At 35.7% G+C, this 51,136-nt stretch carries 45 protein-coding genes; 23 read left to right on the plus strand and 22 right to left on the minus strand.

From position 1 onward, the window contains the following. The first annotated feature begins 93 nt into the window (after positions 1-93). The 6 genes from AC07XN_RS03710 (at position 94) to AC07XN_RS03735 (ending at position 5,227) form a co-directional block, all read left to right on the plus strand. A complete protein-coding gene (locus tag AC07XN_RS03710) occupies positions 94-906 on the plus strand; it encodes a phytanoyl-CoA dioxygenase family protein (RefSeq protein WP_309913677.1) in 813 nt (270 codons plus the stop codon). A gap of 131 nt (positions 907-1,037) precedes the next feature. Continuing rightward, the gene (locus AC07XN_RS03715; RefSeq protein ID WP_494742073.1) at positions 1,038-1,424 is read left to right on the plus strand and encodes a group III truncated hemoglobin; all 387 of its coding nucleotides are present in this window, start codon (positions 1,038-1,040) and stop codon (positions 1,422-1,424) included. A gap of 204 nt (positions 1,425-1,628) precedes the next feature. Next, positions 1,629-2,708 carry an efflux RND transporter periplasmic adaptor subunit gene (locus AC07XN_RS03720; protein ID WP_309913672.1) on the plus strand — a complete coding sequence of 360 codons (1,080 nt, stop codon included), beginning with the start codon at positions 1,629-1,631 and terminating at the stop codon, positions 2,706-2,708. Continuing rightward, the gene (locus AC07XN_RS03725) at positions 2,705-3,964 is read left to right on the plus strand and encodes an ABC transporter permease (protein ID WP_492800512.1); all 1,260 of its coding nucleotides are present in this window, start codon (positions 2,705-2,707) and stop codon (positions 3,962-3,964) included. Before AC07XN_RS03720 ends, AC07XN_RS03725 begins: the two co-directional genes overlap by 4 nt. Position 3,965: 1 nt before the next feature. Then, entirely contained in the window at positions 3,966-4,649 is a 684-nt protein-coding gene (locus AC07XN_RS03730; RefSeq protein ID WP_494742074.1) for an ABC transporter ATP-binding protein, read from the plus strand. A gap of 68 nt (positions 4,650-4,717) precedes the next feature. Beyond that, entirely contained in the window at positions 4,718-5,227 is a 510-nt protein-coding gene (locus AC07XN_RS03735; protein ID WP_494742075.1) for a hypothetical protein, read from the plus strand. Positions 5,228-5,412: 185 nt separating this feature from the next. On the opposite strand, the gene AC07XN_RS03740 is transcribed toward AC07XN_RS03735, so the two are convergent. Next, complete coding sequence (locus tag AC07XN_RS03740) at positions 5,413-6,570, minus strand: iron-containing alcohol dehydrogenase (protein ID WP_309913664.1); 1,158 nt, start codon at positions 6,568-6,570, stop codon at positions 5,413-5,415. 119 nt (positions 6,571-6,689) lie between these two features. After that, positions 6,690-8,792 (minus strand): alpha-amylase family protein, encoded by a 2,103-nt coding sequence (locus AC07XN_RS03745; RefSeq protein WP_494742076.1) that lies wholly within the window; start codon positions 8,790-8,792, stop codon positions 6,690-6,692. 166 nt (positions 8,793-8,958) lie between these two features. Between AC07XN_RS03745 and AC07XN_RS03750 the strand changes: the two genes are divergently transcribed. Continuing rightward, entirely contained in the window at positions 8,959-9,945 is a 987-nt protein-coding gene (locus tag AC07XN_RS03750) for an alpha/beta fold hydrolase (protein ID WP_494742077.1), read from the plus strand. Between the two features lie 277 nt (positions 9,946-10,222). Here AC07XN_RS03750 and AC07XN_RS03755 read toward each other — a convergent pair whose 3' ends face one another. Then, positions 10,223-11,059 (minus strand): universal stress protein, encoded by an 837-nt coding sequence (locus AC07XN_RS03755; RefSeq protein ID WP_494742078.1) that lies wholly within the window; start codon positions 11,057-11,059, stop codon positions 10,223-10,225. 254 nt (positions 11,060-11,313) lie between these two features. On the opposite strand from AC07XN_RS03755, the gene AC07XN_RS03760 reads away from it, so the two are divergent. Beyond that, positions 11,314-12,723, plus strand: coding sequence for a DUF1593 domain-containing protein (locus AC07XN_RS03760; RefSeq protein WP_494742079.1), 1,410 nt, complete (start codon positions 11,314-11,316; stop codon positions 12,721-12,723). A gap of 67 nt (positions 12,724-12,790) precedes the next feature. On the opposite strand, the gene hemN is transcribed toward AC07XN_RS03760, so the two are convergent. After that, positions 12,791-14,152 (minus strand): oxygen-independent coproporphyrinogen III oxidase, encoded by a 1,362-nt coding sequence (gene hemN / locus AC07XN_RS03765; protein WP_494742080.1) that lies wholly within the window; start codon positions 14,150-14,152, stop codon positions 12,791-12,793. Positions 14,153-14,409: 257 nt separating this feature from the next. On the opposite strand from hemN, the gene ccoS reads away from it, so the two are divergent. The 9 genes from ccoS (at position 14,410) to AC07XN_RS03810 (ending at position 25,383) form a co-directional block, all read left to right on the plus strand. Beyond that, complete coding sequence (ccoS, locus tag AC07XN_RS03770; RefSeq protein ID WP_309913645.1) at positions 14,410-14,553, plus strand: cbb3-type cytochrome oxidase assembly protein CcoS; 144 nt, start codon at positions 14,410-14,412, stop codon at positions 14,551-14,553. 141 nt (positions 14,554-14,694) lie between these two features. Beyond that, positions 14,695-16,827, plus strand: coding sequence for a cytochrome-c oxidase, cbb3-type subunit I (ccoN, locus tag AC07XN_RS03775; protein ID WP_494742081.1), 2,133 nt, complete (start codon positions 14,695-14,697; stop codon positions 16,825-16,827). 302 nt (positions 16,828-17,129) lie between these two features. Next, positions 17,130-18,032 carry a cbb3-type cytochrome c oxidase N-terminal domain-containing protein gene (locus tag AC07XN_RS03780; RefSeq protein ID WP_309913638.1) on the plus strand — a complete coding sequence of 301 codons (903 nt, stop codon included), beginning with the start codon at positions 17,130-17,132 and terminating at the stop codon, positions 18,030-18,032. A 102-nt stretch (positions 18,033-18,134) separates the two neighbouring features. Further along, positions 18,135-19,547: a cytochrome c oxidase accessory protein CcoG gene (gene ccoG, locus AC07XN_RS03785; RefSeq protein WP_494742082.1), complete on the plus strand. Its 1,413-nt coding sequence runs from the start codon at positions 18,135-18,137 to the stop codon at positions 19,545-19,547. A 385-nt stretch (positions 19,548-19,932) separates the two neighbouring features. Beyond that, entirely contained in the window at positions 19,933-20,358 is a 426-nt protein-coding gene (locus AC07XN_RS03790) for a FixH family protein (RefSeq protein ID WP_309913632.1), read from the plus strand. Positions 20,359-20,434: 76 nt separating this feature from the next. After that, positions 20,435-21,148, plus strand: a complete 714-nt coding sequence (locus AC07XN_RS03795) for a sulfite exporter TauE/SafE family protein (protein ID WP_309913628.1) — start codon at positions 20,435-20,437, stop codon at positions 21,146-21,148. A gap of 88 nt (positions 21,149-21,236) precedes the next feature. Further along, a complete protein-coding gene (locus AC07XN_RS03800; RefSeq protein ID WP_309913626.1) occupies positions 21,237-22,061 on the plus strand; it encodes a universal stress protein in 825 nt (274 codons plus the stop codon). Positions 22,062-22,295: 234 nt separating this feature from the next. After that, positions 22,296-24,197: an AAA domain-containing protein gene (locus tag AC07XN_RS03805; protein WP_494742094.1), complete on the plus strand. Its 1,902-nt coding sequence runs from the start codon at positions 22,296-22,298 to the stop codon at positions 24,195-24,197. A 160-nt stretch (positions 24,198-24,357) separates the two neighbouring features. After that, positions 24,358-25,383, plus strand: a complete 1,026-nt coding sequence (locus tag AC07XN_RS03810) for a 2-hydroxyacid dehydrogenase (RefSeq protein ID WP_494742083.1) — start codon at positions 24,358-24,360, stop codon at positions 25,381-25,383. 68 nt (positions 25,384-25,451) lie between these two features. Here AC07XN_RS03810 and AC07XN_RS03815 read toward each other — a convergent pair whose 3' ends face one another. From AC07XN_RS03815 to AC07XN_RS03830, 4 genes are all read right to left on the minus strand, one after another. Continuing rightward, entirely contained in the window at positions 25,452-27,047 is a 1,596-nt protein-coding gene (locus AC07XN_RS03815; protein WP_494742084.1) for a hypothetical protein, read from the minus strand. Between the two features lie 33 nt (positions 27,048-27,080). Continuing rightward, positions 27,081-27,812, minus strand: coding sequence for a hypothetical protein (locus AC07XN_RS03820; protein WP_309913616.1), 732 nt, complete (start codon positions 27,810-27,812; stop codon positions 27,081-27,083). Between the two features lie 469 nt (positions 27,813-28,281). Then, a complete protein-coding gene (locus AC07XN_RS03825; protein WP_494742085.1) occupies positions 28,282-28,653 on the minus strand; it encodes a hypothetical protein in 372 nt (123 codons plus the stop codon). Between the two features lie 12 nt (positions 28,654-28,665). Beyond that, complete coding sequence (locus AC07XN_RS03830; protein WP_309913610.1) at positions 28,666-29,076, minus strand: hypothetical protein; 411 nt, start codon at positions 29,074-29,076, stop codon at positions 28,666-28,668. Positions 29,077-29,234: 158 nt separating this feature from the next. Here AC07XN_RS03830 and AC07XN_RS03835 point away from each other — a divergent pair, with 158 nt between their 5' ends. Both AC07XN_RS03835 and AC07XN_RS03840 read left to right on the plus strand, forming a co-directional pair. Next, on the plus strand, positions 29,235-30,824 hold the full coding sequence (locus AC07XN_RS03835) for a sensor histidine kinase (protein WP_494742086.1): 1,590 nt from the start codon (positions 29,235-29,237) through the stop codon (positions 30,822-30,824). A gap of 44 nt (positions 30,825-30,868) precedes the next feature. Further along, positions 30,869-31,927, plus strand: coding sequence for a response regulator (locus tag AC07XN_RS03840; RefSeq protein ID WP_494742087.1), 1,059 nt, complete (start codon positions 30,869-30,871; stop codon positions 31,925-31,927). 4 nt (positions 31,928-31,931) lie between these two features. On the opposite strand, the gene AC07XN_RS03845 is transcribed toward AC07XN_RS03840, so the two are convergent. From AC07XN_RS03845 to AC07XN_RS03860, 4 genes are all read right to left on the minus strand, one after another. Beyond that, positions 31,932-32,579, minus strand: coding sequence for a DUF3267 domain-containing protein (locus AC07XN_RS03845; protein ID WP_309913601.1), 648 nt, complete (start codon positions 32,577-32,579; stop codon positions 31,932-31,934). Between the two features lie 60 nt (positions 32,580-32,639). Then, a complete protein-coding gene (locus tag AC07XN_RS03850; protein WP_309913598.1) occupies positions 32,640-33,377 on the minus strand; it encodes a LytR/AlgR family response regulator transcription factor in 738 nt (245 codons plus the stop codon). Positions 33,378-33,431: 54 nt separating this feature from the next. Further along, positions 33,432-34,532, minus strand: coding sequence for a sensor histidine kinase (locus AC07XN_RS03855; RefSeq protein WP_309913595.1), 1,101 nt, complete (start codon positions 34,530-34,532; stop codon positions 33,432-33,434). Between the two features lie 216 nt (positions 34,533-34,748). Beyond that, on the minus strand, positions 34,749-35,408 hold the full coding sequence (locus AC07XN_RS03860) for a histidine phosphatase family protein (RefSeq protein WP_309913592.1): 660 nt from the start codon (positions 35,406-35,408) through the stop codon (positions 34,749-34,751). Positions 35,409-35,556: 148 nt separating this feature from the next. On the opposite strand from AC07XN_RS03860, the gene AC07XN_RS03865 reads away from it, so the two are divergent. Then, positions 35,557-35,979: a hotdog fold thioesterase gene (locus AC07XN_RS03865; RefSeq protein WP_494742088.1), complete on the plus strand. Its 423-nt coding sequence runs from the start codon at positions 35,557-35,559 to the stop codon at positions 35,977-35,979. Positions 35,980-36,122: 143 nt separating this feature from the next. Beyond that, the gene (locus AC07XN_RS03870; RefSeq protein WP_494742089.1) at positions 36,123-37,376 is read left to right on the plus strand and encodes a chorismate-binding protein; all 1,254 of its coding nucleotides are present in this window, start codon (positions 36,123-36,125) and stop codon (positions 37,374-37,376) included. Between the two features lie 5 nt (positions 37,377-37,381). Here the strand turns inward: AC07XN_RS03870 and AC07XN_RS03875 are convergent, their stop codons facing one another. From AC07XN_RS03875 to AC07XN_RS03905, 7 genes are all read right to left on the minus strand, one after another. After that, positions 37,382-38,683 carry a hemolysin family protein gene (locus AC07XN_RS03875; RefSeq protein ID WP_309913583.1) on the minus strand — a complete coding sequence of 434 codons (1,302 nt, stop codon included), beginning with the start codon at positions 38,681-38,683 and terminating at the stop codon, positions 37,382-37,384. Between the two features lie 82 nt (positions 38,684-38,765). Continuing rightward, positions 38,766-39,053: a hypothetical protein gene (locus AC07XN_RS03880; protein WP_309913580.1), complete on the minus strand. Its 288-nt coding sequence runs from the start codon at positions 39,051-39,053 to the stop codon at positions 38,766-38,768. 74 nt (positions 39,054-39,127) lie between these two features. Next, positions 39,128-41,701 (minus strand): cytochrome c biogenesis protein CcsA, encoded by a 2,574-nt coding sequence (gene ccsA / locus AC07XN_RS03885; protein WP_494742090.1) that lies wholly within the window; start codon positions 41,699-41,701, stop codon positions 39,128-39,130. A 132-nt stretch (positions 41,702-41,833) separates the two neighbouring features. Next, positions 41,834-42,271: a cytochrome c maturation protein CcmE domain-containing protein gene (locus AC07XN_RS03890; protein WP_309913574.1), complete on the minus strand. Its 438-nt coding sequence runs from the start codon at positions 42,269-42,271 to the stop codon at positions 41,834-41,836. Between the two features lie 132 nt (positions 42,272-42,403). After that, the gene (locus AC07XN_RS03895; RefSeq protein ID WP_309913571.1) at positions 42,404-42,625 is read right to left on the minus strand and encodes a CcmD family protein; all 222 of its coding nucleotides are present in this window, start codon (positions 42,623-42,625) and stop codon (positions 42,404-42,406) included. A 4-nt stretch (positions 42,626-42,629) separates the two neighbouring features. Further along, complete coding sequence (gene ccsA / locus AC07XN_RS03900; protein WP_494742095.1) at positions 42,630-43,346, minus strand: cytochrome c biogenesis protein CcsA; 717 nt, start codon at positions 43,344-43,346, stop codon at positions 42,630-42,632. A gap of 203 nt (positions 43,347-43,549) precedes the next feature. Next, the gene (locus AC07XN_RS03905) at positions 43,550-44,215 is read right to left on the minus strand and encodes a heme exporter protein CcmB (protein ID WP_494742091.1); all 666 of its coding nucleotides are present in this window, start codon (positions 44,213-44,215) and stop codon (positions 43,550-43,552) included. A gap of 266 nt (positions 44,216-44,481) precedes the next feature. On the opposite strand from AC07XN_RS03905, the gene AC07XN_RS03910 reads away from it, so the two are divergent. Together AC07XN_RS03910 and feoB are read left to right on the plus strand one after the other, a co-directional pair. Then, on the plus strand, positions 44,482-44,700 hold the full coding sequence (locus AC07XN_RS03910; RefSeq protein WP_309913561.1) for a FeoA family protein: 219 nt from the start codon (positions 44,482-44,484) through the stop codon (positions 44,698-44,700). Positions 44,701-44,851: 151 nt separating this feature from the next. Continuing rightward, positions 44,852-46,972: a ferrous iron transport protein B gene (feoB, locus tag AC07XN_RS03915; protein WP_309913557.1), complete on the plus strand. Its 2,121-nt coding sequence runs from the start codon at positions 44,852-44,854 to the stop codon at positions 46,970-46,972. Between the two features lie 138 nt (positions 46,973-47,110). Here feoB and AC07XN_RS03920 read toward each other — a convergent pair whose 3' ends face one another. The 3 genes from AC07XN_RS03920 to AC07XN_RS03930 form a co-directional block, all read right to left on the minus strand. Further along, positions 47,111-48,628, minus strand: a complete 1,518-nt coding sequence (locus AC07XN_RS03920; protein WP_494742092.1) for an NAD(P)H-hydrate dehydratase — start codon at positions 48,626-48,628, stop codon at positions 47,111-47,113. An 18-nt stretch (positions 48,629-48,646) separates the two neighbouring features. Next, positions 48,647-49,243: a precorrin-2 dehydrogenase/sirohydrochlorin ferrochelatase family protein gene (locus tag AC07XN_RS03925; RefSeq protein ID WP_309913545.1), complete on the minus strand. Its 597-nt coding sequence runs from the start codon at positions 49,241-49,243 to the stop codon at positions 48,647-48,649. A 177-nt stretch (positions 49,244-49,420) separates the two neighbouring features. After that, on the minus strand, positions 49,421-51,070 hold the full coding sequence (locus tag AC07XN_RS03930) for a fatty acid--CoA ligase (RefSeq protein ID WP_494742093.1): 1,650 nt from the start codon (positions 51,068-51,070) through the stop codon (positions 49,421-49,423). Positions 51,071-51,136 lie beyond the last annotated feature (66 nt).

A 51,136-nucleotide genomic window follows, 5' to 3' on the forward strand; every position in this document is an offset into this window, starting at 1 on the left:
GAGTTAGTGAATTGTGAGTTAGTGATTTTAGTTAAAGTCTCTAACTCACAATTCACTAACTCACAACTAACTCTCACTCAATCACAATTAATTATGGACTTTGAGGCAAAAACATTTACGCTTGGTGAACAAATAACTCCTGAACAAAAAGCGTATTTCGACCAATATGGATTTATTCATTTCAAAAATTTTATTACAAAAGAAGCCGTTGAGGCTTTTAAAAATGAGGCTCACCGTGTAGAAAAAGAATGGCTTACGGCAGGCATCGATAAGATGAACGGAATACCCCTGAAATTCGGAAAGGATGAAAAGGGTAATCCTATGATTCAGCGTTTATGCTTTTTATCACAACACAGTGCTATCTTGCATGAGTATTTACAAGACCCTCGTTTAAAGGCTTTACTAACATTGATTCCCAACAATGCCAATCGCATCGGTGAAGATGAAAAAGATGGTTTGGTTTTTAATCATTATGTAAATGCTAATAACAGTAAGTTTTCGCAAATGGGTTGGCATACCGATAGCCCACGAGATTTGTTTTTAGGACAAAAAATTCTGAAAATGCTGAACGTAGGTACACATTTGGATGATTGCCCGATGGAAAACGGAGGATTAAGAGTTTTACCGGGTACACATCGATTGAATAAGATGAAAGTGTTATTTTTGAAAAAACAATTCATCGACCATAACCCTGATAAAAACGAAGTTGGTTTAAATATAGAAGCAGGCGATTTAACCGTACACGATGGCGACCTTTGGCATAGAGTAGAGGTGTGTCCATTTACAGGTGAAAAATCACGCAGAAGAGTGATGTATTTCCCGATTGTTCAAGGAAAATATCAGCCCAAAGATGAAAAAAGCAAAACACCATTTTACCATAAATTGGGTAAATTAGTTGTAAAATGATAGTTGTGATTGAGTGAATTGTGAGTTAGTGATTTTTGTTCTAGAAACTATTTCGAATTTTCTGTAAATATGTCAACTATGCTATTGAAATATTCACTCAATCACAATTCACTAACTCACTAAATAATACCATGAAGAAAGACTTAGAAAGCCGTGAAGACATTGAACTATTAGTCAATAGTTTTTATGATAAGATACGCAATAATGATACTTTAGGCTATATCTTCGACGAAGTAGCCAAAGTAAACTGGGAAAAACATTTACCTAAAATGTATAGTTTTTGGGAGATGATTTTATTCAATAAAGAAGGTTATGAAGGACATCCACTTCGTCCACACCTTGTAATTAACAATCAACACCCACTAAATCCACAGCATTTTAATACATGGCTTGAGCTTTTTGAGGCTACCGTCAACGAATATTTTGAAGGAGAAAAAGCAACTGAAATTAAAAGTAGGGCTAAAAATGTAGCGTTGTCTTGGGCATTTAAAATACATCATTTTAATAGTGCAGAGTGAAGACTTGTCCACTTTTGAAAAAAGGGACAAGTCTAAATACTTAACTAATATTGATTAGAGGTAAATTATACAAGCATTCTTCTATCAAAAACCTCAAAGTTCTCCACGCTCAAGCAGACACCTGTTTCTTTTCTACAACTAAATCGGTACTTTTGATAATTCACTGAAACACATCTTCTTGAGTATATTTCTAATCACAAACACATGAAAATAATATATTTTCTATTTCTTTCCCTCCTACTCTTCTCTTGCAAAAAAACGCAAGAACAAACTCAACCAGAGGTAATGAATATTTCTGAATCGGTGTATGCTTCAGGAATCGTGAAAAGTAAAAATCAATATCAGGTATTTTCTAAAGTAAACGGCATTATTGATGAGTTGTATGTAAAAGAGGGAGATTTTGTACAGAAAGGACAGCCTTTGATGAAAATATTTAATCAAACTAGCAAATTAAATACTGAAAATGCTGCACTGATAGTTGAAAATACTGCTATAAATGCCAATGCTGATAAATTGAAAGATTTGAGTATTGCGATAGACTTGGCACATAAAAAACTTCAAAGTGATTCGCTGTTGTTTCTTCGTCAAAGTAACCTTTGGGCACAACAAATAGGTACAAAAGTAGAGCTTGAACAACGGGAATTAGCCTATTCAAATGCTAAAACAGCCTACCAGTCAGCTATTTTGAAGTATAAAGAACTAAAACGGCAAGTGAATTTCTCAGCGGCGCAATCAAAGAAAAACCTAGCCATTAGCCAGACAATGGAAGCAGACTATACGTTGAAGAGTGAATATACAGGTAGGCTCTATAGTCTTCAAAAAGAAAAAGGTGAAATGGTTAATTTGCAGACTGCCATAGCCGTAATAGGTGATGCCAATATGTTTAGTCTTGAACTACAAGTAGATGAAGATGATGTAGTAAGAGTAAAAATTGGGCAAAAAATCATGGTATCAATGGATAGTTACCAAGGCAAAGCTTTTGAGGCCATAGTGTATGAAATAGACCCTTTGATGAATGAAAAAACGAGGGCTTTTACGGTAAAAGCATACTTTACCAAGCAACCAAAACTATTGTATCCAAACCTAACTGTAGAAGCAAATATTATCATTCAGACCAAACAAAAAGCATTGACAATTCCTAGGAACTATTTGGTAGATGATAGCTATGTACTGAATGAAAAAAATGAGAAAGTTAAAGTAAAAATAGGCTTAAAAGATTATCAGTCTGTAGAAATCATTTCAGGTTTAACCGCACAAGACATCATTTTAAAACCTGCCAAATGAACGCAAAACTCATCATCAGCATAGCCAAATCATTATTATTAGCTCGCTGGCGACAAACGCTAGTAGCGGCTGTGGGTGTTACTTTTAGTATTACGATGTTCATTACACTGCTAGGATTTATGAACGGTCTAAACGACTTATTAGACAATTTAATCCTAAATCGTACCCCACACGTTAGGCTTTTTAATGAAATAAAAGCCAATAAAAACCAACCTATTGATATTTCAGAACGTTATAAAGCCTATCATAATTTTATTCGTTCTATTAAACCTAGTGGCAATAGTATTGAAATTCGTAATAATGGACTCATCATGCAGGCACTCCGTAATGATGATAGAGTATTAGGCATTTCACCCAAAATGACAGCTCAAGTATTTTATAACATCGGGGATATCGATATTACTGGTGTAGTAAATGGTATAGATGTAGAAGCCGAAAGCAAACTATTTTTCTTTCAAGACTACGTTACAGAGGGCTCGTCACTTGATTTAAAAAATGTACCTAATAGTATTATTCTTGGAAAGGGAGCAGCAGATAAAATGTTGGCTAAAATTGGTGATGTTATCCAGATTACCACTCCAAAAGGTGAGCGTTTCCCACTGAAAGTCGTTGGTTTTTTTCAATCAGGTATTGTAGAAATTGATAAAGTACAAAGCTATGCATCAATAAAAACGGCACAAAAATTATTAGGGCAAACCAATAGTTATATAACAGACATTCAAGTTAAGCTAAAAGATATGAAACAGGCTCCTGCGTTGAGCAAGGAGTATGCGCATATTTTCAATACCGATGCCGAAGATATTCAAACTGCCAATTCGCAGTTTGAAACTGGGAGTTCTATACGCACGTTGATTTCTTATGCCGTTGGTATCACCTTACTGATTGTGGCAGGTTTCGGGATATACAATATCTTGAATATGATGATTTATGAGAAAATGGATACTATTGCCATTTTAAAAGCAACGGGATTTTCGGGCAAAGATGTCAATAGAATCTTTATTACAATAGCCCTGAGTATTGGATTCTTTGGTGGAATTACGGGTTTGGCTTGTGGGTTTTTGCTCTCTTCTATCATCGACCAAATTCCATTCAATACAGCAGCCTTACCTACCGTAACGACCTATCCAATCAATTATAATCTTAAATTTTACTTAATTGGAATATCCTTCTCGTTAATCACAACCTATTTCGCTGGACTTTTTCCTGCCCGAAAAGCAAGTAAAATTGACCCTGTGGACATTATTAGAGGAAAATAACATGCAACACGCGACCATCATTGAGGCAAAAGCCATCAACAAAAGTTTTCATGACCCCGTGACAATCCCTATATTGAAGGATATTAACTTTTCTATCAATAAAGGTGAGTTTACTTCTATTGTCGGGAAATCAGGCTGTGGCAAATCTACGTTGTTATACATTCTTTCTACGATGGATACAGACTATGAAGGCGAATTGTTGATAGATGGCATTAGTATGCAAGGCAAAAAAGAGCAAGACTTAGCCCGAGTGCGTAATGAAAAGATTGGCTTTGTGTTTCAGTTTCATTATCTATTGAATGAATTTACAGTATTAAAAAACGTAATGTTGCCAGGCCTAAAGCTGAATAAATATTCGGAGCAAGAATTAGAACATCGAGCGATGGAACACCTAAGAAAGTTGGGAATTGAAAAACAAGCTTTGAAAAATGCTACACAACTTTCGGGTGGCGAAAAACAAAGAGTAGCCATTGCCAGAGCCTTAATTAACGACCCGCTGATTATAATGGGCGATGAACCCACAGGAAACTTAGATAAGAAGAATACAGAAGTAGTTTTTGATATTTTTCAACAATTAGCCACCGAGTATCACCAAACCCTGCTTATCGTAACGCATGACCCAAGCTTTGCCAGTCGAACCAATCGGATTATTGAGATGGAGGATGGTAGGATTATTAAGAGTTAGCATAAATTTATTTCTATTATTTTTGATGATTGAAAGTTTTAAATTTATTAGATACGACTCATTTCACTATGAATAAAACACAAAGAGACAACCTAAAAAGTAGATTAAAAGCACTATCATATTATCAAATTGCTGGTGGTGTTTATGGTATTGGTAATATAATTTGGGTTCTTGCTACCAATCTAATTTCAATGAATCTACTCTTGATTTTAGCAATCTTTATTCCTTTTACAATTCTTAATTCCTACTCTATTTTTGTTGGGCAACAATTATTAAAAGGTAAAATTGAAAACGGGTTAAAATATTCAATGATTAATCAAGCATTACAAGTATTTTATTTTGAATTGTTTGGATATGCTTACAAATTCGTTGCCGGCATTGGAGTAATCTTTACGATAGACTATACAGATGATTTACTTCTAAGAACCACATTTTCTTTTCCTACCTCCCAATTGTCAATCAATCTTAATGGTGATTTAGTAATCATTGGAATAAACTTAATACCATTGTTTTTGATTAGATTTATTATCAAGGCTCGGGAAAAAATTGAAGAACTAAATTATGAATTTAGGCTATGAAATATCAGATTCAATATAACATATTAGAAGTGTTCAACAAACTGGCTTAGAAAATCAAAAACCTTTAGAACAACAACTTATTGAACAGATTTGGGGAGTCCGATTAAAGATAAATGCTTTAATTAAGCCAAGACTAAGCTTTGAGATTTCAACAAAAAAATCTCAAAGCTCAATACAAACAACTATCAATAACTCAACTCAACAATTTCTTTCACAATAGCTGGTGTAATATCTTTACGTTCGCCGAGGGCTTTCCAACCTCTTTCTGTAAAACGTTTTTCGATAAAATCTGCTGATTTGGCATAATCGTCAGTGTATTCTGACAAACGAGTTTTTGCCCCTAATTCATGTAAAAATGCTACTGTGCGGTCTATCGCAGCATTGGCTCTTTCTTCCAAAGTTCCTTCGGTAATGTTCCACACTCTTTGTCCGTATTGTGCTAATTTATCCTTTTTATTCTCGAAGCGTACACGGTATAAATTCGGGAAAATAATCGCCAATGTCATGGCATGATCAATATTATACAAAGCCGTAAGTTCATGACCAATGGCATGAGTAGCCCAGTCGGTAGGTACGCCTTTTTGAATCAAACCGTTCAATGCCATCGTACAACTCCACATAAAATTAGAAGCCGCTTGATAATCGCTAGGGTCTGCCAAAATTTTAGGGGCAACTTCAACCAAGGTTTGTAAAATACTTTCAGCAAAACGATCTTGCAACAAAGCCCCTGCTGGATAGGTAAGGTATTGTTCTAACACGTGTGTATAAGCATCAACAATCCCATTCAAAAGCTGACGATGTGGAATACTTTTGATTACTTCAGGGTCAAGTACAGAGAATTTTGGAAATAATCCTGGGCCACCCATGCCTAGTTTTTCATGAGTAGATTTTCGAGTAATAACTGCCCCTGAATTCATTTCTGAACCTGTAGCTGGTAATGTTAATACAGTTCCAAAAGGCATTGCTTTAGTAGTGCGAACTGGCTTTGTTAAAATCTCCCAAGGGTCGCCTTGGTAATCTACAGCCGCTACCAAGAATTTTGTACCGTCTATTACCGAACCTCCACCTACAGCTAGTACATAATCTACTTTTTCAGCACGCATGATTTCTACGGCTTTCATGAGGGTTTCATAGCTTGGGTTAGGCTCAATACCCGCAAACTCAATAACTTTTCTACCAGCCAAAGCCTTGGTTACTTGTTCGTAAACGCCATTGGTTTTAATACTTCCTCCACCGTAAGTCATTAAAATAGTGGCATCAGCAGGAATTTCTTTGGTAATTGAGGCTATTTGTCCCTTTCCAAAAAGGATTTTAGTAGGGTTCTGAAAATCAAAATTTAACATGATTATGGTTTTGTTTATAAATGAAATTTTCAGCAAATCTTTTTAATAAAAATGGTTTGCTGATACATATTCAACAAACCACAGCATTGAAAAGTTTTTATCTCACAAAAATCATAACATCACTTATCTATCACAATTCCCTCATACTCTCCTATCTTAGCTAATTTAAAACTGATAAAGCCTTCTTTCCAAACATATTTTATAGGGGCTTTAGTATTCAAAGAATATACCTTGGTAGGTCTAAAGCTGGTCTTAATTTTAAAAGAACGTTCGTACACAGGTAACGCATCAAAATACGAATTACCACTAAAACCCGTCAGGTTAATTAAGTGCATAATTAGTCCATCTGTATTTTTTGAAGAGACTTTATTTGGGATGTTTTTTCGGTATTCCTGCAAGATTACTTCTATGCGTTCGGGGGAATCGGTTTGTACTAATTCCGAGGCTTGGGGCATAATATAATCTATGGCATCCAACAATATATTTTTATGTTCTTCATATCCATGCAAATAATATAATTTACCCAGATTAATAGGCAAAATTACTGCTTTACTTTTAGGAAATTCTTTTATGGCCATGGCAAAATAATTGGTTGGCTCGTGTCCTCCAATTATTTCTGGCGGGCCGGGTCTGCCTTTGCTTAGAATTGGCAAAAAGGTTTTGTCTGCTCCCGAAAAATCGTATAATCCTAGATTAAATTTCCAAAATAGCATTGTTTGCTTTTTGAATCGTTTAAAGACTTCGGCATTATCTGGTTTCAAATAAAACCCTGACCCTTCATGGTCTTTATTAATGATTTTTGCCCCAAACAAGCTTTGTAACGTTTCGGGACTATCAAAAAATGTACGATTCGTCGCTATCAAATTGGTGCCTGCACTACTAGCTTCTTGTAGAATTTGTATTGCTTCTGGCTTGAGATAGGTGATTTCTGGAAGGATAATCAACTGATATTGCTTTACTTTCTCTGCTAAATTCGCTATTTGAGCATCTTCAATAATATCAAATGGAATATGAGCTTCTTTCAACATCAATTGAATACCTCTGTATTCTTGCATGGGGTCGCCACTTGGCCAAGAGCCTGGGGCAATCAAAGCTATTTTGGCTACTGAGGTATAATTACCAAAATAAGCTTCGTGTTTTTTATGAAAAGCATAAATCTTTTTGAAAACAGGGAAATTCCTTTCGTCTTCATACCCACGCATATCTCCCATCATACTCAAATCTAAGCCCGAACCATTAGCGATATTTTCGTAAAGTCTAATGCTTACCTCTTCTGGCTCGGCGGCATTGTAGCGTGACTGAAAGGATATTTGTTGAATGCTACTATTACTTATAATGTGGTTTGGAAATGAGTTTCGGGCATTATTCACATTATCAGAGGCAGTATAAGGCCAATAAGGTAAATTACTGGTCTGAGATTCGTGGCGAATAATATCAACGTGTTTATCTAAATAAGTGCAAATAGCAATTTGTTCATTTTTAGACTTTACCAGTTTGTGCAGTTTCTCTGACCAATCTTCAATCGTACTTTTTTTGAATGCCAAGTATTTTTGAAAAACAGGGTCGGCTTTGTCTTCTACAGTCGGTAAAGTCAATCCATTACTATATTCAGCAAAACGTTTTTTATCGTATTCATTTTGGTCAATTCCTTGATATTTTCCCTCATAAGGGTTATTTACTTGATAGCCCGGCATATTCAAGAAAATACCATCTATCGGGAAAAAATCTATTACCTCCTCAATAATTTTAAAGGCTTTGTCCTGCACATACGGAGCATTAATCGATACTACATACATATCAGTATTGATAATTCGCTCATTTTTGGGGGAGATATAACACCAATCTGGATGTGCCTTATAGATACTTTCATGTACTCGACTGAAATCAAAACGAACGATAACTTTGATATTATGCTGATGACATTTCTGTACTACTTCTTTCAACATATTATCTTTCATCCACGGGTTTTTGTAGTGGAAATTTAGCTTGGTATCATAAAATGCCATAATTCCTCCAGCATTGATGATTAAGGTATTGGCAGAAAAAGTTATCAAATCTTTTACTAAAGAATCTGGATTGAGGGTTGCGGCCTCATAAGCAGGAAGGTTGGTTTGGATTACTCGGAGGTTATTTCGTTTCCACCAAAAATCGCTCTTTGAGTCTTGAGAAAATACTAGATTGGTCAAAAAAAGGAATAATACAAATAGGAAAAGCTTTTTCATGTGTTAATGCTTGAGAGTGGACAAAATAAAAGTAAAACAAAAATCTGAAAGTGAAAGTCGGGTTTGTAGGTAATAATCATTTTCTTGTAGCTTATATTTTCAAGATAGACATCAGTTTTTATGAAGTTTGTATATTTACCAAATATTAAAACAAAACCTTATTTACATGAAAAAACTTTTTATTATCGTACTATTATTATGCTTAGTTGAATCGACTTTTGCCCAACAAAAATTTTATCAGATTGGCGATTATCCTTTAGAGAACGGACAGGTTCTGAAAGACTGTAAAATTGGCTATCGCACTTTCGGAAAATTAAATGGGGATAAATCGAATGCGATATTAGTGCCTACTTGGTTTACGGGTACGAGCCAACAAAAATCTTTTGTCGCCAATCCAAGTGATATTGCCGACAGCACTAAATACTTTGTCATCGTTGTAGATGCCCTCGGAAATGGCGTTTCCTCCTCTCCTTCTAATAGCGTTAGCCAGAAAGATAAACTTTTTCCAACAATCAGTATTCGAGATATGGTGAATACTGAATACAAATTGGTGAAAGAATCGTTAAAAATCAATCATTTATATGCAGTAACAGGTATTTCAATGGGTGGAATGCAGTCTTTCCAATGGATGGTTAGCTATCCTGATTTTGTTGATAAAATTGTACCTATTATTGGTAGTCCAAAGCAAAGTTCTTATGATAAATTGTATTGGAATCTACAGTTGAACATTATTGAGAGAGGTCAATATGCTAATGAGACGATGAAGACTGTCAATGCCTTACATCAATTAAACTTATGGACGCCTAGTTCCAGAGAAGAAAATACACAGTCGGACGATTATGCCAATTATATCAAAAAGATTGAGGAGGATGCATTGAAGCTAAATCCTTATGATTGGGCGATACAATTAAAGGCAATGATTAATCATGATATTTTTCAAGGGAAAAAGCCAGAAGAAATTGCCACAAAGGTAAAGGCAAAGGTGATGATAGTAGTAGCTACCCAAGACCACATGGTAAATCCACAAGCAGCCATTCGTTTTGGAAAATTATTAAAAGCACCCATCGTAGAACTAACGGGTAATTGCGGACACATGGCTACTTCGTGTGAGGGAGATAAAATGCGAGCCCACATTAAAGGCTTTTTGGATTAGCATTTATATTTAGGCGGTGACTTAGGTCCTAATGATTACCCACATCTTTTAAAAATTTAAAATAATGATGTCATTATTGATAAAATGGGCTTAAATCGCCTTTCAAACCTCATCCCCCAGCCCCTTCTCCTTCAGAGAAGGGGGGCAAACCTTGGGATTTAAAGCTCCCCTCTCTGAAGGAGAGGGGCTGGGGGTGAGGTTATTATACTTTGATTATCAGTTAATTATATACTTGTGGGTAATCAGTAGAACTTAGGTCACCGCCTAAATATAAAATTTACAGTTCTTCTTTAAACTGAAACGTAAGTACTGGTAATGGTGAACGAATGATTACTTGTTTAGACTTGCTTGGGTCTATAATTTGGCTAAGAAAATTACGATGATGAGCCGCTAGAACAATCAAATCTGCACCTTGTGCCTTAGCTGCGTTCAAAATTCCATCGGTTACATGTTCGTCCTTCACTTTGCTTATTTCAAAATCTTCTTTAATAAAAGTACCTTTAATCTGGTCAATAAATTGTTGATCTGACTGAATATCAGGTTCAAATGAAGCTTCTACTTTTACAAGATTTACTTTAGCCTTCAATTGACTGGTAATAGCAAACACTTGTGCTAATATGTCACTTTCATCAAACTCTAATTGGGTAGCATATAATACTTGCTTAATGGCTACATTTTCTACATTTTGGGGAATTGCCAGAACAGGAATAGAAGACTTGGCGATAATATGAGCCGCATTGCTTCCTATCAACTTATTCAAAAAGCCTCCTGAACCCGTTCTTCCTATTACCAATAAGTCTATTTCATGTTTTTCAATTACATCAAAAATACCAGAAGTTACATCATTTAATTCTAACACGGTTTCGTATGCTATACCAGCTGCCTCTATCTCTTTTTCAAAAGGAACGAATTTGGCATACATACTTTTAGTCTGCTCATTTAAAGATTCCATCATCAATAAAGAGTCTGCATAGATACCTGGTTCTACATAATAAGGCAAATAGGTATGTACTAAATAGATTTTAGCATCATAAGCTTTTGCTATTAAGATAGCATATTCTAGCGTTTTGTGTGAGTTCTCCGAGAAGTCGGTTGCAACAAGGATGTTTTTCATGGTTTGTAAATTGGTTTAATACAAATTTGTATTTTTTTTTAATTTTTTCAACTAATGAATATCAACCTTTTAACTGAATTTAGTCATATCAGAAGTATTATAATAATATGAATAAAATTCTGTACCAGACATTCACTAACAAAAGCCATACCTCTTTGTATATTTACCTAAGCTTTTTAGTTTATTGGCAAACAACTATGTATCAACTTGCCTTACTACTATGGCAAAAAACAATCTCTTAAAAACTAAATAACATGAAAAAATGCTTATTCTTGATTTTATTCTTTTTGTGCACATTTACAACCTTTTGCCAAACATTCCAAAAATTACGTGTATTAGTGCTGACCGATATTGAAGCTGACCCTGATGATTCACAGTCTTTGGTAAGATTTTTGACTTACGCCAATCAGTGGGATATTGAAGGTTTTATTGCTACTACTTCTATTCATCAAAAAGACATGGTAGCCCCTGAAAGTATTCATGCCACTTTAGATGCCTATGGAAAAATTCAAGCAAATTTATTAAAACATGAGCAAGGCTATCCTACAGCAACCGTGCTCAAGGCAAAAGTAAAGAAACATCTTGCCTTGTATGGTATGGAAGGTGTGGGCGAAGGAAAGGATTCTGAAGGTTCAGATTTAATCATTAAGACCCTTGAACAAAAAGATAGCCGTCCTGTTTGGATTCCTGTTTGGGGTGGCACTAACTGCTTGGCACAGGCTCTTTGGAAAATACGAAAAACCAAAAATAGCAAAGAGGCACAAATACTTTACGATAAAATAAGGGTTTACACGATTTCAGATCAAGATGACTCAGGGCCTTGGATTCGGAAAAACTTCCCAAGTATTTTTTACATCGTAACGCCGGGGTATAATTATTCAAAAGCTACTTGGTTGGGTATTGCTTTTGGTTTACCAGGCTCTAATACAGAAGTAGTAAGTAGCGATTGGCTGGCTAAAAATATTCAGCAAGGACACGGAGCTTTGGGAGCTACCTATCCTGATGTTGCTTATGGGATGGAAGGCGATACGCCATCTTTTTTATCATTAATCAATAATGGATTAAACACCCCTGAAAAACCTAATTTTGGAGGTTGGGGTGGCCGATATGAACTATACCTGCCTGAGTTTGAAGATTCAAACACGGGGATGTTTAAAAGAGCAAATTGGCCAAAAGATGAACCTGAAACTCGACCAATATGGACAAATGCTAAAGATTCGATTGTTTCTATTATCGACAAAAAGACCTATGTTGGTAATAAAGAAACAATATGGAGATGGAGAGAAGCTTTTCAAAATGACTTCGCTGCCAGAATGCTTTGGTGTACCAAAGATTATAAAGGGGCAAATCACCCACCTATTCCTAAGCTTAAACACGCTGAAGAAATCACGGTTAAAGCTGGGCAATTATTTTATTTAGATGCCTCTCCAACTACTGACCCTGATGGTGACTCTGTCAGTTTTCTTTGGTTTCAGTATCCTGAAGCAGGCACTTATAAAGGGTTGGTAAGCCATAAACCCTATGCTGCCAATTTGAAAAGATTACCAGTAACAGCTCCATTGGTCCATTCAGCAGAAAGTGTTCACTTTATTTTAGCTGTAAAAGACAAAGGAACGCCTGCTCTAACAAGGTATAAAAGAGTAATTATTAATATTGTTCCTTGATGATTGTTCTATAGAGCTTATTCCAAACCTGTAGAATTATTCAGATTGGAATAAGCTTTATAGAATCCTAAACAGTCTGCGAAAATAGTTTTCTTTCGGTATTTTCTTGCAACATCCTTTTATCAAAAGCCATGCATATATTACGAATAAAAGGTCGCCCTGCTGGGTTTACTACTAATGAATTGGCATCATAAGTCAATAATCCGTCCTGCTTAAAGCCTTCTAGCTTTTCAAACAGTGCTTGTTTTTCTTCAAAACTAAATTCATCATCTGACCACGAAGTAGCAAACTGACACATAATATCAAGTATCTGTTGACGAACGGTTAAATCCTCCTCTGTCAGAATATGTCCTTTCAAAATCGGCAGTTTATTATTCGCTATCATGTCTTGGTATTCGTCAATATCCTTTACATTTTGCGAAAAAGCGTTCCAAGAATCACTAATGGATGATACTCCTAAACCTAACAATACTTTTGTTTGGGTAGTAGTATACCCCATAAAGTTTCTGTTTAAAGTCCCCTGTTGCATGGCTTTATACATAGCATCGTGCGGTAACGCAAAATGATCCATCCCTATTTCAGCATACCCGTTTTCTTCAAAAAGCATCCTACCTGTTTCATAAAGCTTGCGTTTTTGTTCAGCCGAAGGTAAATCTTCGTCTTTAAAACCTCGCTGACCACTTCCTTTTATCCAAGGCACATGCGCATAAGAATAAAAAGCCAAGCGGTCTGGTTGCAACTCAATCGTTTTAGCAATAGTGTCCTCAATAGAAGATACCTGCTGAAAGGGTAAGCCAAAGACTAAATCGTGACTAATAGACTCATAACCGATGGCTCTACTCCATTCTGTCACTTGCTTTACATTTTCGAATGGTTGTATTCTATGAATAGCTTTTTGAACGACAGGGTCATAATCTTGTACCCCAAAGCTTACTCTTTTAAAGCCTAAATCATATAATGTTTTTAAGTGTTGGTATGAAGTATTATTGGGATGGCCTTCAAAACTAAATTCATAAGCTGAATTAATAGTGGCATGTTTTAAAATACCATTTATTAATAAATCTAGCATTTCTGGAGCAAAGAAACTCGGCGTTCCGCCACCCAAATGAATTTCTGTGATGTTCGGTTTTTCAGAAAAATGATTTAAATATAATTGCCATTCTTTCAAAACCGCCTCTATATAAGGTTTTTCTACCTGATGATTTTTAGTAATGCGCTTATTACATCCACAAAAAGTACAAAGACTTTCACAATAGGGAAGATGAATGTATAGACTAATGCCCGTAGCGGTATTGGTAGTTTCAAAAGTATTATTTAAAGAAGACACCCATGCATTTTCTCCAAAACTATCATCCTGCCATAAAGGTACCGTCGGGTAGCTTGTATAGCGTGGGCCGGGCACATTGTATTTACTAATTAATGTATTCATAAGTAGTGATTAGTAAACAGAGATTAGTGATTGACTGTGCTTGCCTAAAAGTTATCATTTGTTTACGATAGATGATAACGTCGTTTAAATTATATTGATTACTTAGCTCAAAATTAGCTTTAAGTCCTTACCAAGTCTTATGATTTTTATCAGTTTAGTTACTGATAAATCCTTGTGTAGGCTCTGACTTATCTCATGGGCAAAGCAAGTCTTTTAGGCGAATTTTGAGGCATAAATAATGCTAAAATCTTCAAAAAATGCAAGTTATCTTCTTTATGATTGGTATAAGTTTATTGATGGCCTTAGGTTTTCTGGGGGCTTTCTTCTGGTCGATGTCTAAAGGACAAAATGATGATTTACATACACCCGCTATGCGGATTTTATTTGAAGACAAAGACTAAAACCCTTCCCACCATGAAAAACAACATACAAAATCAAAACAGTCAAGAACAGAAAAAATGTACCTGCGACAAAGACTGTAAACGTTGCAAAGCCCTTAAAGAAATTGACTTTGAGCTAATTAACCAGAAATAAATAATATTATGTCAGCGATCAATACCAATGTAGAACATTTTGAGTACGATAATAAAATCGTCCGAAATTTTGCACTTGCCTCTATTATTTTTGCTATAGTGGGCTTGCTAGTCGGAGTACTTATTGCCACTCAACTCTTTATGCCTTCTGCCAACATTACGCAATACTTTACTTTTGGCCGTATTCGTGCATTACACACTAATGCTGTAATTTTTGCCTTTGTAGGAAATGCTATTTTTGCAGGAATTTATTATTCTTTACAACGTCTTTGTAAAGCCCGTTTGTTTAGCGACTTACTGTCGAAGATTCACTTTTGGGGTTGGCAATTAATTATTCTAGCGGCTGCCATTACGCTTCCTTTAGGGATGACGACCTCTAAAGAATATGCAGAATTAGAATGGCCTATCGATATAGCCATTGCCTTGATTTGGGTAGTATTTGGTATCAATATGTTTGGTACTATTCTAAAACGCCGTGAACGTCACTTATACGTAGCCATCTGGTTTTATATAGCTACATTCGTTACAATTGCCCTATTGCATATAGTTAACTCGTTGGCTATTCCTGTTTCATGGACAAAAAGCTATTCAATTTACGCAGGTGTACAAGATGCTTTGGTACAATGGTGGTACGGACACAATGCCGTAGCATTCTTCCTAACCACACCATTTTTAGGTTTGATGTATTATTTCCTTCCTAAAATGGCTAACCGTCCTGTATATTCTTATAAATTATCAATTCTTCACTTTTGGTCATTGATTTTCTTATATATCTGGGCAGGACCACACCACTTACTTTATACAAGCTTACCCGACTGGGCACAATCATTAGGAACAGTTTTCTCTATCATGCTGATTGCTCCATCTTGGGGAGGTATGATTAACGGTTTGCTTACGCTACGTGGTGCTTGGGATAGTGTACGAGAAGACCCTCGATTAAAAATGATGGTAGTAGGTATTACGGCCTACGGTATGGCTACTTTTGAAGGGCCGATGCTTTCGTTGAAAAACATCAATGCTATTGCTCACTATACCGACTGGATTCCTGCACACGTACACGTAGGAGCGTTGGGGTGGAATGGCTTCCTTTCATTCGCCATCATGTATTATATGATTCCTAAGATTTATGGAAACCAGATGTTCTCTAAAAAATTGATGAACGCTCACTTCTGGTTAGGTACTTTAGGAATTTTGTTCTGGGCTGTGCCAATGTATATCGCTGGTTTTACTCAAGGTATGATGTGGAAAGAATTTACAGCAGAAGGTAATTTAAAATATGCCAACTTCTTGGAAACTACGCTACAGATTATTCCAATGTATATGATGCGTGCTTTGGGTGGTGTTTTCTACTTATCTGGTGCTTTAATTGGTGCTTACAACATCTTCAAAACGATGCTTGTTGGTAAATTAGTAGCCAACGAAGCTGCTCAGGCGCCTGCACTCGAAAAAGTATTTGTAGCACAAGGAACCGATACTTACTGGCATAGATGGCTCGAACGCAAACCAATGCCTTTGTTAGTAGGTGCTTTAGTAGTAGTAGCGATAGGGTCTTTAATTGAGCTGATGCCTACTTTAATGGTAAAATCTAATGTGCCAACCATCGCTTCGGTAATGCCTTATACGCCTTTAGAACTACAAGGTAGAGATTTATACATTCGTGAGGGTTGTGTTTCTTGTCATAGTCAGATGATTCGTCCTTTCCGTTCAGAAACTGAAAGATATGGTGAATATTCTAAAGCAGGTGAATTTGTGTACGACCACCCATTTTTGTGGGGTTCAAAAAGAACAGGACCAGATTTACATCGCGAGGGTGGAAAGTACCCAGATTCTTGGCACTATCACCACATGCGTGAACCAAGCTCTATGTCGCCCGGCTCTATTATGCCAAATTATGAGTGGTTGTTAACGCAAACGCTGAATAGCTCAAACACCAAAGACAAACTAAAAGCCATGAAGACTTTAGGCGTGCCTTATGATGAATACGCTATCGAGCATGCTGATGAAGACCTTAAAATTCAGGCAAAAGGTATTGCAGATAACTTAGCCAAAGAGGGTATTAAAGTTACTCCAGACAAGGAAATCATCGCATTGATTGCTTATCTGCAAAGGATAGGTACTGATATTAAAAAAGGAGAGAAATAAAACCCCCTTCCCGTTATTATCATTCAAGTATCTGATAATCAAGAAATACACCAATTATTCTCTCTGCGTGTCTTGCCCTCCTCTTAACGAGGAGGGGGCAGAGGGTGAGGTTCTTTTTTTAAACAACTAAAAAGATGTTCAGACAATTGCTAAATAAAGTTCAAGGAGCGGATGTTCCTATGATTACTTCTCTTCTGATATTTTTTGTGTTTTTTTTAATGGTCGGAGTATATCTGTTCATTATTGATAAAAAACACCTTCAATATATGAGTCACTTACCCCTAGAGGAAAACAATTAAGCGATGAAAAAGATATATATATTCTCATTTTTATTAGGCTCGCATCAAATATTTGCAGCCGATACTCCCCAAAAAGAGTACTTTTTCGGTGGTATCAAAACTGGCGAAGACCTCCTCATGGTCTCGTTATTGGGCATTTTAATCATTGTTTGTATCATTATTTGTTTCCTTGCCTACGGATTACAGCAAAAAGTGAATGCTTTTTTGAAGCCTACTCTGCAAATTGATGAGGCTTATGAGCAAGCCATGCAAAATCGTACTTTCTGGCAAAAATTAGCCAGTTTGAAGCCTTTGTCAATGGAAAAAGACTTGGAAATGGAGCATAAGTATGATGACATTGCCGAGTTGGACAACCCTACTCCTCCATGGTTTATGTACCTTTTCTATGCTACTATCATATTCGGAGTTGTCTATTTAATAGGTTTCCATATCATTGGTAATGGTAAAATTATGGTCACTGAATATACAGAGGAGGTAACGATTGCGGAGAAAGCTCGTGAGGAATACATGAAGAAATTTGCCAATGCTGTTAATGAAGACAATGTAAAAGCTTTAGGAGACCCTAAGTCTTTGGCAAATGGGGCTAAAATTTATACCCAAAACTGTGTGGCTTGTCACGGAGAAAAGGCTGAAGGGAAAGTTGGGCCAAACCTTACTGACGAATTTTGGCTACATGGTGGCTCCGCAAAAAATATATTTCATACCATTACCGAAGGTGTACCCGAAAAAGGGATGATTTCATGGAAAAAGTCACTAAACCCTATTCAAGTACAGGAGGTACTTAGTTATATCGTTTCATTGAAAGGTACTAATCCACCGAATCCGAAAGAACCTCAGGGAGAAAAATATGACCCATCTGAAGCTTCGGTAGATTCAACAGCTAACAAAACCACAAGTGTTCATTAAAGTAAAATTGATACAATCCCCTAAGCGTAAAACACACTTAGGGGATTTGCTTTCTAACATTAAACAGATAAAATCGTGATACGATTATTATCTACAACAAATATGAAACAGGCAAAAATTGATACAAGCAATTACCGCGACCACCTCTCGAATGTTACAGAAACTGGTAAGCGTATCTGGATTTATCCTCGTATTGTCATCGGAAATTTTTATAAACTTCGAACCTACTTTTCATGGTTATTATTAGGTCTACTTTTCGGTCTTCCTCTTATTGAAGTTGATGGTCACCCTGTGTTTATGTTTAATGTTATTGAAAGAAAATTTATCTTTTGGGGAGTAACTTTTTTTCCACAAGATTTCCATTTAGTAGCCATTGGTTTACTTACTTTTATTGTATTCGTCATTCTCTTTACAGTTATTTTTGGTAGAATTTGGTGCGGGTGGGCTTGTCCTCAAACTATTTTTATGGAAATGCTCTTTAGAAAAGTGGAGGTATTAATAGAGGGCGACCATAATGCCCAAAGAAGATTGGATGCAGAAGCTTGGACGACCGAAAAAATATGGAAAAAGACCCTTAAACACAGTATTTTTGTATTGCTTTCTTTCTTGATTGCCAATACTTTTTTAGCCTACATTATTGGTAAAAGAGCGTTATTCACAATCATCCTTGATAATCCACTCGACCACCTCGCAGGGCTTTTCGCTATCATTATTTTTACGGCTGTTTTTTATTTTGTATTTGCTCGTTTTCGCGAATTGGTCTGTATTGTAGTTTGCCCGTATGGACGCTTGCAGGGTGTTATGCTTGATAAAAAATCGATTGTTGTTGCCTATGATTTCATCAGGGGTGAACCTCGTGGAAAAAAACAAACTGTTGAAGAAAAAAAGGTAGCTCCTGTAGCACATGGCTCTTGTATAGATTGTAAAATATGCGTACAAGTTTGCCCAACAGGTATCGACATTCGCAATGGTACACAATTAGAATGCATAGGTTGTACTGCTTGTATTGACGCCTGCGATGAGGTAATGGATAAAATCAGCGAACCGCGCGGATTGATTCGCTATGCTTCTCAGGAGGGTATCGAGCAAAAAACAAAACTAACATTCAATGCCAGAATTGCTTCTTACTCTTTTATATTGGTGGCTTTGTTAAGCATTCTGGGTTATTTATTAATGACCAGAAACATTATTGAAACCACTATTCTAAGGGCACAAGGGCTTACTTATCAGGAAAATAAAAACGGGACGGTTTCAAATCTTTATAACGTACAGGTATTGAATAAAAGTTATAAAACTATGCCCGTACAATTTAGGATAAATCAGCAAAATGCACAGATTAAAATGATTGGAAAAGCTTTGGTAGTTCAGCCAGGGGAATTAGCAGAATCATCGTTTTTCATAGAAATTCCGACTAAATCTCTCACTGATGGAAGTGTAAAAGTGGACATCGAGATAATTTCAGAGGGCAAAGTAATTGATCATGTAAAAACAAAATTCCTCGGTCCGATTCTTTAGGGGACTTGAGGATTTTTAGACTTTAGGACTTGAGGATGTTAGACTTGAAGACTTTAGGATTATGGACTTTAGGACGCTAGACTTGAAGACTTTAGACGCTAGACTTTTGGATTTAGGGATAGTTAAGATAGATAAAATTTAGGTATAAGAGTTTGTAGCTACTATGTTCCAAACATAAAATGTCTAATACTTAAAATTTAGCATCTAAAATCCGGCGTCTAATGTCTTCAAGTCTAGCGTCCTAAAGTCCTAAAGTCCACAATCCTCAAGTCTAGCATCTAGCATCCCAAAATCCAAAAAATAACTCTTTTCATACAAAAGACTAACAAAACTCATATCTTTTTATTGTTTAATACCATAGCTTTGAATCATAAAAATAACCAATATGAACTGGGGAAAATCAATCATTTTATGTTTTATACTTTTTGCTAGCTTTATTGGCACCATGGCCTATAGAATGTCAACTGCCAAGGTAGATTTAGTAAATAAAGATTACTATAAAAACGAAATAAACTATCAAGAACAAATTAATAAAAGGAAGAATTCATCCAATTTCAATGCTGTCAATATCATGACTTATTCATCTGATAATCAAACATTAAGGATTGCATTTCCAACAAATGTAAATAATGGAGCTATCACTTTCTTCAGGCCTTCTGACAAACGTTTAGACTTTACAGTACCTGTTAAAAAAGAACCTGTTTTCAATTATTCCACCGAAAAGTTAGAAAAAGGCAAATGGAAAGTACAGGCTACTTGGACAGACGGAATCAGAGAATATTACCTAGAAGATGAATTTGTTGTTCGTTGAGTAAAAGTAAAGATTATGCTTTAACCATTTTTTTATAGATACGGATTTACAATCCGTTCAAGCTTGAATTGATATAATGAATGTTCTTTTTTCCATAGCTTTTATGACGGGTCTGGCTGGCAGTTTTCATTGTGTTGGTATGTGTGGTCCTATTGCTTTAGCCTTACCCGTCGGAAAGCTTTCTTATATTCAAGCTACCCTTTCAAGAATATTTTATAACCTTGGGCGAACGGTTACTTACGGAATACTAGGCTATATTTTTGGATATTTCGGAGGACAAATTTTTGTAGCAGGCTTTCAGCAACAGTTATCTATTTCAATTGGTTTGTTGATGCTCATTTTTATGATTCCCAACAAATTAATTACGTTCTATCCTTTTCAAAAAATACCTTCTTTGATAAAAAGAAGTTTCGGTTCGTTAATAAATACCCATTCACTAATTAATTTCGCATTTTTAGGAATGCTAAATGGACTTTTGCCGTGTGGAACTGTATACCTAGCATTGGCTGGTGCTACAGTTACCACATCGCCCATTGAAGGAGCTATATTTATGGCTTTTTTTGGTTTGGGAACTTCCCCACTAATGTTTTCAGTTAGTATTCTACCTAAGTTTTTAAGTTTAACTGCTCGACAAAAGATTAATAAATATTTACCAGTATATTCTTTTGTATTAGCGTCTTTTTTTATTGTTCGAGGATTGAACCTAGGAATTCCTTATATTAGTCCAAAATTTGAAAAAGTACCCCTTAGCCAAAAAATTACAGATTGTCACGGAAAAATAAATAATTAACAAAAAATATTCATACTTATCTGCTTTCGTGCTCGTTAATATTATATACGGCTTCGCTAAATCAAGCCTGATTTAAACAAATACAGTCATGAAAAAAATACTTGTTCCAACCGACTTTTCAAACCTTTCCCTACTTGCATTAGATGCAGCGGTTGAGATTGCACAACAATCAAAAGCGGAAATTTTACTTTTCCATGCCCAGCCTTTACATTATATGGTAAGTGCTGATCCATTTCCAGTAACAATGTTGCCAAATTTAGATTTGGATTTATATAAATATGAGGTAGAAGATGCAACTAAGAAATTACACGAAATTGCAGACGCACCTATTTACGATGGCGTAACTATTACTCCTATTTTAGCAGATAGTTACTTACCCATTGAAGATGCCATTACTCAACAATCGGATGTAGATTTAATTGTGATGGGTTCGACGGGCGCTGATGGCTGGAAAGATTTATTAAGTCATTCAAACGCTGAATCTGTTATCAGAAATTCGCATTGCCCAGTGTTAATCGTAAAGCAAACTGAGAAGAAATTCAAGATGAAACGCATTATGGTAGCGGTAGACTTTGAGACTAAAATTACAGCCAGTTTTATTCATAAACTACAAGCTACTAAAGCTAAATTAACGTTTGTGTTCATTAACACGCCAGATGGTTTTGAAGATAGTCATACTACTACCGAAAAGATGTTTAAACTCGGGGAAGAGTTAGGCATTAAAGAAATCGATTTCTTGATTTACAACTACTATAACATTGCCAAAGGAATTGTAGCTTGTGCCAAAGATATGAAAACTGACATGGTTGTATTAACAACTAACGGCAGAAAAGGCTTGAGCTTATTATTTGCTGGTAGTATTACTGAAGATGTAGTCAATCATTCTGATATTCCTGTATTAGCACTGGTTTAAATCAAATCCTATTGACGGCTTGCAAAGCGACTTTTTCAGGGGAAAGAGTCGCGTTTGTTTTTAAATATTTTATAGCCACTTATCAACACCGCCATGATGGGAGCAAGTCATCGTTCTTCTTTCATTATTGTCTATCCTTTATTTTTATACCCGAAAGCTTTATCAAGAAAAGCTTACATAGCCTTCATTTAAACAGATTTCTTTATGAAAGTCAATAATCCATTACCTTTGTATATGGATTATTTTAAAAAACTACTCAACTTACTAAAAACTGAGCGCGACGAAAGCCTAAATCAGTATATCCAACTTACCGAAAAATCATCCGTAAGCGAACGCAGAGCAAACGGACTTACGTGGTATCCGATTGCTATAAGAGGTTCTGAAATTGGCCGTGGAGACTATTTAACGGTTGAAATTGAACGTACTACTCATCATGACCTTTCTCATCAATTCAGGTTTGGCATGCCTGCGGTGCTTTTTAGTAATCATGATCCTCAAGCAGATAGAATAGAAGGTACAATTACCCATCAAAATGGCAATCGTTTAAAAATCACCCTCAAAACAGATGAACTACCTGACTGGAGCCGAGATGGCAAACTAGGCATTGATGTCTTGTTTGATGACAATAGTTTTGATGAAATGCAGGCTGCTCTTAAGCAAGCCGCTGCCCTCAGCGAACAAGCTAATACAAATTTGGTAAAAGTACTCATCGGAGAAAAAAAACCTACTTTTCAAACAGACATTAAAACAGTTTCTGTTCCTAATTTGAATACTTGGCAAAATGAGGCTGTCAATAAAATATTAGCTGCGAACGAACTAGCCATTATTCACGGCCCTCCGGGTACGGGTAAAACCACTACGCTGATTCAAGCGATTAAAGCCCTTATCCAACGAGATAATCAAAAAATTCTAGTAGTAGCACCAAGCAATACCGCTGTAGATTTACTCAGCGAAAAATTGCATGAAGAAGGGCTAAATGTATTGCGTGTTGGAAATCCAGCTAAAGTAAATGAAAAGCAATTGGCCCTTACGCTTGATAGCAAAATGGCTGACCATACGATGCTTCGTGATGCTAAAAAACTTAAAAAACAGGCTCAGGAATACAAAAATATGGCACATAAGTACAAGCGTAGTTTCGGCAAATCTGAAAGAGACCAACGCAAACTACTTTTTGATGAAGCCCATAAAATCATGAAAGAAGTCGGTAATACCGAACAGTACATCATTGATGACATCGTAGGCAAAGCACAAATCATTACCGCTACTTTGGTGGGGGCTACTCACTACACAGTTAGAAATCTAAAATTCGATACCGTAATTATTGATGAAGCTGGTCAAGCCCTTGAACCTGCCTGTTGGATTCCTATTCTAAAAGCACAGAAAGTAGTATTGGCGGGTGACCACTGTCAGTTACCGCCTACTATCAAATCAAGTGAGGCGGCAAAAGATGGACTAAACAATACCTTATTAGAAAAATGTATTGCTTTACATCCCGAAGCAGTTACTTTATTGGCCGAGCAATATCGTATGAATGAGCAGATTATGGGCTATTCTTCTAAAGTATTTTATCACAACAGACTAAGGGCTCATGCTTCGGTGGCTAAACGTACCCTCAAGAGTGATAATACTCCTTTACTATTCATTGATACTGCGGGCTGTGGATTTGAAGAAAAAATAGAAGGTACAAGTTCCACTAATCCTGAAGAAGCAATGTTATTGATAAAACATCTTAGCCTTTTTAGTGACGAATTGGCATTGGAATACAAACCAGAAGATTTCCCGACTGTTGCAGTTATTTCCCCTTACAAACAGCAAATCAAGTTATTAAATGAGCAATTGCTCCATACGCCTGCGTTGCAAATATTTACGGATAAAATATCCGTAAACACCATTGATAGTTTCCAAGGACAAGAGCGTGACATTGTCTATATCAGCATGACGAGGAGCAACACAGAAGGAGTCATTGGCTTTTTATCAGACATTCGCAGGATGAATGTAGCGATGACCCGTGCTAGAAAAAAATTAGTAATTATTGGCGATAGTGCCACGTTGGCTCAGTTTCCTTTTTATTCAGATTTTATAGAATATACCGAAAGCCTAAATGCCTACCAAAGTGCATGGGAATTCATTAATTGATTTACTGTCTTCAATCAATAATTCTACTAACAAATATCATAGTTTAGGGGTAAACAAGGGTGTAATTTTGACATAACAAAAACGGAGAATGACTAATTATTTATCTGTTTTTCAATACTTTAAGCAATAGCAAAATTATCACTCCATTAAACCTAAATCCATGAAGACTTTTTTTTATAGCGTCAAAGAGTTCGAAAAACCATACCTTTTAAATGCGAATCACAATACACATGAAGTTAGTTTAAGTACTCAGAGTTTAGCAGTTGAAACCGCCATTTTATCTGCTGGCTATGAGGCAATTTCAGTGTTCACTAATGATGATGCATCGGCGGAAGTCTTAGCGCTTCTTCGAGAGAATGGTGTTAAATATATTGCTACAAGGTCAGTAGGAACAGACCACATCGACCTTGTAGCAGCTAAACAAATGGATATTAAAGTTGGCAATGTTCCTGCCTACTCGCCTTATTCAATAGCAGAACATACTATTGGTATGATGCTGGCATTGAATAGAAAATTGGTATTAGCAAATGCCAATGCTCATCAATATCAATTTGATTTAGCTCCATTAATTGGCTTCGATATGCACGGCAAAACGGTAGGTATTATTGGCTTAGGAGAAATCGGTTCGATTGTCGCAAAGATTCTACATGGTTTTGGTTGTAAAGTATTAGTTTATGATGTTGTTCAAGATTCCAAAAAGGCTGAAACATTACATTTTACGTATGTTACATTAGACACACTTTATGTGGAGGCTGATATTATCACTTTGCATGTGCCTTTTACAGCACAGACTAAATACTTGATTAACCAAGAAAGTATTAATAAAATGAAAAACGGAGTAATGTTGATTAATACAAGTAGAGGTGGAATTGTTAATACTAAAGATATTCTTAAGGCTTTAATATCTGGCAAAATTGGATATTTAGGCTTAGATGTATACGAAAATGAAAGAGGTATATTTTTTAAAAACCATCAACCTCAAGAGAAAAAAGATCAGCTTTTATTGACATTAATGCAATTAGAGAATGTGTTGATTACAGGACATCAGGCATTTTTAACGAATGAAGCTTTAACCAATATTGCTGACAAAACCATCGAAAATTTAAGCGATTGGGAAAGGGAATATTATAAAGAGTGTAATTCAAAAATAGGTAAAGTTGTACATTTAGAAGAATTATTACATTAGTTTTAGGGTGGATATATGAAAAAGGCTTCCGAATTCGGAAGCCTTTTTGTTAATAGCTTACTTTTTACTTACTTACATAAAAATGATGGTAAGCTAAAAGTCGAGTTCAATTCCGCAGAATTATCTATCCACAAATCGTTCTGATAATACCAGATACCACCAAGGTTAAACATAAAATTATACTTTTCTCCTCTGACTAATAAAGTTGATTGAGCTACCAATTTATTATCAGCCGTTGCCTTCAATGTACCTATACTTGTATATCCTTTTCCATCTTTTAAGTCTGCCGCCGCTTGAACATCCCCAATCTTGAATGGATAACCATTATCACACTTAGGAGTAATCGTTATTTTAACATAGTTGATAGGACTTACTAACGTAACATCAACATTTGTCACAGCATTTACATTGGTACAACTTACATTCAAAGATTTAGTAAATAATACTTTGCCTGTAATACTTGTAGTAGTAATAGTTAAGTTAGAAGATGTTGGGGTATTACCTCCTATTTGACCTTGTACAAAAAGTTTACAATTCAAGGTTATCCCTAAGCCATGCGATTCATTAAATAAAATTCTTCCACTGTTATCTACTACAGTCGTTTTAACGGTCTCTCCTGTATACAAAGGATCACTTAATACATTCAGTTTAAGGTTTGAACATTCAGATAATAAATCTCCGCAATAAAATTCAGTCAAATGGTTTACCGAAGCCACAAATTCTAAAACACTTCCATTTTTCTTCACAGTAGCAGTACCTTCATATTTAAGTGTTTTGGCATCAGCATCATAACTAGCAAAGTTTAATACATCTCCTTCTTTAATATCTTGTCCTGCTGAGTTTTTAGTACCTACTCCAAACTGGAATTTGATTTCAATCGGTGATGAAAAAGTTTTTACCTTCTGACTATTTTCATTAGAAATCACAGCACTTACTGCCGAAATAGGATTAATACTAAAGTTTGGAATTACATTATCGTTTTTATCCACAACTTTCATCCCACTTTGTTGCTTATTAACAATTACACTAGCCTTTTGTGGATCTATCTGTACGAGCACAACATTCAGTTTACCTCCTACCGGAACGCCCGCTCCATCTTTCAAAGTTACTCCAGCGCCAACGGTTAATGTAGCGGAATGACTACTACCTGCTAATGCTGGTGTAGTTATCTGAATAGCTTTCGTAGTTTTCCCTGTATTATCAGCATCCTCTTCTTTTTGAATTACCGTAGTACCTGTAGGTGGCGTAGCAATTTTAGTAAGCTTAACAATTACCTTTTGGTCAGTATTACTTGTAATTTCTACAGGAGTTATCTCTTTTAAATATCCATCTACGGCTGTTACAATCGTAAATTTAACTGGCGCCGTAGTGCTGGCGGTAGTTCCAGGTTTTAATGCCAGAATCATGATACCATTCTTAGGTTTAAACACTTTTTTGTTAAAGCTATCTACAATTTTTGCAGAGTCACTTCCTGCAATATGCACATCTATGGTGCTTGGTAATTCCCCTAAGTTATCATTCGCCTGCGAATATTGAACGATAATACTAGTGCTTACTACAGCGTCAGGAAATTTGAATTTTACACCTTCTAAAGGTGGAGTACAGGAATAGCTTATAGCGATGCAAGCAAAAAGAAGTAGTGCGTAAGTAATATATTTTTTCATTGTGTGATGTCATTTGAGTTAAGTACAGTACTATTATAGTTTAATTCTAACAGTAAAAGATAATTTAGGAATAAATGCGTAGTTCTTCACGTTGTTCTCAATACTTAAAATATTAGCATCCGTAACCAATGTTTCAACCACACCAGAACGGTCTAGCGTTAACTTAGGCGAACCAGAATAATAAGCACCCATCTCAAAACCAAAACCTACTCTACTTTTAGGAATTGCACGTCCAAAACCTATTCCTAAATAAGGACGGATTTTATTGCCTGTAACTTTCAAATTTGCTTTCCCAAAATCCTGTGCATCTATTTCAAAATCTGATGCAAATTTAAACTTACCTGTTTTGACAGTTGGTTCTGCCATCACCTCCGAATCTCCAGTACCATAAGCTAAACCTCCTACCAACTTAAATGATTTTCTCTTGAACGGATGAAAATCAATAAGTGCATCTATTTGAAGCGATTTAACTTTCGGAGAAATATCAAGGTCAGAAGCACCATCTCCTAGCGAAACCGTTATAGGTGGGGTTACAAACATACTTACATCTAAGTAGCTAAAGCCAACTCTAAGGTTTACAGAATTGTCTCGTTTAAGTGCTTGAGCAACTTCAGCGCCAAACCCCATTGTTCCGAACTGAATACCTATAGAGTTTTTTCCATAAATATGTTCCGTTAAAATCGGTGGCGTCTGAGACGGGGATGATTGAGCAATTACATGGGTGGTTATGCCAAATGTCAGCAAAAAGTAGAAGAGCTTTTTCATTAGTTTAAAAATATATGATTTAGTTTTAATATTTAATTTAATTAGAATAATAAGGATTTGAAAAACATATGTTCCTGTGATGTACCATACTTACAAAAAATCAAAAATATAATTTTATTTTTATTATTTTGTTTTTTTTCAATAAATATAAATACATATTCGACAAGATGAAAATATTAGTTTATTTTCATCTGCTTGATTTTTAATAGAATGATGATTTAGTGGAAGAATTCAAAAACATAACTTTATCCTTATTTTTTTGAATTTTATAAAAAACCCGGGATTTATTTCATCCAACTGGGGCGTCCTGCATGAATAGTTTCTAAATATACTTCATTAATATCAATAAATAGTATACATTTTAAAAAACATCATTGATAAAGCTTTATGGATTGCCTATTAAAAACAAATAGGAGCTTACCAATAAGAAGTAAGCTCCTAGCAAAATTTAATTAAAATCAGCATTTAGTTATAGCACTTTGCTGAGAAATTGATACAGATGATGCTTAGTGAAATTGAAGTCTTTTTCAAGCATTTCGAATGCCGATCTTTGGCGTTCATGAATTAGCTCCATTTGTTCGTCAAATAGAAAACGCTTATTTTGTGCATAATCTACAAAAGACTTTTCTTGAGTTTTGATACCAATTAGTAAATTTTCACTTACTTCATTAATATGTCGGAATCGTTCATGGAGCTTCCCTACTTCTTTTACTAATTCCTCCTCAGTATTTTTACTTTTAACCTCTTCAAGAAGCGTTTGGAAGTACTTCACTTCATCAGCAAAAAAAGCCAATGATTCTATCCATTTATTGTTTTCATGGTGACATACTTCAAATTTCATAACTATTTGGGATTAAAGGATTTTTGATAAACACTTATAAAAATCATTTTTGGTATGAATAAACTCTTTCTCAAAAACTTGATAACGTTCGCGAAGTGTATAATGTTGGTCATAAATCTCTTCTCCTAATAAAAATTCTCTACCCAGTGCATCGTCTTCAAAACCCCATTGCTCCTGATTGATTAAGTGTACTAATTCATCAGATTCTTTATGTAAGTTTTGCCATCTTGTTTCAAAAACAAAAACTTGATTTAATACTTCTAATAAAGTATTTTTTGATTTGACTTCGTCAATCAGGGTATAAAAGTATGCTAATTCTTCCCGATAAAAGGCTAAATTCTGTAACCATTTGATATTTTCTTTATGATAAACCCCATATTTAAATACTTGGGTATCATAAATGTTAGTTTTTATATTATTCATATTTCATCAATTTGATTATTAAATATTTATATCATAAATTTCTTTAACTTTTAGGGTTTTAACTATCATTAGAATCATATTGGTAACTGACATATATCAAGTTTCTTGGGTATATAGCTGTCTAATTTGTACCTTTATCATTAATAATATATATAATTATGGACTTCCCTATCAACAACCTACTTTTAAAATCAATTCTAGAAGATACACCAACCTTTATGGGTATCTACGATATCACTACCCATCGGTATGCATTCATTAATAAAGTAGGTTTAAATATGTTTGAAGCTACAGACATAGAAGAATTTACACAGAAGTATCCAGAAGGGTTTAGAAAAGACAAACTGAACCTAGAAAATTATAACGAAATATATCACCAATTAAAAACTAAGCAAACAAGGATTGAAGAAACGCTCTTTGAAACATCAAGCAAGCTTCAGTTTTGGGGAACTCTTCAAATTTCAATATTTGAAAGTGAAGGCCATGAGTATTACTTGGTCAGAATCAATGATACTACCTATCAAAAAAATGCTGAACAACAATTAGAGGACGATAACAACCGTTTTGAAGCATTATTCATGCATGCTGCTATTGGGCTAATAATGGTTGACCGTGAAGGCAAGATTATTTTATCAAACCGTTTTGCCAATGTAATATTTGGCTATGAAACGGGTGAATTAGAAGGACAATTACTAGAAGTATTGATTCCTCATAATATTAGAGAGAAGCATCGGGAAACATACGAAAACTATACACACAAGCCACAGTCAAGACCTATGGGTATTGGGCTTGACTTAAAAGCTCGTAAGAAAGATGGTACACTTTTCCCCGTAGAGATTAGTTTAAGTCATTTTAAATCTGGTGGCAAACCTTATTATATTTCTTTTATTAATGATGCTACGTTCAAGAAGAAAGCCGAGACCGATTTATTAATAAAAACTACTGAAATACAAAAACTGAATAATAGTCTTGAAAAAGAAGTAGTAAATCGCACGAACGCTTTGGTTGAAACGTTGAAGAACTTAGAACAATCTAAAAAAGAGCTTGAAGTTGCCCTTAACAAAGAAAAAGAATTGGGCGAGCTAAAATCAAGGTTTGTTTCGATGGCGTCGCATGAATTTAGAACACCTCTTACAGCCATCCTTTCGGCGGCTTCATTAATTGAGAAATATGTTAAAACGGAAGAACAAGACAAAAGAGAACGCCATACACAGCGAATCATGAATGCTGTTGGCAATTTGACGGATATACTAGAAGAATTCCTTTCTGTTGGCAAACTAGAAGAAGGAAAAGTAAATGCGAAATTGGCTAATTTTGAATTGCCAGCACTAGTTGATGAAAGCCTTCGCGATCTGAAAAATATGCTCAAGAAAAACCAGCAGATAGATTATCAGCATATTGGTGATACTACTGTGTGTTTGGATAAATCGCTGTTCAGGAAAATCATTATTAATTTAGGCTCTAATGCCGTGAAGTTTTCAAATGAAAATTCAACGATAAGTATATCTACTGAAAAACTTGAAAAAATGCTTATCCTTAAAGTATCCGATCAAGGCATTGGTATTTCCGAGGAAGATCAAAAACATTTATTCGACCGCTTTTTCAGAGGTGCCAACGTAACAAATATCCAAGGCACTGGTTTGGGTTTACACATTGTAGCACGATATACGGAATTGCTTGGTGGACAAGTATTTGTAGAAAGTAAACTTAATCGCGGAACAACTTTTAGTATTAAGTTTGATTTATAATTTTAACCCACCCATTATTAAAAAATTCTTAATTATTAAAATATATGAAAACAATCCTACTTATCGAAGATAGTGATGACATCAGAGAAACCACTGCTGAGATATTAGAACTTGCTAGTTATAATGTTCATACAGCTGAAAATGGGAAAACTGGGGTTGAGCTTGCCCAGAAAGTGAAGCCAGATTTAGTAATTTGCGATATTATGATGCCTATTTTAGATGGATATGGCGTATTGCACATTTTTAGTCAAAATCCAGACCTGCAAAATATTCCCTTTATTTTTTTAACTGCCAAAGCTGAACGCTCGGATCATCGAAAAGGCATGGAAATGGGTGCTGACGATTATCTAACAAAACCTTTTCAGGAAATCGAGCTTTTGAATGCTGTAGAAAGTAGGTTAAAGAAAATAGACAACCTTACGAAGTCTTTTAAAAATACAGCATCAGAAATAGAAGAACTTTATCAGCAAGCACGTGAATATGTTGATATTAATTCTCTTTCTAAAGACAGAAAAATATCGAATATTAAAAAGAAGCAAATCATCTATACAGAAGGCGATGAGCCTATTAAATTTTACTTTTTAAAGTCGGGCAAAATAAAGACATACCAGTCTAATCGTGATGGGAAAGAGTTTGTAACTGGCTTATACAATTCGGGTGATTTTTTCGGTCATATCGCCATCATAGAAAGTAGTGAATACCAAGAATCAGCAGAAGCCCTTGAAGATTGTGAAATTATCGGTATTCCTAAAAATGATTTCTTAGAATTAATCACCAGAAACCAGTCTGTTGCTAACAAATTCATTAAAATGTTGGCTAATGATATCCACGAGAAAGAAAAGCACTTAACTCAAATGGCATATAATTCTTTGCGAAAGCGTACTGCTGATGCATTAGTCATGCTGTCTAAAAAATATAAAACTGAACAGCAAGATAAATTTTCAATCCGAATTTCCAGAGACGACCTAGCGTCGGTAGTGGGTACTGCTACAGAATCGCTTATCAGAACACTGAGCGACTTTAAATCTGATAAACTTATTGAAGTAAATGGTAGTGAAATCACCATTCTTGAAGAATACAAGTTGGCTAACCTTAGGGGGTAAGCCATCAGTCTTTTTCAAAAAAATAAGACATTCCCTCCTCATCAATATCGTCATAAGTGAACATTTCTTTATGGCGATTTTTCATGTAATACCTAATCAAGATAAAATCACCCAAGCAGCCATACGTGTGCAATATTAAAGTTGTAATAATCAACACCTTGTAGCTAGGAATAAAGACCAAGGCTATTATCAATCCCAAAGAAATTACTAGGAAAGGCATTACAGCCACGATGGCGTTTTCTTTTAGACTCATCACAAATTTTTGGGCATAAGCATACACCATCAGACTTTTGGGTGTCCAGCCAAATCCTACTTTTTCAGCACCCAATATTTTAAATACTAATCCATGAATGCCTTCGTGAATTGGTAACAAAATAAATATTAACACTGGGAATGCTGCTGCTATTTGCCAAACATCAACTTTGGCTTGCCCGATCTGCTTACCAATAACATATCCGAAAGCACCGCCTGCTATAAATAATAATACCACAAAAAAGATTTTTTGAGCAAGAGGTTTTTTTGTTTGATTCGAGCTATTAGGGTTGACTCCTAACTCTCTCATCAAAAACTTCATCATCTCTTCAATCCTAAAGGATTCAATCAGTGAAAAATTATTAGGATTATGCAGTTGAGCAATACTTGGCTTTTTCATGTCAAAAAAAATATGTTCATCAATTACGGTAACTTTTGTAATTAATGAACATATCAATGTCTATAAACTTAATAATTCTTTAAATCGAATGGCTTGTCGTCTCGAAATTTCGATTTTATCTCCGCTTTCTCGTAAGGTTACTTGTAATCCTCCTGAGAACCAAGGCTCAATTTTCTGAATGTATTTTAAATTGATAATGTGTTTACGGTTGGCTCTGAAGAAGGTCTTTGGGTCTAATCTATCTTCCAAGGCATTCAATGATTTTAACACCAATGGCTTTTGGTCATCAAAATACAACCTTACATAATTCCCCATCGACTCGAACAAGCGCACATTCCCTAAACGAACAAACCAACATTTTTCACCATCTTTTACAAATACTTGGTCGTTTTCTGTTAATACGATTGTATTATCTTTTACAGTTTCTGTAAGTTGCTTTTGGCGGTCAAACTCCTCCTCTACTTTCTGAATTGCCTCGCTAAGTCTGTGTAATTCTATTGGTTTTAGTAGATAATCTAGGGCATTAAATTCAAAGGCTTTAATAGCATATTCGTCGTAGGCCGTCGTAAAAATCACTTCTGGTACATTTCCTTCAAGGTCGCTTAGCAAATCAAAGCCCGTTTTGCCTGGCATTTGAATATCCAGAAATAATAAATCTGGGTGTACCTCGTCAATAAGCACTACTGCTTCATCAGCATTAGCAGCTTCGCCAACGATATTAATTTTAGGAAAATTCTCTAGCAAGCGTTTTAATTCGTTTCTTGCCAAACGTTCGTCATCAACAATAATAGCCTTCATATTTAATTTTATGGTTTCTGATTAGCGGTATTATCCTTTATAACTAATCATACATTAGATTGTCACTTTGGGTTTTACAATATTGGTTATTTTTGAAAACGGTGTGTCTTTTTCTGGTTCTACTGAGGGTATCGGTATCGTAATTTCGGCTGTTACTACCTCTTTGGAAGCCTGATAAATTCTAAATTTAGATTCAGGACCAAACAATAACTCTAACCTGTGGGCAGTGTTTTCTAGTCCAAAGCCTCCTGATTCTGTCGTTTCTAAAATACCCGTATTACTAATAATAATCAGTAGATTCTTTCCCACCAATTTTGCTTCCAAGCTTACGAATCCTCCTTTCACAGGCTTTGATACGCCATGCTTGATAGCATTTTCTACCAGCGTTTGTAATAACATTGGTGGAACTTGCACATGCATGGTATCTGGATAAACATTCTTTCTGATTTGCAGCCGTTCTTCGTATCTTATTTTCTCTAAAGCTAAGTAATCGTCAACAGTTCTTAGCTCTTCCGACAGCGAAACAGTTTTTCTTCTATCTGCCAATAAAGAACTTCTCAGGATATTGGATAATTGCGTGACCGCTTTCTGGGCTTTGTCAGGTTCTTCCAGAATCAACGCACGAATACTATTCAAAGCATTGAACATAAAATGCGGATTCATCTGCGCTCTTAATACTTTCGATTCTGTTTCTTTTACCGATGATTCTAACCGTATTTTATCTACTTCCACTTCCGACTTCCGTTCAAAGTAGTGTGAAGCGTAATAAAACAACGTCCAAATCATTAATGGCTTTGCCCAGCTAAAAATGAATTGCATGACAAAAAAGAACGACCATAGGTTTCGGCCTTCTTCTTCTCGCAATAGATAAGAATCTAAAGGAATGTTTACAAATGCCATAAAAAACGACATAAACCCTACCGCTATCAATATGCGTGGGATTACTCTATCTATTGGCAATTCTACCCATCCGTATTTTTTTATTACTTTCCTGAAATTATGTGTAATTATAATGGCTACAACAACATTTAATAATGCTGCCACGAACCAATCTAAAGACCAACCGAAATCATTCGAATAAATCAAGGCCTCGTTGGCCAACCAAGCTGACCAGCCGAATACTTGCAGAATCCAATATAACTTAGCTCTAGACATATTAATCTATTCAAATACACTTCAAATAAAAGCGTATAAATTTATTTACCACCGTTTCTTCTATCCTTTTTTATAACAAATTAAGGCAATGTAATAAAAAGCAATGGAATTATTCAGTAAACGGAAGGTGGGGATGATAAACGGATAAAAGAAGAAATGAAGATTTCAGGGAAATATGTGTTGAAGTATTTTAACGCCATATTTCCCTGAATGATTTTATTCAACGATTAGGTCGTCTAGATGTGAAAGGTCATTTTCTAATTCTACAGAAAACTTACCTTGTTCATAATCATAAGTAAGTTTGTATAAACAAAGGTTAGCATGTTCAAACGTATCCATTTCATGTAGTTCGCGTTCAAGCAACAATGTCAGGATTATCCTAATAGCCCTGCCGTGCATGGCTACCAAAATTGTTTCTTCTTCTGAGCGCGATATAATCAAATCTATCACGGGCTTCTGGCGAGTTAGTACATCTAGTGGACTTTCACCTCCTTCAGAAGGCATATCTACCTTTCCATTAATCCAACCGTCTATTAATATTTTATAATATTCGTTATCAATATCATTAGGCACTTTTCCTTCACGTACTCCCCAGCTTATTTCGTTGAGTCCTTCGTGTTGTTCCCATGGTAGCCCTTTTTCAAGGAATTTTTTTACCGATTGATGGGTTCTCTTTAAAGCAGAAGTATACACTTTATCGAAAAGAATGTCTTGATACTTTTGATAGAAAGCTTCAGCCTGCGCTTGTCCTAATTCATTCAAATCAGAATCTACACCACTGCCTTGAACTATTCCCTGACGGTTGAAGTCTGTTTCTCCATGACGGATTAAATAAATGGTTTTAACTTTTGGAGTTTTTGATTGGTCGTTAGACATTGATTTGAAGGATTATATTTATGGCAATCTTAATAAAGTATTTCACGCCTTTTTTCAAATTTTATAAAGTTAATCAATAAAATAATAATTTACTTTGACTAATTTCCCGCAAAAATACAGTTTTTGAACATAATTCATACCATCTAACATGATAAAAACATCCTATACACTCGAACAACTTAATGAAAGAAGTACAGGTAATATGGTTGGCAACTTAGGAATCGTATTTACTGAAATTACCGATACTTATATTTGTGCTAAAATGCCTGTTGATGAAAGAACCAAACAGCCTATGGGATTATTGCATGGGGGGGCTTCAGTAGTATTAGCAGAATCATTAGGAAGTATTGCTTCATGGATGGTTTTGGAGGATCATAATAAGTTTGCTGCAGTAGGAGTTGAAATCAATGCGAACCACTTAAAGTCTGCACGTGAGGGCTATGTTTATGCAAAATGTTCCCCTTTGAAAATCGGAAGAACTATGCACGTTTGGGATATAAAAATAACCGATGAAAAAGGAGATTTAGTATGTGCTAGTAGACTGACAACCGCCATTATTGAAAAACGTTGATAGTGGAAGCATATCAATAAAATACAAATTACTAATAATCAACATCTTATAAAATATCGCGAAAATTTTAAGTTTTCTGAAACCTCATTACTATACAAGATGTTATTTTTACATCAATAATACATCACTAAAAACTTCTGGATATGACCCCGACTTCGGAATTTCATATTTTACAACAAACAAACAAATTAGCAAAACTCTGGCAAACGGCTTTTTCAGAAGGTTTTCCTATGGCATTATGGCAATTGCCACAATCTACCGAGAAACAACTTATCATTGATCTTTCTGGGAGTACTCAGCGAAAAAAAACAGACTTAGATGAATTACCGGCGGGCTTTGTCATGAGTCCTTTTCAGGGTGAATCTTTATTCCTTAAAGGTGACCTATATTATCGTTTTGATACCAATAATCACGAGATAGAAGATGACATCAAAGGCAAAACCCTAGAAGCAGCAATCTTTGAAAAAAAATACCTACATTATTCAGACGAAGAAACAATAGAACCTTCGGCGGCGAAACAAGAGGAGGATATAAGCCCTAAGCATTCATTAGACAGTAGCTTAGAAAAATGGAACGGTGGCTTATATAATGAAATGATTTTTGCAGAAATGGTTTCCAAAGCTATTATAGCCATTGAAAATGGTGAAATGCAAAAAGTAGTTTTATCAAGAACTAAAAACGTTACTTTGCCCGAAAGTTTTGAAATTATTGATGCTTTCCAGAAATTGTGCAAAGCCTATCCAAATGCCTTCATTTCTTTAGTCTATTTACCAGAATTTGAGGCTATTTGGCTAGGTGCTACGCCTGAAACCTTAGTAAGCGTAGATGGTCAAGGCATTTTTAAAACGATGTCTTTAGCAGGTACTCAATCTGCCATTGGTGATAACGGTGAGATGCTTTCACCCATCAGCATTCGTTGGTCTCATAAAGAAATTGAAGAACAAGCCTTTGTAAGCAGGTATGTGATTGAATGTTTCAAGAAAATTCGATTGAGAGAATATTGTGAGAGCGGCCCTAAAACTGTACAGGCTGGGAATTTGATGCACTTACGAACCGACTTTAAAGTTGATACGAAAGCGCTAAATTTTCCACAATTAGGCACTGTCATGCTTGAATTACTTCATCCTACTTCGGCTGTTTGCGGAATGCCCAAAGAACCAGCCTTGCGTTTGATTGCTGAAACAGAACTCCACCATCGCGAATTTTATAGTGGTTTTCTAGGTCCTGTAAATATCAAAGACGAAAGTCATCTGTTTGTCAACCTTAGAACAGTAAAAATTCAAGGAAATCACGCTACTTTTTTTGCAGGCTGTGGCATCACGTCAGATTCTAACCCTGTGAAAGAATGGTACGAAACAGAAATGAAAAGCCAGACTTTAATGAATGTAATCTTATAGATGACCTAGTGTTTCATCGTAAAAGATTCTGATTTCTTTTCGATATCTCCTATAATCATCAACTTAACAATATCAATTCTAGCATCTGTCATTTCAATGATTTGAAAGTTGAATGGGTGTAGGATGATTGTTTCATTAATCTCTGGAATGTCCTCGTTAATGCTAATAATCATTCCGCCTAGGGTATCATAATCCCCTTCTGGAAGATTCCAGTCATATTTATCGTTCAAATAGTCTATCTCTAATCTTGCCGAAAGCAAATAGGTTTTCTCTTCAATTCGCTTTTCGGTAAGGTTTTCATTATCATCGTATTCGTCTTCAATCTCACCGAAAATCTGTTCCATTACGTCCTCCATACTTACTAAACCAGCAGTACTTCCAAATTCATCCACTACCAAAGCTAACGATTTATGTTCTTTAGAAAATCGGAATAATAAATCTTTGGCAGGCATAGCCTCTGGCACAATAGGAATAGGCGTAAGAATACTCTGAATTTCTTTGGGTTTTTTAAACAAAGCCAAAGAATGGCAATAACCCAATACATCCTCCATCGTTTCTTTGTAAATAAGTACTCTTGAATGCCCACTTTCTACAAATACTTTTTTCAATTCCTCAATACCCCCTTCGATATCCACTCCTACAATATCCGTTCTTGGAATCATACAGTCGCGGACACGTACTTGTTTGAATTCAAGGGCATTATTGAAAATCTTTGTATCAACCTCCGCTTCTTCTTCTGTTGATATTTTTCGATTAAGGTTTTGTAAATAATTATTCAAATCAGTCAAACCAAAAGCTGGTCTTTCTTCTGAATACTCCAATCGTAACACATTGTTAATGAACCATTTAGACAACCCTACTATTGCCCAAACTAATGGGTACATCAACGTATAAATAATCAGAATTGGGATAGCTAGTACTTCTAAAAATCCATCAGGATTTAATAAAAAAATACTTTTGGGCGTAAACTCAGACGTAGCTAAAATGATGATAGTACCAATAAAAGACGCTATTAATCCAGCCGCTATTCCCGAAATGGGCAAATAGGCTTCTATTTCATGATGTAAATATCCTTCCATAAAAATACCATAGGCCACCAAGGAAAGCGTATTTCCGATAAGCATAGTACCGATAAATTTTGAAGGATTTTTAAGATAATTTGAGATAATCTGACCGGTGATTACTCCTTGTTTTGCTTGGAGTTCAAAGTACAGTTTATTGGCAGATACGAAGGCCATTTCTACCCCTGAAAAAAATGCCGAGGCTATAATGGCGATAATTATACTTAGTGCTTGTTGGGAGTCCATATTTTGGGTTAGGAGCTTAGAGATATACCTAACAGAATTGTTATTTCTTTTTCAAATATAGAAAGAATTCTTTAAAAATCACTTATTTTTTCCCTTTCATTAATGCCTTTCTTTGGGCTTGTTTATCATCTTTAGGCTTTTCGGCAGGTTTATTTTTTGCTTCTTCCTCTTCTTTCTTCAAGCGAACTTGCTTGGTATATTGGAAATAAAACAAACAAACCATCGCAAACATTAAGAATGAATAATGATAAAATATTTTATTCCAGAAGGTAGGCTCTAGCCCTGCGGGTAAACCAGCACGTAAATCTAATATCCACATGATGATAAAGCCAATGGCTGCGAAAAGGAGAAGTATTTCTTTCTTACTCATGATAATCTTAAATGTTAATATATTAAAGGCTAACGCTTTTCAATGTTAAATCTCCAAGCGTTAACCTTTGTCACTTAAAAACCTTTATCTCTCATTAATTTAAACTCTCGGTATCTTCTGATAATGGCCATTACAAAGCCTATAATCAATACAAAAGTACCTAACCAAAGTAGGTTGATTAATGGCTTTTTGATAGCTTTTAAGATAATAAAATCTCGTTGAGTAGTATTGATAGCAAAACCAAACTGACCTGTTTTAGGGTCGATATTTGTAAATTTAGCTCTTACCCCGATTTCATCATTTTCTATCGAAGGCATTGCCACCAACCCTTCTTTTATCACGAATATAGGATTTACTTCATAAGGTCTAAAGTCTTTGCCCATTACTTTAATCGTAGCTTGTACGGCTGCGTCGTTAGGACCTAAAGGTTTGCCTTCATACGTATCTACACGCTTTACTTGGTCTAACACAGCCACGTAGTCGTTCAAGAAGAAAGTATCTTTTAGTGCTACGGTAAAGTTTTCTGTTTTACTCCACTCCTTTTCTTCCAAATTTGGGGCTAATGCTACATAAGTGTAAAGGTCACCGCCAATCGTATGTTTCAAGGCTGGCGATGGTGCATTACCCATTTTTTTATTAATCTGAAATCTTGGATATAGTGTTGTTATTTTCCCTTCTTTGTCTCTAAAATCAATCTCATAGAATTTATTTTCAGGGAAAACTGGTAAAGTATCGCCCGCTGAATAGTATTTCTTTCCTTGTTGAACGATGTCTTCTAAAGCTACGGCATGGAAATCATTCTCGATTAACTCTACTTGTTTCGGATGAAGGTATTCAGGCAGTTCTCGTCCTTCTACCCTTACACCTTTATAAGTAAGTGTATAATCACTCATTTCAGACGGTGTATTTAACCACAGAATGACGTTTTCTTTATTCTCTTTGTCATTATCTTTTGTAAAGGCTTCATCTTTTTCAGAAATAGCAAAACCACTATTATTGATAGACACCACTTTTGAATAACCCGAAGAAAACAAGATTCCTAACAGCATCATAGCTACGCCAATATGCGTAACTGCTCCGCCTGATAATTTATAATTTCCTTTGAAAATATCTAACAGAATACTTCCATTGGTGATGATAGAGAAAATGCCCCCAAACAATAAGGTAATATAAGTTGGCGTACTGAAAAAATCTCCGACTTGTGTTTTAGCTGTAAAAAATATCGCTACAAATGTTAACACTAAGCTCAACAAAAGTGGTGTAAGTAAATGTTTACTAAGCGTCTCTTTCTTGATTTTTCTCCACCAAAATGCTTGGCCAATCCCAGAGAAAACAGCAATGCCTACGCCAAACCATAATTGAAATTTAGAATAATAGGTTGGTGCATCTGCGGGTGGTGCTAGTTTTGAAACAAACCCTAAGCCTTCAACAATTTTATTATACACTGGCAATGATGTAGCGGCAATAATCTGGAAAGCCGACAAGCAAAGCGTAGTAGCACCCATAAAAATCCAAAATTCACGGCTGTATGTTGTTACCTCTTTATCATCTGATGGAATTTCTTTCCAACGGATGATTAGCAATACCACTGCCACGAACAAGAAGAATAACATATAAATCAATAACTGACCAGAAAGCCCTAAATCAGTAAATGAGTGAACAGATGCTTCTCCTAAAATACCACTTCTATTCAAGAAGGTTGAATACAAAACCAAGATAAATGTTGCTACGACCAAGATAAAAGAGGTACGAAGGGCAGCTTCATTATTTTTGTAGATAATCATACAGTGAATGGCTGCTATTAATACTAACCAAGGCACAAACGAAGCGTTTTCAACAGGATCCCAGTTCCAATATCCTCCAAAATTCAAGGTTTCATAAGCCCAATAGCCCCCCATAATAATACCCACGCCTAATACCAAGGCCGATACTAAAGCCCAAGGTAAAGCTGGACGAATCCATTCACTAAACTCTTTTCTCCAAAGCCCCGCAATAGCATAAGCAAAAGGAATTAAGGTAGTAGCAAAACCTAAAAACAGGGTTGGTGGGTGAATAACCATCCAATAGTTTTGAAGTAATGGGTTCAAACCGTTACCATCTTCGGGTATAAAATCTGGCTTCATCGCCCATACTGGTAGGTCGGGCATGGCTTCACGCATTAATAAAAATGGAGACGAACCTATTTTTAAATCAATCAACGGCAATACTACGCCTAAAATCATAGAACATAAAAACACCTGTACTGCCCCAAATATGGCCATTACGGGCGCTTCCCAATGTTTATTGGTATTGATTAATACGACACCCAATACGGCATGCCAAAATATCCAAAGCAAAAAGCTACCTTCTTGACCCTCCCAAAAACAAGAAACAATATAATAAACGGGTAGCGCTTTTGATGAGTGTGACCACGCATAGTGGTATTCAAAATAATGCTTGTAAATAATGGTGTACAAGACTGCTATAACTCCTACAACTGCCGCCCCGTGGATATAAAAAGCAAAACGCGAAAAGCGTTTCCAAGAAGCTTGCTGTAATAAATCAGTCGTTTGTACTGATTTGAAGTAGCCAATTGTTGAAATTAATGATGTCACAAAGGACAAAATAATAAACAAATGACCAATATTTCCGATGGTTGTATGTAACATAAAGGGAATTGGGATTTTGGAGTAGGGTTGAATAGACCTAAATACCCACTCCAAAATCGTTGATAAAGTTGCTATCGCAATGTTCGGATAACCTAAAGCTGATGGCTGAAAGCTATTTTAATATCAAGAGAATTATGACTGTTTTTCGGGTTTTGCTTCTTTAAATTCTACTTTGCCATCTTGGTATTTTGAAGGACATTTTAGCAGAATTTTCTCACATTTAAACACATTGCCATCCATATTCCCGATAATTACCATTTGCTCTGCTCTGCCCATATCTTGTGGTTTAGGGGCATTATAGATTACTTTTTGTTCACGACCATTGTTATCAATAAGCATAAACTCTAAATGGTTGGCATCTAATACAGGATTATAAACCAAATCTTGAATATTACCAGAAGCGTCTTTTTTTAATTTCCCAACTACGTGTACTTGGTCATTGTCTCCTGCTTTAGCCATATTTTCAGCTACAGAGAAATCAACATAAGTACTTGCTTCTGTACCTGTTGAAACAAGAATGGCAACTGCAATAGCAATTACGATAAGTCCGATGATATGAGTCTTTTTCATATTTGTTTATAGTTAGTGATTGAGTGAATTGTGAGTTAGTGATTGGGCTGACAATCACATTGGCAAGCCAACATCTAACTTATCTATTACTCATTCCTAAAAACCTTGAAGCTTATAGCTCAAAGCTCACTGCTATTTTTTAAGTTGTTTTTCTAGCTTAGTAATCTTGCTATCAAGATTTATTAAGTAAACAATAATTCCAGCAAAAATGGTTGCAACGACTGCTACTACTACATAAATTCTACCGTCAGCAAATAATTTATCGGCCATTTCAGGTTCTCCTGCGGCATTATCCTGAGCAAAAAGGCTTACAGAAATCAGTAAGCAAATAATTAACGAAAGTGATTTTTTCATATTTCTAATCTTGATTCAATGCTATCAATTTTCTAATTCTTAATCGTAAACTGGTAATCCAAAAAGCCAGACAAATCCAGCCAATACAGGCAGGATAAAAAACGATTCTCATTGTATGTTCCGTATCCATTGGTTTAAAACCTGGGTTTCCACCATTTCCAGGATGCAGAGAATCTGTCATTCTTGGTAAAATAATCAATAAGGGAATCAACAAAGCTACCGCAAAGATGTTATAAATTGCTGAAATCCTTGCCCTTTGTTGTTCATCTGTAAAAGAACCTCTGAGGATAATGTAAGCGAAGTAGATTAACAGTCCAATAGCAGCTCCATTCAATTTCACATCATTTGTCCACCAAGTACCCCAAGTATATCTTGCCCAAATACTGCCTGTTGCGATACCAACAATCCCAAAGACAATCCCCGTATTGGCATATTCAGATGCTTTATCATCAAAACTCATTAAAGGATTACGAAGATATTGGATAGAATTCCATACCGAAACACCTAGCATAGCAAACATTGCAAACCACATAGGCACATGAAAATAAAGATTGCGAGCGGTTTCGTGAAGTATCGGCTGACTAGGGATACGTCCTAGAAATCCCCAAATTACTACATAGGCCAATAGCACAACGGCCAAGATTTTATACCAGTTTTGTTTCATTATACTTATTTGTGATTGGTAAGAGTGATGAATTGTGAGTGATGAGTTTTGAATAATTCGCTGACCCGTTACTTAGCATTTTTCGCACCTCCATTTACCTAATATATTACCATCAATCTTTTATATACTTATTAATTCTTACTCGTCTATCTTACTTATTATACTACTTTCTATCTTGTAGTGTCTAGTATCTAAAGTCTAAAATCTAGTGTCTAACATCCTAAAGTCCAAAAATCTTCAAGTCCTAAAGTCTAGCACAATCAACTCCTCCACAAAAAAGGAAAAAGAATAACACTTAATACCAATACAATGGCATCTATCGCCAACAGCATCAATACTTCGTCTAAACTGCTTGCTCTATCCAAGCCATCCAAAGCATTTTTAGATATTTTCAATAACATTAATAGCATTGGTAGTATTACAGGGAAACTAAGGATAGCCATCAAGGTAGCACTGTTCTCTGCTTTAGATGCAATACCAGCAATCATAGTTAGTGTACTCGAAAAACCTACTGCCCCCAATACTATACTTGCTAAGTACAGTGGTATATCCTCTACTGGATTACCCATCACTACAGCATATACCCCAAAACCCGCCAACGCTAATACTAACATCAAAAGAGTATTATAAACAATTTTGGAAATAATAATACCTACGGGGCTAGCCAAAGTATAGTAATACAAAAGCCTTCCATATCGCTCTTGGGTAAAACTTTTGGCTATGGCATTCATTGCTGTAAATAATAAAATAATCCAAAACAGCGTATTCCACGTAATTTTATCGATTTGATTAGCTTTCATCCGAAAAGACAAATAACAAACATACACTGTACTAACAATATATAACAGCATGCCATTAAGCGCATATTTTTGTCTTAGTTCAAGCGTAATTTCCTTTTCTATTAAAGCTTTAATCTCTTTATACATGCTACGGAATAAGCAATTGTCTATTTTGCGTATTTTTTTGCAAAGTTACGACACAAACAAAACGCTTGGTCATGAAACAAAATAATATTTTGACATTCCAAAATGATTTTAGTCATTAATTGTTTCTAATGAAGGAACTCTTTGTTAATTTGCATTTGTTTTAGAATAAGTCTAAATAAATCATTTCAAGATTACATGAAATTGACCATTTGATTCTGTTTTTAGAATTGAATTTCTATTCAGTTGAGTACTGATAAATAAAGCCCATGAAAACCATTGCAGATTTACAAATAGGAGAAAGAGGAATTATCGTTAATTTTACAGACGAAGGGTTGTCCTTAAAATTACTTGAAATGGGTTGTTTACCCGGCACACAAGTAACCATGACACATATTGCTCCTTTTGGTGACCCTATTGCTGTTAAGGTTTCTGGGTATGTACTTTCGATGAGAGTAGATGAGGCCTCGACGATTGTAGTTGCTTAACAGTAATTGAAAGATGGTATTTGTGTGTTTCTGTATGAAAAGGCAATTATCAAAAACTGCAAAAAATCAGTGTCATCATCTCAATTACTGAGCTTAAAGCCTCTTTATATGAAGTTCGCTCAAAAAATTGCCGTTAATTTAATTTAAAAAATTGAAAAAATCTCCAAAAATAGCTCTCATCGGTAATCCAAACGCTGGGAAATCATCATTATTTAATTCGCTAACTGGCCTTCGTCAGAAAACAGGTAATTTTCCTGGGGTGACGATGGACAAACTAATTGGTAAATGGAAATTAGAAAGTGGGGATGATGCTGAAATTCTGGATTTGCCAGGTATCTATAGTATTTATCCTAAATCTGTGGATGAACAAGTAGTTATCAATATTTTGGCTAACCCAAAACATCCCGACTATCCAGATTTAGCCATTGTTGTGGTGGATGCATCCAACCTTAAGCGTAATTTATTGCTTTTTAGCCAAGTACGTGATTTGGGAATTCCTACTGTACTAGCGCTAAACATGATTGATGTTGCTGAAAATCAAGGAATTGTAATTAATTCTGTAAAATTAGCACGTGAGTTGAATGTTGAAATTGCCGAAGTGAATGCTAAAAAAGGCATTGGATTAAACGGTTTACGTTTGGCGGTGAATAAAACATTGGCATCTGGCTATAATTCTAATGATACCCTACCAATGACTTATTCAAGTGAATTGGTTGACGAAATCAAACAGAAATATGGCGATACTGACGATTATCATGCTTTACTCTGGCTTTCAGAACATGATAATTTAAGGCAATTCAATACCCAACAAAGAGTAGGCTTTGATGAACTGCAAACAAAGTATGGTTGGAAAACCCAAGAGGCGCAGTCAAAGGAAACTATGGCAAGGTATGCACAATTGAATGAAATTGTGGATAACTGCTTACATGAAATGCCAGTTGAAGAAGACCCTATCAATACTTGGACAGACCGCCTTGATAAAATATTCTTGCATCGTTTTTGGGGTTATTTCATTTTCTTAGCCATTCTATTTATCGTCTTCCAAGCCATTTTTACTTGGGCAACTTATCCGATGGATTTGATTGATGGAGGCATAGCCTCACTCAACGAGTTTCTCAAAGCAGAACTTCCTGATTCTAAACTAACCGATTTGCTCACCGACGGATTGATTTCGGGTATCGGTGGCGTGTTGATTTTCATTCCTCAAATTGCTTTTTTGTTCTTCTTTATTTCAATGTTAGAAGAAACAGGCTATATGTCGAGGGTAATGTTTATCATGGATAAACTCATGCGTAGATTCGGTTTGAGTGGGAAATCGGTTGTGCCTTTAATTTCAGGGGTTGCTTGTGCGGTACCAGCTATCATGAGTACGCGTAGTATTAGCTCTTGGAAAGACCGACTGATTACCATTATGGTAACGCCTTTAATGTCGTGTTCGGCACGTTTACCAATTTATACCGTGTTGATTGCCCTTGTGGTGCCAGAAACGAGTTCCTTATTTGGTATTTTCAATTTACAAGGGGTAGCCTTGTTTGCTTTGTATTTATTAGGCTTCTTTGTTGCATTGGTCTCGGCTTGGATTATGAAGCTACTTTTAAAGGTAAAAGAAAGAAGCTACTTCATTATGGAATTGCCTTCTTATAAAGGGCCTAGGTTTTCACATGTTGCCATAACAATTTGGAATTCTACTAAAGCTTTCGTTTTTCAAGCTGGTAAAATTATCGTGGCTATCTCAATCGTCCTTTGGGTATTAGCAAGTTATGGACCGGGTGATGCGATTGAACGAGCTGAAATTAAAATAAAAGCAGAAAACCCAACATTGACGGGTATTGAGTTGGAGAATAAAATAGCTTCTCAGAAATTAGAAAATTCTTATGCTGGTGTTTTTGGTAAAGTAATTGAACCAGTGATTAAGCCTTTGGGATATGATTGGAAAATTGGGATTGCCTTAATCACCTCTTTTGCTGCGCGTGAAGTATTCGTCGGTACGATGTCAACCATTTATAGTTTAGGTGGCGAAGTAGATGATGAAAACGCTACGGTAATGAACAGAATGCGTGCCGAAATCAATCCTGAAACGGGTAAACCCATGTATGATACAGCTTTGGGCTTTTCACTATTAATTTTTTATGCCTTTGCGATGCAGTGTATGAGTACGCTCGCAATTACTTATCGCGAAACTAAATCATGGAAATACCCAGCCATTCAATTATTCTATATGACTGGCCTTGCTTACATTTCAGCATTTATTGTTTATCAGGTATTGAAATAATAACGTCAATCGTTAAAAATATTGATAGAAGGCAAGCTTAGGTTTGCCTTTTTTTGTTGGCAAAATTTTGAAATTACTGATAACTTGTTAATCTATAAAATATCTCAACTCTACCCTCACTAACTCACAACTATTACCTCACCACCTCAAGTTATCAATAATATCACTCGCAATCATAGCCATTTGTCCACGACTATTCGCTGCTAAATCTCCTGCTTCGCCATGTTTAAAAACGCCTAGAATAGCCGCTTCTTTGGCTGAATACCCTTGTGCCAATAATGCTACAATAATACCCGTCAACACATCCCCACTTCCAGCAGTTGCCATGCCTGCATTGCCTGTTGAATTAAAATAAACATCTCCTTCGGGAGTAGCAACAGCCGTTTGATAACCCTTTAATACTACAAATATTTGATGCTTTTTAGCAAACTGTTGCAGTAAGCTCAGCTTGTCATAATCATCTTTCCATGTCAATCCCAATAATTTTTGAAACTCTTTGGGATGGGGTGTCAAGATAGTATTAGGAGGCAATTGTTTAAATAAACTTCTGCCCTCTTCAGTTCCAAGTAAATTCAAGGCATCAGCATCAATGACCATTGGTTTGTTGGTAGCGGCGATTATTACGCTTTCCAACATTTTATAAACATCTGGGTGTGTGCTGATACCCGGACCAATAGCAATAGCTTGATAGTGTTCGAAATCTTTTTCGGTAAAGTGTGTTGAAATAAAATCCAAGTCATCTGAAGTAGTTAGCGTCATAGCTTCTGGCACAGAAACTTGCATTATTGTATAAGCTATATCTGGCACATAACAAGTAAGTTTACCAACACCCGAACGCAAACAAGCCTTAGCAGATAAAATGGCGGCTCCCATCATTCCTTTTGATCCTCCCAATATCAGGCTATGTCCATAAGTGCCTTTGTGAGAGAATTTTTGGCGATGCTTAGGAAAAATTTGCGCTGTATAAAAATAATAAGATGGGAGTTCATTAATCATTTGCTCATGTAAGCCAATGTCAAGTACTTCCCATTCACCTACAAATTCATAATTCTGAGGCAACATCAATGCCAATTTGGGCAACTGAAAAGTAACAGTAAAATCAGGCTTGAAAATAACATCTTCTTTATCATTTGCATTATCCATAAACAACCCCGAAGCAATATCTACGGCAATTTTTATGGCTGGCGTTTCATTTAAGGTATTGATAAGTTCTTTTAAGATTCCTTCAACACACCGATTGATTCCAGCCCCTAATAGGGCATCAATGATAATGTTATTTTGTTGAATTTCAGAAAATAACGTAAAATCGTTAACGGTCTTGATGAAATTAACTTTAGCAAAACTTTGAAGGCGTTTCAGGTTTATATCAAAATCAGCACTTGTTTTGTCGGTATATTGCACGACAAAAACTTTTACACAAAAGCCCTGTTGCTTTAATAAACGAGCGATAGCTAAACCATCTCCCCCATTATTCCCCAAGCCACAAAATATGTTGACACACAATTTTGTATTCAAAAAATATTTTTGACCAAACCAATTGACAAAAGTAGCACAAGCCCTTTCCATCAAATCAATAGAAGAAATTCCTTCTTTTTGTATCGTAAAAGCATCCAAGGCTCTTATCTGACTAGCATTAAGAATTTTAAGCGTTTCCATTGATTTATTATCTATAAGTTACTTTTTATTAATCATTGTTTCTGTTACTTCATTCAACACCCTAATTTTTTCTTGAAAGTCGCCTTTAATTGACTTTCGGATTTCTCGCAAATTGTCCAATAATTGTTGAATATCATCTGGAATAATATCATCTAAAAACTCTCGCATCCTTTTTGCCATCGTGGGCGATTTTCCATTGGTCGAAATGCCTATTTTTAAATCTCCTTTTTGTACGATTGACCCTAAATAAAAATCACAAAGGGCTGGTGTATCTGCTACATTGCATAAGATGTGTCTTTCAGCGGTACTACGTTTGATGTTTGCATGCAATTCGGGGTTATCCGTTGCCAAAATCACCAAATCTCTATTATCTAAATCATTATACTCAAAATTCCGTTCCTCTATAATTACTTGTGGAAAACTCTGCGCATATTCTCTCAATTCGGGTCTTATCATCGTTCCCACCACAGTTACTTTAGCATCAGGACTATTATTCAGCATCGCCGAAAGTTTTTCTAAACCCACATTTCCTCCGCCCACAAGCAAAACATTCAATTCTTCTAACTTAAGAAAAACGGGAAACAATCGGTTTTTTATGGAAGTATTTTGTATCATCTATTTGTTCGAATAATTGAATGAGAATGTCTATAAATATAAAATTAATATCCAACAATGGCTATTAATAAACAATTTGAAAGGCGAAGATACAAACAAAAAACCTTGCTCGGAATCCGAGCAAGGTTTCAGTAATCAAGCATTTATATAAAAATCGTTATGAAAGATTTTTCTTCTTTAGATTGGCAACAAAGTCCTAATCACTTTTTTGTCAATTTTTCCGACAGATGTTTTCGGGATAGCCTTGGCGAAATCAACCGATGTTGGGATTGTCCATGCTGTGATTGTTTTATCATCCACATACTTTTGCAAGAAATTCTTTAATTCTTCTTTTGTCAGACTTTGGTCTTGTTTCAATACAATCATGGCATGTGGGCGTTCGCCCCATTTTGTATCTGGAATCCCCACTACTGCCACTTCCTGAACAGCTTCATGTTTGCCAATCAGGCTTTCCAAGGCGATAGAGCTTACCCATTCTCCTCCAGACTTAATCACATCTTTTATTCTGTCAGTTATTTTCAATGAATGATGCTGATTCATTGTAGCCACATCGCCAGTATGCAACCACCCTCCTTCCCACAAATCTTCCGACTTTTCGGGTTCATTAAAATACCCTTGTGTCAACCACGGTGTTCTTGCTGTTATTTCCCCAATTGTTTCTCCATCTTTACTAGCAATGCTTCCGTTCTCTGTTAGCAACTGTAAATCAACTAAAATAGCAGGCGTTCCAGAACGCGTACGGGCTTTCACTTGGAAATCTATATCCGGATTTTTTGCATCTTCAGGGTTCAAGTACACTGTTGATAAAATCGGACAGGTCTCAGACATCCCATATCCCGTAATTACATCTATTCCTCTTTGTAAAGCTGCTTTGGCCAAAGCCTCTGGTAAAGCAGAACCTCCAATGACTACTTTCCATTGAGATAAATCAATTTGTTGAGTAGCTGGATGTGAGACAAACATTTGTAAAATAGTAGGTACGCAATGTGAAAAGGTAACTTTTTCTTTTACAAAACACTTCAATACCATTTCAGGATCAAACTTGCCAACATACACTTGCTTAGTATTACACATCGTAGCGACATAAGGAAACCCCCATGCGTGTACATGAAACATGGGTGTAAGTGGCATATATACATCGGTATTATTAAAACGACATGCACCAGCAATCGCACTGAATGTTACGCTGATGGATAATGTATGTAACACTAACTGTCGATGAGTAAAATACACCCCTTTAGGATTGCCTGTTGTGCCTGTAGTATAAAAGGTAGTGGCTACGGCATCTTCGTCAAAGTCCTCGAAGTCATATTCATCAGCAGCATTTTCTAATAGAGCCTCATATTCGCCTATTATTGGTAACGAAGTATTATTAATATATTCGCCGTCATCAGTACAAACAATAATACTTTTAACGGTAGTTATTTCATCAATTAAAGACGCCAAAAGTGGCAAAAAATCAGCGTGACAAATAATTACTTCGTCTTCAGCATGATTAATAGTATATAATATCTGAGCAGGTGAAAGTCGCCAATTGATGGTATGTAATACATTGCCTGTCATCGGAACACCAAAGAAACATTCCAAGTATCTATGAGAATCATAGTCCATGACAGCAACAGTTTTGCCACCATCCAGCCCCATGTTTTTCAAAACATTTGCTTGTTTTCGAACTCTTCGATTCAGTTCGAAATAATTATATCGTAACGAGTCCTTATAAACAATTTCGTTGTGAGGTTCCAAAATTGTAGAATAAGCAAGGATACTTTTAATCAATAAAGGATATTTAAAAGCGTGACTGGCTGAGGGCAACTTGCGAATATTCATTTAAAATCGTCGAGTTATCACAATTTTTTTATAAAAAATATAAAATTATTAATAATTATACAAAGG

The organism is Arcicella sp. GW458-12-2-14-TSB2, from assembly GCF_059423785.1.

Coding starts and splice junctions, on each gene's coding strand:
- AC07XN_RS03710 (WP_309913677.1), top strand. CDS start 94: ATGGACTTTGAGGCAAAAACATTTACGCTTGGTGAACAAATAACTCCT.
- AC07XN_RS03715 (WP_494742073.1), top strand. CDS start 1,038: ATGAAGAAAGACTTAGAAAGCCGTGAAGACATTGAACTATTAGTCAAT.
- AC07XN_RS03720 (WP_309913672.1), top strand. CDS start 1,629: ATGAAAATAATATATTTTCTATTTCTTTCCCTCCTACTCTTCTCTTGC.
- AC07XN_RS03725 (WP_492800512.1), top strand. CDS start 2,705: ATGAACGCAAAACTCATCATCAGCATAGCCAAATCATTATTATTAGCT.
- AC07XN_RS03730 (WP_494742074.1), top strand. CDS start 3,966: ATGCAACACGCGACCATCATTGAGGCAAAAGCCATCAACAAAAGTTTT.
- AC07XN_RS03735 (WP_494742075.1), top strand. CDS start 4,718: ATGAATAAAACACAAAGAGACAACCTAAAAAGTAGATTAAAAGCACTA.
- AC07XN_RS03740 (WP_309913664.1), bottom strand. CDS start 6,570: ATGTTAAATTTTGATTTTCAGAACCCTACTAAAATCCTTTTTGGAAAG.
- AC07XN_RS03745 (WP_494742076.1), bottom strand. CDS start 8,792: ATGAAAAAGCTTTTCCTATTTGTATTATTCCTTTTTTTGACCAATCTA.
- AC07XN_RS03750 (WP_494742077.1), top strand. CDS start 8,959: ATGAAAAAACTTTTTATTATCGTACTATTATTATGCTTAGTTGAATCG.
- AC07XN_RS03755 (WP_494742078.1), bottom strand. CDS start 11,059: ATGAAAAACATCCTTGTTGCAACCGACTTCTCGGAGAACTCACACAAA.
- AC07XN_RS03760 (WP_494742079.1), top strand. CDS start 11,314: ATGAAAAAATGCTTATTCTTGATTTTATTCTTTTTGTGCACATTTACA.
- hemN (WP_494742080.1), bottom strand. CDS start 14,152: ATGAATACATTAATTAGTAAATACAATGTGCCCGGCCCACGCTATACA.
- ccoS (WP_309913645.1), top strand. CDS start 14,410: ATGCAAGTTATCTTCTTTATGATTGGTATAAGTTTATTGATGGCCTTA.
- ccoN (WP_494742081.1), top strand. CDS start 14,695: ATGTCAGCGATCAATACCAATGTAGAACATTTTGAGTACGATAATAAA.
- AC07XN_RS03780 (WP_309913638.1), top strand. CDS start 17,130: ATGAAAAAGATATATATATTCTCATTTTTATTAGGCTCGCATCAAATA.
- ccoG (WP_494742082.1), top strand. CDS start 18,135: ATGAAACAGGCAAAAATTGATACAAGCAATTACCGCGACCACCTCTCG.
- AC07XN_RS03790 (WP_309913632.1), top strand. CDS start 19,933: ATGAACTGGGGAAAATCAATCATTTTATGTTTTATACTTTTTGCTAGC.
- AC07XN_RS03795 (WP_309913628.1), top strand. CDS start 20,435: ATGAATGTTCTTTTTTCCATAGCTTTTATGACGGGTCTGGCTGGCAGT.
- AC07XN_RS03800 (WP_309913626.1), top strand. CDS start 21,237: ATGAAAAAAATACTTGTTCCAACCGACTTTTCAAACCTTTCCCTACTT.
- AC07XN_RS03805 (WP_494742094.1), top strand. CDS start 22,296: ATGGATTATTTTAAAAAACTACTCAACTTACTAAAAACTGAGCGCGAC.
- AC07XN_RS03810 (WP_494742083.1), top strand. CDS start 24,358: ATGAAGACTTTTTTTTATAGCGTCAAAGAGTTCGAAAAACCATACCTT.
- AC07XN_RS03815 (WP_494742084.1), bottom strand. CDS start 27,047: ATGAAAAAATATATTACTTACGCACTACTTCTTTTTGCTTGCATCGCT.
- AC07XN_RS03820 (WP_309913616.1), bottom strand. CDS start 27,812: ATGAAAAAGCTCTTCTACTTTTTGCTGACATTTGGCATAACCACCCAT.
- AC07XN_RS03825 (WP_494742085.1), bottom strand. CDS start 28,653: ATGAAATTTGAAGTATGTCACCATGAAAACAATAAATGGATAGAATCA.
- AC07XN_RS03830 (WP_309913610.1), bottom strand. CDS start 29,076: ATGAATAATATAAAAACTAACATTTATGATACCCAAGTATTTAAATAT.
- AC07XN_RS03835 (WP_494742086.1), top strand. CDS start 29,235: ATGGACTTCCCTATCAACAACCTACTTTTAAAATCAATTCTAGAAGAT.
- AC07XN_RS03840 (WP_494742087.1), top strand. CDS start 30,869: ATGAAAACAATCCTACTTATCGAAGATAGTGATGACATCAGAGAAACC.
- AC07XN_RS03845 (WP_309913601.1), bottom strand. CDS start 32,579: ATGAAAAAGCCAAGTATTGCTCAACTGCATAATCCTAATAATTTTTCA.
- AC07XN_RS03850 (WP_309913598.1), bottom strand. CDS start 33,377: ATGAAGGCTATTATTGTTGATGACGAACGTTTGGCAAGAAACGAATTA.
- AC07XN_RS03855 (WP_309913595.1), bottom strand. CDS start 34,532: ATGTCTAGAGCTAAGTTATATTGGATTCTGCAAGTATTCGGCTGGTCA.
- AC07XN_RS03860 (WP_309913592.1), bottom strand. CDS start 35,408: ATGTCTAACGACCAATCAAAAACTCCAAAAGTTAAAACCATTTATTTA.
- AC07XN_RS03865 (WP_494742088.1), top strand. CDS start 35,557: ATGATAAAAACATCCTATACACTCGAACAACTTAATGAAAGAAGTACA.
- AC07XN_RS03870 (WP_494742089.1), top strand. CDS start 36,123: ATGACCCCGACTTCGGAATTTCATATTTTACAACAAACAAACAAATTA.
- AC07XN_RS03875 (WP_309913583.1), bottom strand. CDS start 38,683: ATGGACTCCCAACAAGCACTAAGTATAATTATCGCCATTATAGCCTCG.
- AC07XN_RS03880 (WP_309913580.1), bottom strand. CDS start 39,053: ATGAGTAAGAAAGAAATACTTCTCCTTTTCGCAGCCATTGGCTTTATC.
- ccsA (WP_494742090.1), bottom strand. CDS start 41,701: ATGTTACATACAACCATCGGAAATATTGGTCATTTGTTTATTATTTTG.
- AC07XN_RS03890 (WP_309913574.1), bottom strand. CDS start 42,271: ATGAAAAAGACTCATATCATCGGACTTATCGTAATTGCTATTGCAGTT.
- AC07XN_RS03895 (WP_309913571.1), bottom strand. CDS start 42,625: ATGAAAAAATCACTTTCGTTAATTATTTGCTTACTGATTTCTGTAAGC.
- AC07XN_RS03905 (WP_494742091.1), bottom strand. CDS start 44,215: ATGTATAAAGAGATTAAAGCTTTAATAGAAAAGGAAATTACGCTTGAA.
- AC07XN_RS03910 (WP_309913561.1), top strand. CDS start 44,482: ATGAAAACCATTGCAGATTTACAAATAGGAGAAAGAGGAATTATCGTT.
- AC07XN_RS03920 (WP_494742092.1), bottom strand. CDS start 48,628: ATGGAAACGCTTAAAATTCTTAATGCTAGTCAGATAAGAGCCTTGGAT.
- AC07XN_RS03925 (WP_309913545.1), bottom strand. CDS start 49,243: ATGATACAAAATACTTCCATAAAAAACCGATTGTTTCCCGTTTTTCTT.
- AC07XN_RS03930 (WP_494742093.1), bottom strand. CDS start 51,070: ATGAATATTCGCAAGTTGCCCTCAGCCAGTCACGCTTTTAAATATCCT.